Here is a 42,208-nt window from a genome sequence, read left to right as displayed (position 1 = left end):
CCCGCAACCAATTCTTTATTAAGTTTAGAATTAAAATAAAGCTTAAACGGAATGTACGACCTTAGGTCGTCAGTTCGTTCTTTTCAAAAAATAGTGGCTCCCGCAACCAATTCTTTATTAAGTTTAGAATTAAAATAAAGCTTAAACGGAATGTACGACCTTAGGTCGTCAGTTCGCTCTTTTCAAAAATAGTGGCTCCTGCAACCAATTCTTTATCTTTTCTAAGTTTAAAATCAAAAAAATCTTAAACGAAATGTACGACCTTAGGTCGTCAGTTCGCTCTTTTCAATAATAGTGGCTCCTGCAACCAATTCTTTTTCTTTTCTAAGTTTAAAATCAAAAAAATCTTAAACGGAATGTACGACCTTAGGTCGTCAGTTCGCTCTTTTTTACATAAGAGATCCCACATCATTATTTAGTCAATTTTTATTCACGCAAGTCTATTCTGACTGTTAAATCTAAGTAAGTGGTTTGTAAAGAATCATTAATTTTTGTCGCTTACCCTTTTATGCGTTGTTAAAATACGGCATTGTATTATTCAATTTGAAAGTAAGGTGTATGATGTCAATTCCTATCGGTCGTTATCAACATTTCAAAGGTAACTATTATCAGGTGCTTCATGTTGCAAAACATAGTGAAACTGAAGAATTACATGTGGTTTATCAACCAGAATATGGCGAAAAAGGTGTTTGGATAAGGCCACTATCAATGTTTAATGAAACTATTGAAAGAAATGGTGTAACAATTAAACGTTTTCAGTACGTAACAGCACCTTAAAATTAACAGCGTTACATCTGTTAATTGCTAACATTTAAAGTAATGGAGTTACCTGTGCCCCATTACTTTTGTATATAAGATTTTTCTACTAACCTATAGAAAAATGATTATATTGCTGCCAAGGTACTTTTTTGGTTTTCACCGCAATTACTTTTGCTTGTGGTGGACCGGTATTTAACCAATCTAACATTTTATCAACGTTTTCTTCTTCTCCACATAATAAAACCTCTACTTCGCCATCTGCCAAATTATGTGCATAACCGCTTAAGCCATATTCTATTGCCATTTGTTGGCTTGACGCGCGAAAATAAACGCCCTGCACTAATCCGCTTACATGAGCAAGGTAACTTACATTCATAAATTCATCCCTCAATTATTGAAATTATAAATTCTTTAATTGCACCTAATACAATGTTTGTCTAAACTCGGCGCAATTTTTATCGCTATGGTTAAGTATAGAATGTCAGCAAGAATTTATTTAAAAGATGGACGAGAAAAATCATTAAAAAGAAAACACCCGTGGATTTTCTCTAAAGCGATAAACAAAATCAAAGGTAAACCTATGCTAGGTGATACCGTAGACATCCTTGATAACAAAGGAAAATGGTTAGCTAAAGGTGCATATTCGCCAGAATCACAAATCAGTATTCGGGTATGGTCTTTTATTGAGCATGAAGAAATAGATCAGACATTTTTTTTCAAAAAAATTCAAGATGCTCAAACCAGACGTCAATGGTTCATTAATCGGGATGGGCTAACTGGCTACCGGTTAATTGCTGGTGAATCAGATGGTTTACCGGGGATCACAATTGATAAATACAATAATTTAATCGTTTGCCAACTACTGAGTGCTGGTGCTGAATTCCAACGCTATACGTTAGTTAATGTGTTAAAACAATTATTTCCAGACTGCCATATCTACGAGCGTTCTGATGTTGATGTACGTAAAAAAGAAGGCTTAGAACCCGTCACGGGTTGGTTAACAGAAGCACAAGACTCTACCGCAACGATAATTGAAGAACACGGATTAAAAATTCATGTTGATGTTGCCAAAGGCCATAAAACAGGATTTTATTTAGATCAACGTGATGCCCGTGCACTTGCAGGAAAATATTCAACCGATAAAACAGTTCTTAATTGCTTTTCTTACACCGGAACATTTGCATTGCACTGTGCTGCTAATAACGCTAAAGAAGTAACAAATGTTGATGTTTCACAGCAAGCACTTGATTTAGCAAAAGAGAATATTGCGCTTAATGGCTTATCAGACTGTAAAGTAAATTATGTTAAAGAAGATGTATTCAAGTTACTTCGTCAGTATAAAAAAGAAAATACGAAATTTGACATGATCATTTTAGATCCACCCAAGTTCGTCGATTCTAAAGCACAATTAACATCAGCTTGTCGTGGGTATAAAGACATCAATATGATTGCAATGCAATTACTTAACCCTGGTGGCTTATTGTTAACCTTTTCATGTTCAGGGCTATTAGAGGTAGGTTTATTTCAAAAAGTTGTGGCTGACGCCGCTTTAGACGCTGGTAAGACCGTTCACTTCATCGAACGAACAATGCAAGCAGCAGATCACCCTATTGCCAGTAATTATCCAGAAGGCTATTACTTAAAAGGTTTAGTGTGCCAAGTTAGCTGAACTACATTAAATGTATAAACGTCAAACTATCGTTAGAGCATGTTAAACGTAATGTGCTCTAATCAATTTCAGAGATGTTAATACCAATTAAGTAATTATCAGCAGACTCTTCCTCTACACGAACGACTTTACCGCTAACATCTAATGGTTGAACATTACTACCTGAAGATTCCATATTAACGCGTACGTCTGTATTAAGTTCAATTGGATGAGCCATTTCAATTGCCATCCCTGTTGCACTCAAATCTCGACATGTTGCTAAAATAGTACTGTTTGCTTCATCGTCGATAATAGTGACAGTTACATCACTATTTAGCATCATTCGATAGAAATCACGTTTATCATCGTAACTTACAACCATTACACTGCTCCACCAAATTTACATTTATGAGTTTGTTGTCTAACACGCTTAATAGTCTAAAAAGAAGATCAACTACTCCAATCCTTTACTCTTTATACGCAAGCAAAAAAGCCATGTCAAATGACATAATAGCGAGGTTATTTTAACAATTGATTAATGTGGCTTTTAATTCGCTTTGCAGAAATAGGATACGGCGTGCCTAAATTTTGAGCAAAAAGTGATACCCGTAGCTCTTCTATCATCCACCTAACGGCTGCTAATTGTTCTATAAGAGTAAGATCGTGCTTATGTTTACTCAGGGCATCTTGATATAAAGTGTGTATCTTTTCAATCTCGATCACTTTCAATCTATCTTGGTTTGGATCAATAGCAAGCTTTTCTAGCCGACGCGCTAATGCTTTTAAATACCTCTCAATATCTGAGATACGTTGATAGCCTGATGCTGTTACAAACCCTTTATAAACTAATGATCCAAGATGACTTTTAATATCTCCATGCGCCTGAATCATATTTAAAGGTACATTGCCCTTCAACTTTTTGTTGATCTCATGCGCTAGACTCAGAACCCGTTCAACTTGAATAGCGAGGGCTAAAACTGCATCAGCTAATTCAGCACGAACAAACTCTTTAACTTGTTCAAATGCCGCTTTATCTCTTGGATAATCGCCTTGTTGTTGGATCAAATGTTGGCAAGACGCGATAATACAGTCATTTAGAAGCTCTGAAATTGAACCAAAAGGATTAAAGTACAAACCCAATTTGGATTTATTTGGTAGTTTCTCTTGTAGATATTTAATGGGTGATGGAATATTCAATAATACCAACCTCGCAACACCAAAATGCATCGCTTTATCTGCAAGTGGTTTATGCTCAAACAATTCAATAGCAACGGTATTATGATGATCGACTAATGCTGGAAATGCCTTAATCGCTAAATTAGCAACTTTCTTTTCATAATGCTCTGGTATTGATTCAAAATCCCATGCCTTTATATCTGCTCGCTCAATACCTTTATCTGCGACTTTTTTAATAGATGCTTTTACTTTGCCTTGTAAACGTTCTTGTAATGCGACGAGATTCCGGCCTTGTGCTATCAGTTTATTTTTTTCATTGATGACTTTAAAGTTCATTTGTAAATGAACGGGCAACTCAACGTTATCCCAGGCATCTTGTGGAATACGAACACCAGTCATACGTAATAACTGCTTTTCCATTGCTTGTTGCAGTGTTAGATCGCTTGGTGAAAGTGCATCAAAACACGCCTGAGCATAGTTAGGCGCAGGCACATAATTACGTCGAACACTTTTAGGTAATGCTTTAATAAGAGAGATGATGAGCTCATAGCGCAATGCAGGTATTTGCCAATCAAAACCCTGATCGGTCACCTGATTTAATACCCCAATTGGAATATGTACACTAACCCCGTCATCTTCATCTCCAGGCTTAAAATGGTAACTTAACGGTAAGGTGAAATTCCCTTGTTGCCATACGTCTGGGTAATCCGCCTTTGACAGCTTTTCACTGTTTTCATTTAGTAAAAAAGCTTTGGTAAAATCGAGTAATTTAGGCGTTTGTTGTTTTTGGTTTTTCCACCATGCTAAAAAGCTACGTTGACAAACCACCTGTTCAGGTAGCTTTTCATGATAAAATTGGCAAAGCAATTCTTCATCGACGAGAAAGTCTTTACGCCTAGCTTTTTGTTCTAATTTTTCAATATCTTTAACTAAGTCTCTGTTGCGTTGGAAGAATGGTTCCTGAATATTGGCATCACCATTAACCAATGCCTCTCGAATAAAGATTTCTCGACATGTATCTGGTTCAATTTTATTGAATACCACTTTACGCTTTGCTACGAGCACTAAACCATAGAGGGTAACTTGTTCATACGCCATCACAGCGCCTTGTTTTCGTTCCCAGTGTGGCTCACTATAACTTCGTTTAACTAAATGCTCAGAAAGGCTTTCAACCCATGCTGGGTCAATTTTTGCGACAACACGGGCAAAAAGTCTACTGGTTTCTACTAATTCCGTAGCCATTAGCCATTTGGGTGTTTTCTTAGCGAGATTAGAACCTGGAAAAACATAAAATCGAGTGTTTCTTGCCCCTTTATATTCACGATTTTCATCCAACTGACCTAAATGACTTAGTAAGCCCGATAAAATCGCTTGATGAATAAGATCTCCTGAAGAGTCATTGTCTTTTGACCACCCAGTGGTTGTAAGAGCAATTTTTTGATCTTTTAACGTCATCGTTAATTGATGATAAATGTCTTGCCATTCTCTTATACGTATATATGACAGGTATTCTTTTTGGCAAAGTTTACGAAACTGATTGTTAGTAAGCTGCTTTTGTTGTTCATTAATATATTGCCAAAGTAGCAAAAAGCTAAAAAAGTCTGATTCCTTCACTTTAAAACGACTATGTTTTTCATCAGCAGCTTGCTGTTTTTCATGAGGCCGTTCACGTGGGTCTTGGATACTTAACGCACTGACAATAATAAAAACTTCTTCTATACAGCCATACTGTATAGCCGTTAAAATCATTTTAGCTAAACGAGGATCGACTGGAAATTTAGCAAGTTGTCGGCCGCTATTTGTCAGTTGTGTTTTACCCTGTTTTACTTGAATAGCAGCGAGTTCTTCAAGTAGCCTAACGCCATCTTTTACGGTTCGATTATCGGGTGATTGAACGAACGGAAATTGATCAATATGACCAAGATCTAACGCTAACATTTGTAAAATAACCGTGGCTAAGTTAGTTCGTAATATTTCAGGATCTGTGAATTCATCACGATTTAAGTAATCATCTTCAGCATATAACCGTATACAAACCCCTTCAGATACACGACCACAACGACCTGCTCGTTGGTTCGCGCTGGCCTGTGATATTGGCTCAATAGGAAGGCGTTGTACCTTAGTGCGGTAACTATAGCGAGAAATTCTCGCCGTACCTGGGTCAATAACATACTTAATACCTGGCACCGTTAGCGATGTTTCTGCCACATTAGTGGCAAGCACAATATTTCTTCCGGTATGACGCTGAAAAATACGATTTTGCTCTTGCACTGTTAAACGTGAATAAAGAGGTAAAATTTGGGTATGTGCTAAATTTTCTTTTTCTAAAGCGCTTGCTGTATCACGTATTTCACGTTCGCCATTAAGAAAAACCAAAATATCCCCTAATGGAAGCTCTGATAATTCTTCTACCGCTTGAATGATGCCACTGATCACATCTGAATTTTCATTGTGCTCATTTAACGGGCGATACCGCATTTCAACGGGAAATGTGCGACCTGACACTTCAATAATCGGTACTGGCTTTTGATTATCTTGTTGGAAATGCTTAGCAAATCTTTCAGGGTCAATCGTTGCAGAGGTGATGATTATTTTTAAATCAGGTCGTTTATTTAGAATTTGACGTAAGTAACCTAACAAAAAATCAATGTTAAGACTTCGCTCGTGTGCTTCGTCGATGATAATTGTATCGTATTGCCTTAATAAACGATCACGTTGCATTTCAGCTAACAAAATACCGTCAGTCATAAGCTTCACGTAACTGTTATCGCTGACTTGATCAGTGAAACGTACTTTATAACCAATAACATCACCTAAGGATGTGTTTAACTCTTCAGCTATCCGCGTTGCTACCGTGCGAGCAGCAATTCTTCGTGGTTGTGTATGGCCTATCATTCCTTCGATTCCACGCCCTAAATCCATACAAATTTTTGGAATTTGAGTGGTTTTACCTGAGCCTGTTTCACCAGCAATGATCACCACTTGGTTTTCATCTATTGCTTTAGATATGCGTTCAACACTTTGTGATACCGGCAAACCTTCTGGGTAAGATATCGAAAGTTTACGATTAAGTTTATGTTGTTTTTTTGCAATTGAACTATCAATTTGCTCAGCTATTTGGCTAATGATTTTTTGCTTTTTCTTCACATCCGATATTTTAGCAAGGCCAGCTAATCGCTTTTTGAATAGACCAATATCAGCCCGCCTAACATCAGACAATAATGCATTTAACTTTGCTATGGTAGGAACATCGTCAGTGTTAGTGGTTGTAGATAATGTGCTAGATGAATTTTCGGAAGGCAAAATAGGCTCAAAACAACGTTTAAAACGTTTATTTTATCAAGTATGGGTAGCAATACCAATACTTGAACGCGTTGAAGCTTGAACTTTGTTGATGTGACCAATTATCGATCTTTTGTTTGCATTAAACACATGTAGATCAAAACACTGGGTAATTGTAGAGTCGCTTATTGTAAAGTTGGTTACGAAAAACAACGGTATTGAGTTGAAACTTCTTGAGCAGCATGTTTCCTCGTTTTTAACGTGTTCATGTGCTTTATTATGTTCAATAACACAATAATCTTGCACTATTAAGTCATGACAACATACTGGCAAGCACAAACAGAAGCTCAACTCACCTCTTGAACTACTTAAATTTTGTACGTAAATGTTTATCCATTGCCATTAATACATCATTACGGCAAATTGTTCCTAGTAGATGACCGTCATCGTCAACCACTGGGTACACTTTAGGTTTATTGCCTAACATTTTTTGAGCTAGTTCAAGTACACTGTCATAAGGCTTTACTGACAACACTTCAGTACGCATTAGTTGCGCCACATCTGCAATATGCTCACTATAATAACTCGATTCCATCATTTTTCGCATAATGTCACTTTCAGACAGAAATCCAACTAAGTGATTTTTATCATTAACAACTGGGCCACCGATTTGTTTAGTTTTCAGAAACCTAAGTGATGCCTCTTCTATAACCATATCAGGTGTAAATGTTACAGGATAATAGTTCATATAGTCTTTAACTTGTATTGATTCCATGCATTTGCCTTTTCTTACTTTGCAATTATTGTCTGTTCTTTTTAAGCGTAGACCTAATCGGTAATAATTCCCAAGATTATCATGCGATTGTCAAAATATTTTTTTCAGAACTACTTTGTAGTCGTTGTATTTGTTTATACATTTTTTTGTATGAAGATCGTAAATGTTTTTTTAAGTGTGGAGTTACATTCTTATAGTGCTGGTTTTTAAGCACACAAAATATAGCAAGCGTGTAAAGCATATCATTTTCAGGTAGTGCTACCTGACGATTAGCCCGAGGGTTATAGCAAGAGCCACACCCCCCTTTAAATTGATAAGCTGTATTTGCAAACATAACACCAAAACCCATCACACATGCTAAAACATCAATTGCTTGCGGTATCATAGGTCTGCCCCCAGGGGGTAACACTTTCGCAGATAACACTAACACACTAGCAAATTGCTGAACATAAGTGGCAATCATATCTTGTGGTTGATTGATTTGTGCTGCTAAATAACCTATTTCGATTAAAGAAGGTTCATCGTTGGCTATAACCTTAGACTGTTCTCCCCTAAGAGAGCCTGTTATGGTTAAATTAGGTAATTGTTGTTGCGTTTTATGCTGAAAAGGCTTCAAAATGAAAGGCCAATTCGATAAACCACAGTAGTTTGTCGTATTTTCAAAAATTGTCCGTGCCATTTGATCAACACTCGCAACTCTACCTGGGTAAAATTCATTAGTAGGTAAAACAAGTTTGGTGTGTTCAGTAAAATATTGCTGTTCAAATGTGTTTACAGCCCATTCAACGCATGCAAATAACCATTGTTGAGTCTCTACATCAATCAGTGGTTTACGGGTAAAAATAAAGTTAAACATACACTAATTATTCAATGTTTGACTCGGTAATGAATCAGCCTGCAATGCTTGGCTACCAAACAAAGGCACCGTTGAGATAGAATGATGATGGCTGCCACTAGATTCTTTCGTTGAATAAGATAAATATATTAACGTTTGGTTATCTTCATCAAAGATACGACGAACCTTTAAACTTTTAAATAAAATACTTTTAGATTGTTTAAAGACGATCTCACCATTTTTAGACCGATCGATTTGCGCAATTTGCGCTGCTGTTATCACCCCAGTTTGCCGGCAAGCAATGCTCATATCAGATGGATCAGCAAAATCTAAATCCGCTTCAACATGGCTAATATGACAAGTAACGCCAGGTATTTTAGGATCTTTTTTAGCTTCAATAACGACATCTTTTGTCGTAAACAAGCCTAAACTAACTTTACCGACATCATCAGAGCAGCCAGCTATTAAAAGTATTGGTATACAGATAAATAATTTATTCATTTCTAAAGATCGCTATGTTAGTTTTACCGGTAGAAGAACGACTAGCGCGATACATTCCTTCGGTGTTAAATGGCATAGTAATATTGCCGTTTTTATCGATCACTATTACACCACCTGTTCCACCAGCCTTAACAAGCACCTTATTAATCACCGTATCGGCAGCTTGTTCAACTGAAATATTCTGATATTCCATTCGAGCACAAATATCTGCGGCAACGTGGTAGCGAATAAAGTATTCACCATGTCCAGTGGCAGAAACTGCACAACTGTTGTTATTTGCATAGGTACCTGCACCAATGATTGGCGCATCACCAATTCGTCCGAATCGTTTTGCAGTCATCCCCCCTGTAGACGTACCAGCAGCTAAATTGCCGTTTTTATCCAATGCAACAGCGCCTACTGTGCCGACTTTATATTCCACGTCTAATGTTTGGTGTGCTGCTTGATAATCTTTTAACTCTTGTGCCTTTTGTTGTAATTTCTTTTTCGCACGTAAAAGCGATTTATACCTTCTCTCAGTGTTAAAATATTGGTTATCCACTAACGCTAAATTTTGTTGTTTCGCAAAGGATTCTGCACCTTCACCGCTTAACATAACATGCACTGAATTATTCATCACAGATTGTGCCAATGCGATTGGACTTTTTACCGTTTTAACACCACTAACTGCACCAGCATTTAATGTTTTACCATCCATAATTGACGCGTCAAGTTCATGGTGTTCATCGTAAGTATAAACTGCACCTTTACCGGCATTAAACAGCGGTGACTCTTCCATAATTTGAATGGCTGCAATAATAGCTTGTTCGCTAGAATGCCCCTTTTCAAGTAACGCGTAACCAGCATTTACTGCTTCAGAAAGCTTTGCATCGTACTGCGCTCTTATTTTGGGTGTCATTTTCTTTTGGCTAATGGCGCCAGCACCACCATGGATAGCGATAGCAAATTTCGCCTCTTCCTCGGCTTTTGTTTGGGGAGTTAATGATAGGCAAATTGCCAATGTGGTTAAATTTAGTGCAGTAAAGATTCTCATAAGCTTATTATTATCATGTTGTTAGCAATACAAAAATTACTCGTATTGATTTAATCGGGTCAGATAACAATACAGCGAGTAGCACAGATTTAAAAGAGGTAATTAACCTTACCTCTATATTTTGAAGTGTATCGGTTTATTCTGGTTGTGCGAAGTGAAAAGCGTTCAGTTTATTGCCATCTAGATCTCTAAAATAGGCGGCATAAAAACCATCAAAATCCCTCGGTCCAGGCTCGCCTTCGCATTTTGCGCCTAAAGAAATTGCTTTATTATATAGCGCATCTACTTGTTCATTTGAATCCATTTCTAAAGCAACCATTACACCATTTCCTACCGTTGCAGCTTGCTCATCGTAAGGTAAGGTGATGCTTAATCCAGGTTTGTCTGGTGCTGTCGCCCAAACGACAAACCGGTCTGTTTCCATAAAACGCCCTGCACCGATCACCGATAATAACTCATCATAAAATGAAACTGAGCGCGGTAGATCATTCGTACCTAATGTGACATAACCAATCATTCTTCTTCTCCTTGAGTAATGTGTTTTAACATGCTTTCAGTAAATTGCTCTTTATCCAATTGCAACTCTTGCTGTTCTGCCTTTTCTTTCACTGCTTGATGTTTTTGATTCACAGACGACATGGTCAGAGTATTGTCATCAAGCTGATAAACTTGTTTTAAACTTTGGTAATAAAAGTCGAGTATTATTAATGCTTGTTGATCACCGTGTTCCATCGCCATGTTATTGATGGTATTTAGTTTTCGGTAAATCTTATTTTGTATCTGTTTTAATTGCCACACATAGTAAACCTGATGAAAATAAGCGGTTTTTCTCAGCCGATGCAATAATGCAGCACACACTGCTAACGCACAAATAACACCGGCAAGGTTATAAGAGAAGTTACTTGGTGCATCGGTATCATTAGCCATTTCAAAGTTAATACTATTATCACTAAATACACTAATAAACAGTGAACCGAATAATAATGATAATAAAGTAAGGCTTATAATAAAGCTGATGATAATGCGATTTAACCGTTGGCGGTATATTATTTTGTCAATGTTTTGTAACTGCATATTAATCTATTAATTTAATTCCAGAGAATCTTGTTACCTTTGCTTCAATAGCGTTAAACCAACTTTCTTTGTTAGTAACAAGGGTTAGGTGTGTTTTTGCTCGAGTTATACCTGTATAAACAAGTTCACGGGATAATAGCTGATTTTCAGCCCTTTCGGGTAATACCATAACAACATTAGTAAATTCACTGCCTTGTGTCTTATGGATTGTCATGGCATAAACCGAATCAAAAGCAGGTAAACGAGAAGGAATAAATTGTGAAAAGCCTCCTTCTTCATTTTCAAAGAAAACAACAAGTTGTCCAACCTCGTTAGGCCAAACAATCCCGATATCACCGTTATATAAACCAAGCGTGTAATCATTGGTAGTGATCATGATAGGCTTACCTTGATAAAGTGCACCACTTAACTGCTGCGATGATACTTCCGTACGAAGCCGTTCATCAATGGTTTCATTGATGTCATCAACACCTAGCGGGCCTACACGCATTGCCGTTAAAATACGAAAATCAGCCAACACTTTAAAGGCTTGCTCAACAGACTCACTCCGCATTACTTGGCGGTAATATTCAACAGCTTGCTGAAAGATAGACTGAATATTTTCATACGAACAACTTACAAGTTCGGCTGGTTTCTCATCTATTTTTTGATGGATTAATTGCCAGCTGAGTGCTGCTTGCCCTTTTATCACCTGAGCTGCTAACTGCCCTATTCCTCCTTCACTAGAGAAACGCCGGCTATATGTTAAATATGTGACATGATCTATGAATTGAGTTTTATGACTAGATAAACCTTTATTCCCTGTCACTTGCATTAAATAATCTGCATTTTCTTTACTATAAACAGCGGAAGATATTGGTGCTAAGTCGGATAATAGACTGCCAGCAGCAACAGAAGGTAATTGTTGGGCATCACCCAATAAAATCACACGACAATTATCAGGTAAAGCGCGTATTACTCTAGCCATCATCGGTAAATCGACCATGGATACTTCATCAATCAACAATACATCAACATTCAGCTTGTTTTGTTGATGATGTTTAAAATTCGGTGAATTTGGAATTACGCCTAATAAGCGATGTAGGGTTTGTGCCTTTGTTGGTATCTTAGCTAATATTTCCGCAGATATGCTCTCACTAAATCCAGAAAGAGCTTTATTGATAGACTCAGATAACCGTTGGGCTGCTTTACCTGTTGGGGCCGTTAGTGCAATTTTTAACGGATTTTGCTCTGCTAGCATTACCAACGCTGCAAGTAATTTAGTAACAGTGTACGTTTTACCCGTGCCGGGACCTCCTGCAATGATGCTGAAATGTTTAGTTAATGCATTTGCAACCGCTATTTCTTGCCAATCTATTTTGTTTAACGTTTGAGCGCCTTGATGATTTTCAACAAATAATTGCGCAAGCATATTTTCAATGAGCTTTATCTTATTTGCGCTCAGCTCTGTTTGTTGTTGATTTACAGAGTGTAGATATTCAATCACTTGTCGTTCAAAACAATAATAACGTCTTAAATATAGATTTTCTTTACTTAAGACAATGGGTAATTCGCCTGAGGCTAAATTATCACAATGAGTGAGTAACTCAGTAAGTACTGTGATGGAAGAAAAGTGATACCCTTGATGAGTGATAACACCTTGTTTATCAGCAAAACGAAAGAGAAAACGCGAAGCTACTTGATTTAAAGGTAAGCATGTATGGCCACTACGTAATGCTTGACTCAACGCAACATGTAAGTGAAATATTTCAGCGATGTTTTCATTGCTTAATGGCTTAGCTTTATCAAACCTCTTCACCAATACAGGTGTTAATTGCAAAGCAAAAAAATAATCTATCGACTCTATCGCATATAAATGGTTTTTAGCATGCATTACCGAAGCATACGGTGCGTTAAAATCACTCTGTTGATTAACGTTAACATTCAACATTTATCTGGTTACTCCTAACTCGACAAATTGACTATCAAAAAGCGAATCAAGTTGGGTCAATAATAAGGATGAGATCGGAGTATAAAAAACCCCAGAATTAGCTTGGTCTGGGTGTATACCGCGAAGATACAAGTACAAAATCCCGCCAAAATGTTGATCTGGATGATAATTAGGAAGCTGTTGTTTTAAGTATCGATGTAATGCCACTGCATAGATCAAGTACTGTAAATCATAATGATGTCGTTGAATATCGCCAAGTAGCGCAGATGGCAAATAGTCACTAAAGTTGTGACCTAAGTGTGTTGATTTATAATCACAGACATAATATTTCCCTTGATGCTCAAAAACTAGGTCAATAAAACCATGCATCATCCCTTTTAATGTCTTAAATGCAGGTAAATATAACTGTCGTTGAACCTCAGGCATAAGGTGCATCTGACATTGTTGCTTTCGATGATTTAGCAAAAAGCTAGTCAGCGCTTTTGTACTCACTTTTTCTAGTGGGAAGTAAAACTCTACTTCTTTTAAGCATCGAGCGTTATCTAATGAAGATAAACTTAAATTTTCAACAACCTGTGGCTCAATTAACGTTGTATCAACAATATCATCTAGCCATTCATATAAATGTGTTTGCTCAAAGCCATCAGGCAGCGCTCCGTATTTACTCAGTGGCCACTGGCAATCAACAGCCCAATGAGGATCATCGAACGAAGCATGTTCTAAAATATCATGTAATAGATTACCGGCAGCTGCGCCTTTAGTTAATGCAAACCTTAATTGACCTTGATGATCAACATTAAGTATTTGATTGGATAATTCGCTTTGGCTATTTAGGGGGTCGTCATTACGTTCTGGTTGGGAAACCCCTACATCTCGTAAATTTCGATTTAAGGCGGTAAACGATGTTAACCACCAATCACGCTCAATGTTACCTTGAAATTTAGCAACTTCGGCATTTGCGACATCTGGTTGTTTTTGCTGGTAATACTCTACTGAAATATCATCGACTACCGTAATGGTAATTTCATTAGGCTGATCATCGGCTAACTGCGAAATAGCACTTAATAAATCATCATTGGCAGATAACATTAAGGTTTTGCCTAAGGGTGATAAATGATACTTATCAAATGGCGTGGTAAGCACAAAGCAATGTTGTTCGGCTCTAGTAACCGCCACATACAATAATCGAATCGACTCTGCATAAGCTTCATTAGCCATCGCAGTTAATGCTTGTTCGTCTGCGGACAAGGTGACTCGCGCACGTTCATTATCATCATGATAAGCAATTGCTTGTATATTTTTAGTGCCGAAACGTAGCGGATTCTTAGCTCGGGTACTAAAAGGAATAAATACAACAGGATACTCTAATCCCTTAGCACCATGTTGTGTCACTATTTTGATTAGATTCTCTTCACTTTCTAACCTAAGTTCTGTTTCCTGGTCTGGTAATTCTTGTTGATACTGTTGCTCAAGCCAGTGTAATAATTCATCTGGTTGTCTTAACTGCTGACTTTTGGCCTGCAACAACTCAAATAAATGCAATAAGTTGGTTAAACTACGTTCACTCTCTTGACCTTGTATTGCTATTAACGTGTGCATCAACTTCAGTGCCATTGTGACAAAACCTTGTGATACCCAAATGGTTTTTAAATCAATAAATAACTGTTTGTATTGTTGCCATTGAAGATCATCATTTCGAATATTGTAATACTCGCTAGGCGCTATAGATAATAGAGGATTTGCCATAGCGCTACAAAAATAACGGTCGCTTTCAGGAGTTAAAATACCTTTTAATAATGGGATCAAGTGTTGAGTTTCTTCACTGTGCCAAAGATTGGTGCGATCACTTAGGTAAACCGATGACAATCCAGCTTGTTTCAACGCCTGTTTAATCTCTTGTGCTTCCGCACCATCACGAACTAACAAAGCAACATCTTGAGCCCGTAATTTTGGTTGTTCTTTCAGAAGGGAAATAATTTTATTTGCACACCAAGTCGCCATCAACTGCCTAAAAGGCTGAGTAACCGGTTTATCATTTTCAGCTGGAAAATGTATAAAACTTAAGGCTTTTTCGCAATTAAGTAAGTTTGAACGTGGATTAGGCGAAGCCTCAACTAAATTGTAATCAATACCAAAACCAAAAACGGGTTTAGCTTCACCGGATAAAGCATTTCCATAAAAAAGTCTGTTGTAACCTGTGATCATCTCCTTAGATGATCGCCAGTTAGTGTTCATACGCCATCGATAAGTTGCTGCTTTACGGGCCGCCATGTAGGTAAAAATATCGCCACCACGAAAGCCATAAATTGCTTGTTTTGGGTCACCTATCATCACTAACCCTGTATTTTCTTGATCTTGATAAAGCGCATTTAAAATACGGTATTGATCTTGATCAGTATCTTGAAATTCATCGACGAGAGCAAAAGGATATTGTTCCGTCAGTGTACGAATTAAGGGTTGAGCACTGCTTTCTGAAAGGGTATCTGCTAAGGACTGGATTAAATCATCAAAACTTAAGATTTTTTGTTGTTTTTTTTGCTCAACGACATTTTCATTAATAGTTGCTAACCCAGAAGTAATTGCCTTTAAAGCATACAGTTTACGAATATCACTTAGTAAGGAATCTTTACGCTTCTTAATAAGGTTTACCGTTGAAAATATCTCAACAAGTTGCTCCTTAACCTTTGAGCGGCCAAAGCGCCGTCCGTTAAAAAAACTGGTTGGCATTGTTTCTTGACTGTGTTCGTAATTGTCACTACAGGCTTTTAACCAATCCAGTAATTGCGTAAATTCTACTTTTCTACTTTCTTGTTCTTTTACGGGTTTACCATCTATTAACTGTTCAAATAAAAAAGGTTGGGCTTTGATTAAATCGTTATGAGCTTGCATTGCTAACTGACAAAACTGAGCTATTTCATCGTTCGGCTCTTTTACCTCAATGGGTTCACGGTACCCTATTAGCCGACTAAATTGTTGTGAAAACGTCTGCGGTGTTAACCAAAACTCGCTCACTAATGCAAACGTATCTGGCTCCTGAATCGATAAAGTTCGATACCAATCTTCAATCGCTAAGGTGATAATGTCATGCTGTTGGGCTTCTAAATTAGCGTTAAACGCTGTGCCTGTTGCAAAAGCGTGTTGTGATAACACTGTTTTACAAAAGCCATGTATGGTGTAAATTGCAGCTTCATCTAAAAATAATAAAGCCCTTTTTAATAACGCCTTAACTTCATTTGATGGTGTAATGTTGGCAATTTCAGTAAAAAAATCGTCAGTTAAAATTAACGCATCCCAATCGTTTAACGTGGTCCGTAAAAATTGATCAATTCTGCCTCTAATTTCTTCCGTTGCGTCTTTGGTAAAAGTCATCACCAATATTTGCTGTACAGTAAGTTTTCGCTCTAATAATAAACGTAAATAAATCCGAGTAATATTAAACGTTTTCCCTGTTCCTGCGCTTGCTTCAATTAAATGACGGCCTTTCAATGGCATATTCGCCACCATTAAGGGTAAAAATTCAATAGATGACATTACACTTTCTCCTTAGTAAACAAAGAGAATAAATTGCCGTAAACCTCAGATACTGACTGTAAAAATGATGATAGCTCAGGGCATTGCCGCCAAAAATACTGTACATAGGGATCTTGTTGCAACCCTTGATTATTCGCATCACCTTGCCATAGTTTATCTAGTTGTTGTTGTTCAAACTCTTTGGCGTTTTCGATCATTAACGCTAAATCTGCATTGGTTAAACAGGCGATATTTTGCCCTTGAATAAAATGAAGTATTAACCTTGTTATTGTTTGCCAATCGACTTGAGATAAAGATAATGTAATAATTTTTTGTGCCTTGTTATCAAAGAAATAGCCAGTACATTGACTCGCATCAATATTCATAATAGCGTCGGAACTCTCAGCGCATTGCTGTGCTTGTCGCAATAAGGCTAAAGAAAAATATAAATGAAGATAATCTTTTGCTTTCGGAGTGCTTGCCCTTACGACGATTAATTTATTGTTTTTCGTCATGACTCGATGCGTTAAATTTATCGAGCTACTTAACAGTGCGTTTTCTATGGTGACGGGTACTTGAAGATCCTGCTCGATAACTTCACCGAATAATGTCTCATTAATATGATGATAAAGCGCTTCGCTATCATCAAGCAGTTTATCAATATCTTCTTTTCCCGTTGAAGAATCGGCAAATTTTCCCGATAACCCTGCGTATTGCTGCCAATAAGCTAACACCTCATGTTTTGACGTTGTTTGAGCTTTTGATGAATGTTGCAATAAATCGATAAGTGCATGCTGTTTAAGCAGGTATTTGCTTAAGTGATCTGCAACGAACGGCTCACTATTTGATAATTCAACCGTTTGTTGTGCTAAAAACAACCCTAATTGTTGTTCTGCAAAATATTTACTTGGGTGAGCTAAAAAGCGAAGTAATTGTTTAACATCAATAGTCTCAAGTGACTTTTCAGCTTGCTCAGGAATATTAAATGGCATTGAATCTTGGCGCTCTGTTACTTGAGCACTACTGACTCTTTGACCTAATGTAAACCATTTAGCATCAAAACTCGGGTATTCATTCTGATAGTTCGTTAAGCTATACGGATGCATGGCTAGTTGTCTAATATGTTGGTTTTGATCAGCAAAACATTGCCAGCCGTAACCTAAATGCAAGTATTCACATAATTCATTGAGTACAATAGACGGTTGTTTTGGTTTGTTATTCTTTATACTACGACCTTGATAACTCAAATATAATGCTTGCCTAGCTGATAATAGCCCTTCTAAAAATAGATACCTATCATCTCCCCGACGAGATCGATCACCAATGCGGGGCTTAGCTTGAGAAAGTAAGTCAAAACCAAACGGTGTTCTAACACGTGGAAAGTCACCATCATTAAGGCCTAATATGCATATTACTTTAAAGGGAATGCTGCGCATCGGTAACATAGAACAAAACGTCACTTGCCCTATCATAAAATGACGACCTGGATCAGGTTGACTAAAGTGTTCAGTGAGAAACTCTCTCACGATACTAAGTTCAATCTCTTCGTCAAAACTTCCTTGTTGGGTATACGTTAATAAGTGATCAATGGCTGTCGAAATTAGCGCAATACTATCATGACTTTCATCGAAAAATTCCAGTAACATGTCGCTTAATAATAGATGCCACTTTTCAGGCGTTTTACTTCGATTCAACGCTTGACTAAACTGTTGTAACCGTTCGATTAGCTCCATTAATAAACCGAGTAGAACTGCGTCTTGACCTTCTATATCTGGTAGCAATAAATGCTCATCAAAAATAACTTCATTGTCACCATAAGCAAACCCTTGCAGTAAGCGAGAAAAGCCGTTTTCCCAAGTAAATTGATTAGAAGCATTCTCAACGTTAAGCACTTGCGCCTTGTGTTGCGCATCTAATCCCCAATGAATAGCGCTTTTTTCCAGCCATATCGCCATTTTATCTACATCAGCGGGCTGTAATTTAAAACGATTTTGCAATGCTGATAATCGTAACCAGGAAATTATTTGACTAATTTGAAAACGACTATCAGGCAACGACAGCATCTCAGTAAAAGCGATAACTAAAGGATCTGAATTTTTGGCAACACGATCTGCAATAGAACACGGTAATGGCGGCACATCATTATCATAATCTTGCCAGCCCTGTGCGAATACCGCATTTACATATGGCGCATAATCTTCAATTTGAGGACACATTACCAACACATCTTTCGGTGTTAAGGTATCATTCTGATTAAATTGGTGTAGTAACCAATCATGAACACCTTGAACTTCACGAAGAGCGCTATGAGCGCTAGTGATCACAATAGAGTCATCGATCTGATTTACTGGATGTTGCCGTTTATCAGTTAAAGTTAGTATATCGTGTTGAATAGACTGTAAGACTGTTAGCGATGACTCATCTTGAGAGTCACCTCGGTCAAATGCATCAATGCTAACAGTACTATATTGTTGTATTAAAGAAAGAAACTCTCGCCCTTGTTGCCCTAAATTTGCAAGTAAAGGGTTACCCACAGATTCATGCATCTGATCAAGGTTATTTGTCCATTTATTTAATTGTTGGATAGCCTGTTTTTCACTCACAATATCACCCCAATAGTCAAAACAAGGGTTAAGATGATAAAAATGAACTTGTGTATATTGGCTCACTTGCTCCAAAAATGATAACCAAATTGGTGCCATTGCATTGATACCAAAGAAGCTAATACGTTTAGGTAATAAATCCGATTTTTCAGGCAATTGAGAAATCGCATTATTAACAAGTGCAATTGGGTCATACGATTGTGTACGAGTTAACATCGCCCACAACTTTCGTTGCCAGCACTCATCTTTTGCTAAAGTACTTGTTTGATTGAACTCATCAGGTATAACGTTATTTTGCCACTGAGTTAACCAATCGGGGCGATAAATCAAATACTGTTCGTATAAATCAGCAACTTGGCAAGAAAGTTGATAACGCTTTAATGGATCATGCTGAGATACATCACTAAACCAATATTCTGTAACAGAGCTAAAATCGCTATCTTCGATAATTTCACTGGATGCTAACAACTGATAAATTCGCCAACTTAATGCTTCTCGAGTGAACGGATCTTGATCTATCATATGTTTTGGCAACACCAAAGCGCGCATTAATTTCCACAAGAATTGGGCTGGCAATGCATATTGATGATTAAAGCTTATACCTGATGATTGAGCTAAAGACATACTCAACCAGTGTTGCATACCTGCATTTTGTACAATATAAACGTCTTGTGAAAACAACGGTAAAGGTGAAATTTCTTGGATTTTACTTGCTAACAGCAATAAATTTTCCGTTTTATTTGCCGGGTAAAGGTATATCAAAATGACATCCACTAAAGCGTTTTACTTTACGGTGAATTTAATCATATCAACCAAAGAAACTCTAGCAGCGTTTAACCCCTAACGTAGCTTTCAGGTTAAATTTCATTCGGTTCGTTGATTGCGAGTTATTTTAACGAATGAAATCAAGATGCTTTTGGTAGAAATCACCTACTATCGGAAGATGTGTGCGTTGGCCAGTTAAGGCATGATAAAACCCTGTACACCAAAGTACGATAATACCTAAACATAATACCCAACCAACAAAAGGTACTAAAGCAAGTAATGCTCCGGTGATAATTAACCCCAGTGAATCCCTTAAATGAAATTTGGCTAACGCAGAGCGTTGATCACCATAGATGAAAAATGCAACTACCCATCCTAGAATAGTCATATAAGACAACACGGAAACGACTTTTACTACATCATATTTCAATCGACTATACGCACGAAAATACATAACGTTACCTCTTAATCGCTATTTTCTCACCAGATAGAAATGGTATTCACACCAGCAAGAATCCTTGTATGTCTTAACCATAGTGAATAAACATATAAGCTTCAATAATGCTTATGTGAATAATTTGTTAAATGATCGTTAGCGATTAGGTAAGTAATTTATTTTAAAGTTAATCTAAGCAGGTAAATTTTTTAGATTGAATACTTATAGTGAGGCCTGGTTTTATAGCTAAAGAATTAAAAAGCGTTAAAAGTGTCAGATTTTAAATGAACAAGAAGGGAGTAAAGATATAGTGATAAAACAATTACGGACGCTATTAGCTTATTAGCGCCCGTTTGCATTCATTAGCGTTTAATATTAACCATTTACACGCTTTTCAGCTGCAACTTTTAAACCTGTATTAGCAAGTGCAGTTAAGTTTTCAGATACGACACTTTTAGGTAATTTACCTATCATCATTGCACCTGTTTCATTAGCATTTGCTGAAGCAGCAAATTGCAAAAGGTTTTTACCATTACATTCTACCGTATCAAAAACACGGCGAATCTTAATTCGTTGTGATTTCAAGTAACTACGTAATTTTGATTTTGCATCAGCAGCAACAAATTCACATAAATTTTGCGCAACATTATTTGCTTGAGCTTTAGGTGCTATAGTAGAAAGAAGGAATGTAACTAAAATAACAATAATGAGGTTTTTCATGGTGACCTTTTCCAAAAAAGTAGATTAATAACTTTATAGAAACTGCAAGCATGATGAGATTTTTGATCACTTAGGTAGCTCCACTGTCATAGAAAATCCGTAGACTGGTAGCTTTGCGTAATACTCTTTCAAGTATCTTGCCGTTTCTAGCTGCGCGCATTGTATAGATATCAACCAAAGATGCAAGCAATAGTTTTTCTTTTTTTTAACTATTTAAACTTACTGTTCAGGCAAGCGACAAAAAGATAAAATGTCTTAGAAAAATAAAATGTGTAAGGTTTAAAATGGCAATCGAAATAGAAGTTTCTTCTCAGCCCATCGAGTTATATAAATTATTAAAGATAGCTAACCTAGTCAGTGGTGGCGGTGAAGCAAAAATTGTTATCACTGAAGGCTATGTGTATTTAAATGGTGAGCCGGAGTTTCAAAAACGTAAAAAAATTTTCCATCAAGATATCGTGCAATTTAATGGTGAAGAAATCCAATTGATATGTTTTCAAGCACCTAGTTTACCTCAAAAAAAGAAAAAACGCGTTAGTGAAAGCTCAACAAGTAAACAGCCTAATTCTATACAAATAAAAGGTGGTCGTAAGAAAATATCACTGTAGTTTGACAGTAAATATCTAAGATTATGCTTTATTAGCCTAATTAACTTGTCTGTATTTACTTCAATAGGCAATTAACTACATTTTTCTCTTTTGCACCTTTCCCCCCCCTGTTAGAATAAGAGCACTATATTTATAATATTCTCATGATTCATACGGAACAATAAAATCCATGCGTACTAGCCAATATTTACTTTCAACTTTGAAAGAAACCCCAGCGCACGCTGAAGTAATTAGCCACCAATTAATGCTACGAGCAGGTCTTGTACGCAATGTTGCCTCAGGTTTATATACTTGGTTACCCACCGGGCTTCGTGTTTTAAGAAAAGTAGAACAAATTGTCCGTGAAGAAATGACAAAAGCAGGTGCTATTGAAACATTAATGCCAATGGTTCAGCCCGCTGATTTATGGCAAGAATCTGAACGTTGGGAAGATTACGGTCCAGAACTGCTAAGGCTTCAAGATCGCCATGAACGCTCTTTTGTTTTAGGCCCTACCCATGAAGAGGTGATTACTTCAATCATACGCAACGAAGTTAACAGCTACAAACAATTACCTTTAAATGTTTTTCAAATTCAAACAAAATTTCGTGATGAAATACGCCCACGTTTTGGCGTAATGCGTGGTCGAGAATTTTTAATGAAAGACGCCTACTCATTTCATATCACCGATGAATGTTTGAAGAAAACCTACCAAACCATGTTCGACGCATATTGTCGAATATTTGACCGATTAGGCTTAGATTTCCGTCCTGTTGTTGCTGATAATGGTTCAATTGGTGGTGAAGGTTCACATGAATTTCATGTTCTTGCTGATTCAGGTGAAGATGATATTGTTTTTTCTGATAGCTCTGAATACGCAGCAAATATCGAAAAAGCCGAAGCATTAGCTCCAGTAGGTGAACGCCCTCATGGCACTCAATCAATAAAAGAAGTAGCAACACCTGATGCTAAAACAATCGATGCAGTGGCAACAACATTAAACATTGCAGTCAACCAAACCGTTAAAACATTGCTTGTTCAAGGTGCGACAGAAGATCATCCTGTTATAGCCCTAGTGGTTAGAGGCGACCATCAACTTAATGAAGTTAAAGCTGAAAACCTGCCACAAATTAGCAGTCCTTTAACGTTTGTAACCGAAGAGCAAGTACAACAAACAGTTAATTGTAATATTGGTTCAATCGGCCCTATAGGCTTATCAATTCCAGTGATCGTTGACCGTAGTGCTGCACATTTAGCTGATTTCGTTTGCGGTGCAAATAAAGATGGCTTTCATTATACCGGAGTCAATTGGGATAATGACTTATCCAATTATACGGTGGCAGATATTCGTAACGTTGTTGAAGGTGATCCAAGCCCTTGCGGTAAGGGTAAAATAGTTATCAAACGTGGTATTGAGGTTGGACATATTTTCCAATTAGGTAACAAATACGCAAAAGCAATGAATTGCGGAGTGCTCACTGAATCGGGTAAGAATCAAACCTTAACCATGGGTTGTTATGGTATTGGCGTATCTCGAATAGTGGCAGCTGCCATTGAACAAAATCACGATAAATACGGCATAAAATGGCCAAAAGCTATTGCACCATTTCAGGCCGCTATTGTGCCAATGAATATGGCTAAATCAGAACGGGTAAAAGAAACAGCTGAAAACTTATACAAGCAATTAACCAGTGTAGGAATAGATGTTTTATTTGATGATCGAAAAGAACGCCCTGGTGTGATGTTCGCAGATCATGAATTAATTGGTACTCCCATTTTATTGATTGTCGGCGAACGTAATTTAGACGACAACAAAATTGAAGTAAAAAACCGTATAACTGGCGAAAAATCATTACTTGATATCACAGATGCTTTAAGTCTATTTGATTAATGATACCTCAGAATAACGGCTAAGAACTTTTTTAGCCGTTCATATTAACTTTGTATTTACTTTTGGTGTGATACACTTTAGTTGTATCACTTTAATCTGGAGTAAATATGAAGTATCTTCTAGGTGCCCTAACCTTATTCATCGCACCACACATTTCCGCAGCTGAGAACTTATTTAACTGGCACCAAATTCAAGCAGAAAAACACACGAGTAATTCAGGTATCGGTGTTCAGTATAAGCAAGGCGATAAATTTTCTCTTAACACTAATATTTTAGCATCTTTTGATGTTGGTGATTCATTTACGGTTAACTTAAATGATGATCAAAGCTACCCCGCTAGCATCATTAAAATTAAACATAAAGCGCATACCAAGCATATAATCGCGCATATCCAACAACAAGATCGAAAACTACCCATTGTGATTACGATGGGGAAAAATCAGTTTTTTATGCGTATTGTGGCACCAGAAACCACATGGGTCGCCCAGGGTAAAAAACAATCAGGTTGGTTAATCGAAGAAAAACTAAAACACCATGCGTCACTCACCAATGATGTGAAAATACCCCACAAAGAAGTTGGAACAAAACATAATAAAATAACAGCCCCTAAGCAAAAACACTTCGCTACTCCGCTCATTAACAGCAACTCTTCACTTCCTGCAAAAGCAAAAAGCACTGCGGTAAACAATGCAAATGTTGATGTATTATTTGTCTATGCCATTCCACAAAGCTTTATCGACAGTGAATATAATGGTGATGTACTAACGCGTATTGAACATCTAATTGAAGTAACTAATCAAATTTATATTGATAGTAATGTAAATATGCAAATAACAGCGGCTGATATAATCTCAGTAGAATATCCAACTGATTTAGATTCAGATGCTGCACTTGATGATATTACTTTCAAAGAACATGAAGCATTTACTGATATAGATAATATACGCTTTGAGAAAGGTGCCGATATGGTTGCCCTATTACGCCCTTTTGTTGATGGTGATTCAGCCTGTGGTCTAGCATGGGGTAATGCAACTATTGCTAATTCAACAAATTATATGTTTAGTCATACCAGTATCGATTGTGGTGATTATGTACTCGCCCATGAGTTAGGCCATAATATGGGGCTAGCACATTCTCGTGCACAAGGAGATACAGGTTATACATTCCCTTATGCTTTAGGGTATAGAATACAAGATGTAAATAATGGCTTTTCATCCGTAATGGCCTATTCTGTCAACAACGCTGGAAAAATATATAAATTTTCTAATCCTGATATTTTGTGTACAGAGTTGCCCTGTGGTATCGATAGAAATGATCCTGTCAATGGCGCGGATGCCAGTTATGCCTTAAATCAAGTAAATATAGAATTAGAGAACCTATTTCAAGCAGAGCCTAATTTAATTCTTGCAAATGAAGCTCTCGTGAACATAACAGATAACAATTTAAAGCAATGTTTAGCAAGTACAATCAACAATGGCAATATTAAATATGCTGGCCAAGTGACTGATCTTTACTGTAGCTATAAAAATGTTGATTTACTCAATGGCATTGAGCATTTTCCAAATATTGTTAGCTTAACGTTAGATAGTAATAATATAAGCAATTTAACACCGCTTTCAGGGCTTACAAAACTTTCATACTTATCATTATCAGATAACAATATTAATGATATTAGTGCGTTATCACAAACAAGCCAGCTGACCAATGTGTACCTTGATTTTAACAGTATTGTTGACATATCTGCACTATCTGGCAATCACAAAATAAAACAACTTTGGATCAATGATAATAACATTGAAAGTTTATCGCCGCTTGCTGAAATGACAGAGCTTTATTACTTATATGCAAACAGTAATAGCATTCAATCTATTGATGTATTAGAAAACCTAACCGCCCTTGAATACTTATATTTAACAAGCAACAACATCAGTGATATTTCTGCTTTAGCAGATCTTTCTTTTTTGAGGTTTTTATACCTAGGCTACAATGATGTAATTGATGTAACACCGCTTAAAAACTTAGATAAATTAGAAATTTTAGCGCTTTATCACAATGAAATTACTGACATCTCGTCTCTCTTAAGTTTATTTTCACTCGAAACGCTTGAAATAGATAATAATGATATTGTTACGATTCCTTTTGGCGAACAAATGCCAAATTTGAACGTGTTATTAATGAACAACAATGCATTACAAAGTATTGAAAATATCAGTCAGATGCCATTTTTAGAAAGGTTGAATTTAAAAGATAACAATATAAATGATATTAGCGCTCTACACACGTTAACTAACTTGGAAGATTTAACGCTAAGCAATAACCCGCTCGTCAATACAACTAGTTTGAGCGAATTAACGCAGTTAACTAAGTTGTTACTTGATAACACTCAAATAAATTCTTTGGCCTTTGTAAATAACCTTTATAAGCTATCCACCCTTAATATCGCGAATACTTTAGTTAATGATATTTCAGCTTTACAGTATGCGTTAGCGTTAAACGACTTAGACATCAGTAACACAAATGTGACTGATGTTACTGCCCTATTTGAGCTTCATAATCAATGGCAAACAATAAATATTTCAGGATCGACAAGTATCAAATGTTGGCAACAAAATTATATCGAACATTATTTTAACATCAATAACCTCTTTAAAGCGTCATCGTGCAATCCAGCTAGTGATTTACAAGATTTTGATGATGATGGCGTTAACAACGACACTGAACTTGCCAATGATACCAATCCTATTTATCACAATACTCAACCAGGTATTGTTCACTTTCAATTGACTCATCTGAACCTTGAAGAAAATAGTGAAATCAATGTGTTCAAAGTTGTTCGTTCTCAAGGTGGTAGTGGCGAAATAAGTGTCGATTTAAAAGCAAATGCTGAAACAGCTACCGCAGGAAGTGACTATGTAGAGTTATCGCAAACATTGACCTTTGCAGATAACGAGTTTTTTAAAATACTTTATTTATCATCGGTAAGAGATAATGACTTTGACCAGGGTAAAACCTTTAATCTTACCTTAGAGAATATATCTACTGGTAGTATTGGTACCCCAAATAAAATTGATGTGACAATACAAGATACCGACCAAGCCAATATTTCTTGGTTAACACAAAGTTTAGAAGTTTCCGAGAGTGAAGGTAGTTTTACCGTAACTATACAACGGCCCAATCAAGCACCTAACGAAGCGTCAGTGACAGTTGGTTCTATAGATGCTAGTGCAGAAAATGATGTGCATTATCAATTTGAAGAAAAAGTGATTGATTTCGCACAAGGTGAATACACTAAAGACATAACTGTTAACATCATCAATAACAATGATTATTCAGGCGATCGTGTTTTTTACTTAACACTATCAAATGCCAATGGAGCTGTAATCAATGATGAAGATAAAAATCTTTCAATCACCATTTTAGAAGATGAACAACCTGCCGTTGGCAACGTTGCATTCACCACAGCTAACACTTCAGTAAACGAAGGTACTAATGAAATATCATTAATAGTCTCCCGTTCAGATGGTGCTGATGGTGAGTTATCGGTTAACTATCAAACCAATGATGTTAGTGCATCAAGTGGCAGTGATTATGAGTTAACCGAAGGTACAATAACCTTTGAAGACGGTGAATTACAAAAAACGCTCACCGTTAACATTACCAATGACACCATTGATGAAAGCGATGAAACATTTACCGTGACACTATCGGCAAATGACTTGAGCTTAATTGGCGAAATCAGTACGATTACTGTCACTATTGTTGATAATGACAGCACTACTCCACCTCCAACTACTGGTGGTGGAAGCAGCAGTAGTAGTGGAGGCGGTGCTATTTGGTACCTGTTCTCGCTGCTTATTATTAGTACGATGGTTAAGCGTAGATACTAAAATTAACCGATGAAGCGATTATACTCAAACAATTTAACTTATCTTTAGCGCGCTAAAGTAGCGCTAAGTAAGTTAACGATTTATTTCGATTTGTCTTGCAATAAAAAAACGCCACTCAATGTGGCGTTTTTTATCTTCGATTATGAGTAAACTAAAACAACAAGGTTAATGTTCGACAAGCTCTTTTTTAGATTCAAAACTTAACACGAGCTTATCTTTTTTCACCCCTACTTTGGCAACGCCACCTTGTACTAAATCTCCAAATAACAGTTCATTAGCCAATGGTTTTTTCAGGTGTTCTTGAATCAGACGAGACATTGGTCTAGCGCCCATCGCTTTATCATAACCATTAACGGCAAGCCATTTTTTCGCATCTTTGGTTAATTCAAGAGAAACGCCCTTATCGTCAAGTTGAGCTTGTAACTCAACAATGAATTTATCCACTACTTGGTGTATTACATTGTCATCTAAATGATTAAACCAAATAATATTGTCTAAGCGGTTTCTAAATTCAGGTGAAAATATTTTATTGATTTCATTCAATGCGTCATAGCTGTGATCTTGTTGTTTAAAACCAATAGATTGTCTTGTTGTTTCTGCTACACCAGCATTTGTTGTTAAAACTAGCGTAATATTTCGAAAGTCAGCTTTACGGCCATTGTTATCAGTTAATGTTCCGTGATCCATTACTTGCAATAAAATATTGTAAACATCAGGATGTGCTTTTTCAATTTCGTCTAATAACACAACAGCATGTGGATGTTTAATCACAGCGTCAGTTAATAACCCACCTTGTTCATAGCCTACATAGCCGGGAGGTGCACCAATTAATCGACTTACCGCATGCTTTTCCATGTACTCAGACATGTCATAACGTAATAGCTCAACTCCAAGCACTTTAGATAACTGCTGCGTCACTTCTGTTTTACCGACACCTGTAGGGCCAGCAAATAAAAATGAACCAACCGGTTTGTTTTCTTGACCTAAACCAGCGCGAGATAAACGTATCACAGATGTTAATTCATCAATGGCATGATCTTGACCAAAGACGACTAATTTAAGATTTCTATCCAAAGTATGTAAACTATCTTTCTCAGAAGATGATACTGACTTTTCAGGGATCCTTGCCATTTTTGCCACTATTGTTTCAATATCGCCATCATTAATGACTTTTTTACGTTTAGAGCTGGCAAGCAATTGTTGTTTCGCACCTGCTTCATCAATAACATCTATTGCTTTATCAGGTAAAAAACGTTCATTAATATATTTAGCTGACAACTGAGCTGCTGCACGCAATGCTTTATTGGTATAGCGAATACCGTGATGCGACTCATACTTTTCTTTCAAACCTTGTAAAATTTTTGTGGTGTCATCAATACTTGGTTCAACAATATCAATTTTTTGGAACCTTCTTGCTAATGCGCGATCTTTCTCAAAAATATTTTGATATTCCTGATAAGTTGTAGAGCCCACACAACGTAATTTACCTGACGACAATAATGGTTTAATTAAATTAGAAGCGTCCATCATACCGCCAGAAGCAGCGCCTGCACCGATAATCGTATGTATTTCATCTACAAATAAAATGGCATTACCTTCTTGCTCAAGTTCTTTCAATAATGCTTTGAAGCGTTTTTCGAAATCACCACGATACTTGGTACCAGCAAGTAATGCTCCTAAATCTAAAGAGTATATAGTTGTGTCAGCTAAAAATTCCGGTACTTTTTCTGAAACAATTAGGTTTGCCAAGCCTTCAGCAATAGCTGTTTTACCTACCCCTGCTTCACCAACAAATAATGGATTATTTTTGCGACGACGCCCAAGCACTTGTAACGTTCTTTCTAACTCACTTGCACGACCTATAAGCGGATCAATTCTGCCGATTTTTGCCTGTTCATTTAAGTTTGTGGCAAAATTTTCCACGGTGCGCGGTTCTTCTTCTTGCTGATTTATTTCTTCATGTGCTTTATTAGTTGATTGACCTTCCGTTTTAGCAATACCATGAGAAATGTAATTAACAATATCTAAACGGTTAATATCAGATTTTTTAAGAAAATAAGCCGCTTGAGATTCTTGCTCACTGAATATGGCAACTAAGACATTTGAGCCACTAACTTCGCTTTTCCCCGACGATTGCACATGAAAAACAGCGCGCTGTAATACCCGTTGAAACCCAAGGGTAGGTTGAGTTTCACGCTCTTCTTCTTCCGCTGGGATCACAGGTGTAGTTTCGGCAATAAAGTCGAGTAACTCCTGCCTGAGCTTTATCATATCAGCGCCACAGGCCTTTAGGGCTTCTATTGAAGAGGGGTTATCTAACAACGCCAACAACAAATGCTCTACCGTCATAAATTCATGACGCGATTCTTTCGCCTGACGAAAGGCCATATTTAACGAAATTTCTAAATCTTTATTTAACATAGGCTACTCCACTTCGACACTACGCAAAATCATACTTTTTCCATCGTACACATTAAAGGATGCTGATTTTCTATCGCATAATCGCATACTAAACTGACTTTGGTTTCAGCTACATCTGCAGTAAATGTGCCACAACGACCTTTACCTTTGTAATGAACTTCAAGCATAACATCGGTTGCTTTTTCTTCGTTCATACCAAAAAACTTTTTTAATACGTCGATGACAAAATCCATCGGCGTGTAATCATCATTTAACAACACTACATTGTACATAGGCGGTTTTTGATGTTGATCAACAACCTCATCTTCTAACAATTCTTGGTTGTCGAATATTTCTTTCCAATTGCTCATTCTTTTATATTAGTCTGTGGTAGAAAAATTTGCTTTAACAATTTTGTTAAAAATTAAAAATAATAGGTTAATTAGTTGTGAATAATACTTGACTAATTTATTTTATTATCTACGATTTAAACAGTGACTATTTTTTAGTCACTGTTTACTGAACTTAATGTTTCTGGGGAAGCATACCGAATTACCGATGAATTTAGAAGGAAGTTGATGTATGGCTCACGGTAAAGTGAAGTGGTTTAACAACGCAAAAGGCTTTGGTTTTATCCGTCCTGATGACGGTGGTGAAGATATTTTCGCGCACTATTCCACAATAGAAATGGACGGCTATCGTACATTAAAAGCAGGACAAGATGTTGATTACGAACTAAATGCGGGGCCAAAAGGTCATCACGCATCTGTGATCAAACCGTCCGACTTTGACGATGTAACTGAATAGTAATACCGATAATAAAAAAACACAGCTGAGGCTGTGTTTTTTTATGTCTACTACATGAAAAGACTACTGCATCGCTTTCATGTGCTCAATGATGCAATCACCAAAACCAGAACTTGTTAGCATGGTGCTATCTGCTATTTTATTTGCTAGATCATAAGTGACTGTTTTTGCCCTTATCGCATCACGCATCCCTTTTACAATATTTTCTGCCGCTTCGTGCCATCCAATATGTCTTAACATCAATACAGCAGCAAGCAGTAAAGCGCTAGGATTTACTTTATTTAACCCTGCATACTTTTGAGCCGTGCCATGGGTTGCTTCAAATACGGCCGCATTATGGCTTAAATAACATGCGGGTGTAATGCCTGTTGTATTGCTTAACGTAGATAACAAACTTTGTAAGCTCGGCCCGTAAGCAAATGGTGCGACTAACACTTGATATTCAGCAGGGTTTAAAACAAGTTGTGCTATCATCGACTCAACACTAATGTCTTTAATTGTGATATCAGTACCTGTTTTAGGATTAACAATACTCACCCATGGACCACCATTAATAACTTTGCCATCAAATTCTGTTTTTGCTAATTGATATCCCCAACGACAAATTGCATCTGTAAAATCTGCGGTATTTCCGCCGTCATGTATTAAGGCAACACTTCTTTTATCTTGTGCAACCGCATGCTCGATCGCCTTTTTTAATAATTGTTCCACATCAGAACGATCAATAGCGATGGTACTCGTAAAACGTTCATCATCCGTTTGTTGATTGTGTTCTTTATTGGAAAGTAAGGTGGGTTGGCTTTGAAATACGTCAATATGTATTTGTTGTTGATGATTAATGAATTTAGGTAATCCATCAAAGCATTGAAACGAAAATATACTTTGTTTTACTTTTAACTGTTCACGCAATTGAATGCTTAACGATTGTAAGCCGCTACCTATTGGCGCATCTAACGGCCCTTTAATCCCAACTTTATATTGTTTGAATGCTTGAACGGTTTCATCAGGCAGCCAAATATCGTCATTAAAATGTTCAGTCGCACTAACACCGGCGTAGGTTTTCAACCAAGCGATACGTTTATCACCGCCATACGCCTTTGCTACAGCAGCGTCCACTACTTTTAACATCACTGGTGTAATATCAATACCGATGCCATCACCGACGATATACGGAATAATAGGTGCATTGGGTACGTTTAAACTGCCATTAGTATTAAGCGTGATTTCTTGCCCATGTTCAGGAGTATTTAGTGTTGTTGTCATTTCGCCTTCCTCATCATTAAACCAAGCATAGTGGTATGACCTTTAAGCTAAACGACTTAGGTTCATTTCTCTAATATAGAATCAGTGATGTTCATTATCACGCTGGTTAATAGTAGTAAATATAAAGGGGGATCTCTCTAGGGTCTGTTGATCTTTCGAGATTAAATTTTGTTCGAGCTAAACACTTTTTTGTTCAAGGCGTAAGTAATGATACATGGTGGTTCCTTGTAAATTTCAAACAACCATGAAGAAATAGTGTTTAGCTGAAGCCAAAGGGCAGCTTTTATATTAATCGCAATGCCTCGGCTAAATACCAATAAACTGCTTAAAAATAAACGCGAAAGATCAACAGACCCGAATAGAATTGAGCAAATATACATACGAGTGCTTATTCTGTGTTAATTGCTATTTTCACAAGATGTTACAGCTTAAGGAAGCTTATAAATTCTGTAATACAATGTTGATTTGATTCCTATACTTTACAAAATATAAATACCGTTAAAAATTGTATTGTATTGATAAACTAAAAGCGCGACCAAATATAGGCCTAGCATAGTAATGCGGCGCTGACGCTGAGCTATCATTTGTGCGAGGGTTTCCTTCCGTAAGCCCGTAAGAATTGAAAATATTTTTTCCTACTAAGTTGATCGCTAACTGTGAAGTAATCTGCCAGTTTATATTGGTATCAAAATATTGAAAGTGTGGTAATTTGCGTTGATTAGCAATATCTGAAAACCGATCACCAATATAATGATACCGAATTGCGAAACTAACATTATCTAGGGTAAAAGTAGGTTCAAGCCTAATCTGTAATTCTGGTGTTCTGGTAATTTGATTGCCATTATAAATGCTTTCTTCATAACTCAACGGAATATTATTAAAACGAGCTCTCTGCCACACACTTGTACCTTTAATCGAAAAAATCTGATTAACTTGTTGAGAGAATTCAATTTCAAGTCCTTTTGTTTTTGTATTCATAAAAATGGTATCTGATACTGACTTACCTCGATATACATTCACTAATAGTGGATCAAATTTAGTTTGAAATATAATCGCAGTTATAGACGAATCACCATCATCATATCTTACACCCAGTTCACCAAAGGTTAATCTAACAGGTTGTTCAAAAGTAAGGTTTTCAGGCACACTTTCTACCGTATTAGACCATCCTATTGCATTACCAAAGCTAGTAACTCTCGGCATTTCGAAAGCATCTGCTATATTGGCGAATAATGCCACGTTACTATACGGCGTAAAGTTAAGCCCAATATTCCATGCAAATTCATTGAATTTTTTTTCTCGCGTAAAATAATTTCCTGAGGAGTAGCGCACCGGATATTGTTGGTCGATAAAGTATTGTTTGTCTGTTTGTGCTGCTGACGTTAAATGTAAGTTTTCGGTCCGTATGCCAAGATCAAAGCTTAATTCTTCCAAAGCATCAATTGTTAGCTGTCCGTATAATGAGTGTGATCGTACAAGGCCCGTACCATCAATATAAGCAGGCCCTGTTAAAGAAAGCTGCCCTTCTCGTGTCATCTTGGCAACTTCATCGCCTGCATTATTCAGTGCAATCACGTCAAATCGCTGTGGTTGATGTTTTACATCTATCAAATACTGCCCAAGCCATTTATCTAAAGGTAATGAAGAATACTGACTTCTCGCAAAATAATGGCCAAATGTGCCACTGAACATATCATAATCAAATGATATATTGGTTTTACTGAGCCATTGATGTTGCGCATACTTTGAATACAAAGGATGCGCTAACGAAAATAGCTTATCGCTTTTGTTATCTATTATTGTATTGTCGACTGTACTTTTTAATACTGGCTGTACTGCACCAACTAACTTATTTTTATTGATAAAATCACTTATTTGCTCAGAAGACAAATATTCTTCCGCGGTTGAAATTGTATTATTATCGAGATTAAGCATGGTAAGCATTTCGTTTGTCATATCTGAGTAACGAAATTTATATGATAAGCGCCAATGTGTATTCACCTCGTGATGACCAAAAATACCTAATGACTGTAAATTGGTTTGTTGGCCATCTTGAATATTATAAAATTCTGTTACGTTCGATCCATCCACAGGATAGGTAAATGGTAATGAAGTGAATGCTTTACTCAGTAAAGTACCATGTGTTGATGATAGCTGTTTTACCGCTTGTGGGGATTCTTCTCCGGTGAAAACAATTGGCGAATAAAATGTTGTTTTATCATCAAGTATTTTACCTACCACGTTAATCGAGTGAAATTTATTTTTATAGTTGCTGACTATTTTAAATTGTCCGCCCTTGTCTGCTGTAAATCCTGGCTCTCTAATACCATCACTTTTTCGATAAAAACCACCGTATGCCACGTGCCAATTCTTATTAACTTTCTCTACAATTTTCAAATCAAACCGTGTAGATTTATGATCAACTCCTTGTTTAATAACAAACTCATTCTTTTGAGTACTACTACCGTCATCAGATATAAAGTTCACGACAGCGGCAGGGCCATTTAAACTGACAATACCACTATTGCCCCCTCGTATAGTTTCTACTGCATTTGTCATAATATCTTGCCGTTGAAAAAAATCGACCCATATCCCGTCATAGCTAATTGGCAAGCCATCTTCCATCACACTGATAAATCTAAAGCCTTCACCGCCTCGAAGCCCTCTTGGAGCGACATTATTATTGGCTTCACCGCCTGAGTCTTCCACCCAAAAGCCTGGAACGTGTTTTAGCATATCTGCGCTGTTTGGTAGCCCTTGGGAGATAAACGTTGATTTGTTGTAAACGGTTACAGCGCTTGTACTTCTTAAAATTGACTTTGCATCATGGGCAGAGCCCGTAATAAGTATACGTTCATAATTCTCAGTACTTTCTGTTGCTACCGTTTTATTAACCACTTTGGGTTTTAGATCAATAAGAATACTGCCACTTTGAGAAATTCTATACCGGTAGTGGGTATTCTTAAGCAATAAATCTAGAATTTCACTGATACTGCAAAAACAGCTGATCGTACGTTTTTGTTCAGTTAATGATTTTGCTTGCATGATCAATTGCGTATTATTTAATTTCGCAACTTCAACTAATGCTTGTTCCAGATTTAAATGAGCAAAGCGATACTCCTGCTTTGCATCAACCATTGACTGACTAAATACTTTAAAGGATTGTACAAGTGTAATAAACACAAAGAGCCAGTGCGTTTTTCGCCTGGCTTGGTAAGTATTTGTTCGAAGGTTGTCCTGTTGCGTTATCATTTCTTATTGTTAGGACGTGAAGGTTATTCCCTCTTTGTCATCACCTTTGTATCACCATATTGTTGAATATTTAATGGGAATATATCAGGCAAATCAGTAAACCATTGTTCAATACTGTCAAGTTTAATATTGCCTGTAAATCTCATATCAGCAACACTTTTGTCTTGAATATATATATGCAATGGTACATATCGGCTTATGTCATAAATAACAGAAGCAAGGGATACGTTAACATAACTTAAACGCCCTTTTTGCCAGTCCATTTTTTCACGATTAGTATGCTCAAGCACATCTGACATACTGCCATTTTGAGTGATCGCTATTCCTTGTCCAGCACTTAACACTTTATTAGATAACTGGGTATTCGCAATCGAAGCGACTTTTACCTTACCTTCCAACACCTGAATATGCATATTTCCTTGTGATTCCTTCACATTAAACGCAGTTCCTACTGCTTGAGCGATTCTGCCACGGTAGGTCACAATAAAAGGCCTTGTTTTATCCTTGGCAACAGAAAACAGTGCCTCCCCTTTTAATAACTCAATATTTCTTTTCTCTGCCGTATAACTTACTGAAATTTCACTACCAGAGGCTAGCGCTAACATTGATTTATCGGCTAATGATATTTGTTTAGTTTCACCAATGTTGGTTTTATATGACTGTGTTTTAACCGTAAGGTCACCTTGATGTAAAGGATTATTGTTATGGTTTGTCGATGTAAACGGCAATACGCTGATTACCAGCAACGCTAACGTACAGCTTAGAATGGTCGTTGGCCAAAAAAAACGATTGAAGAAAGTACCTTTTAAAGGTTTATGCTGAGAAAGTAAGTTAACACGTTCATGTGGTTGTAAAATATCTTCTTCGGTTAACAGGTCACTATTTGACCATGCCTGCTTCATTTTTTGATAGACAATTTGGTGCTGTTTACTTTCGTTTAACCAATGAGCTAGTGCTGCTTGATTGTCTTTTGTCGGACATTCCTCGAGCAACAGTAACCATTCTGCAGCGGTATCTTCTATCAGCAAGCGTTGTTCTTTTTTAATTGTTACATCGTTCATTTGTTTTCTCATACTTGGTCCGCTCTACGAGTTTGCTGTTAAATGCTGATAACAACTTCTTACAGCTTGCAGTACATATTTTCGTACCATGCTCTCTGAAACTTGCATTGTTTCAGCAATCTCTCGGTATTCCATACCTTTAATTTTATATAAAACAAATGCTTGGCGACATTTTAAAGGTAATTCCCTCAAGGAGTCTTTTATTAATGCTAAGGAGTCTTGATTTTCTAATGATCTTTCAGGTGATGTATGACTTACCCCATGAGAGATTAAATCATCATTTACATCGACTGGGCTTCTTGTTTGTCTTCTTAATTTATCAATTGATAGGTTTGTAGCAATTTTATATAAATACGCTTGAATATAGTTACAAATACCTTTGTCTTCGAGACCAAGTAACTTTACGAAAGCCTCTTGAGCAATATCTTCGGCCTCTTTATGAGACAACCCTTTTTTCATTACGTGATGTATCAAGCGTCGATAATGATCAATATATAGCGCTTTAATCTGTGCTTTATATTGATCATCTTGTGTGGACTGCTCAATTTTCCTTAATGTATTTGTCATTGATAAAAACTGCTTACTTAAACTTGCCCTTAATTACTATAACGAACGACGTAAAGAATCTGAGAATATATAAATTATATTATTAAAATACCGCTATTTCATCGACATAAAGAGGTAATAACGGTATCTGCGGATCTAAAGACTGTTTTTTATTTATCGCCACTACCCTTAAAAATTGTGTATTAATTGTCGTAAAGCGAATATCAACTAACGGGCCGTTAATGTCTTTATCACTCAATAATTTAACAAGTTGCCATTTGTTCCCATCCACAGAGCTATGAATTTCAATACTTTCAGGTGGAACTAGTTGCCTATGCCTTCCTGCGTCAATGCCAAATACAACACGCGATACCTGCTCTTTCTGGTTAAAATTTATCACTGCATCTAAATTAACCCCCTGAAAAACCGTAAAGTTATTTACATCATAATATTGATCATATGCAAAAATGCCATCATTAATCCGATGCTCTGTGTTTTTAGCTGGTGCATATTTAAAGGTGATTTTTTTATGAATTGTCTTATGTGGCGCTACCGTAATTTGCACAGGCTTTGACTGATTATCATCTGACTGAGTATAGGCTTTTATTGTATGTAACTTAGCATCACTAACAGTAATAACTGAATTAAATAAATGGTTTTTCTCCCCATTTTTTTTATTTTCTTGTTCAACAACCAACTCTCTTTGTTCATTTAATTGAGAAAACAATATATCAACCTTGTTAGATGTTGCTTTTACTTTTTCAACCCAAGGTACCAGGTAAGCATCACTACTATTAACCCCCATTGCATGGTAGCGTTCAGTTAAACGATCTAATTGTTTGCTAAATCTTTGCCAACTTTTATTCGTGGACCAAGCCACTTCTGCTAATGCCGCAATCCTAGGAAATATCATATATTGTACATGTTGTTCTGTTTTTATATATTCAGTCCAGAGTGCACCTTGAACGCCAATAATATGGCGGCTTTGTTCTGGTGTTAATTGTTCAGGAACAACCTGAAATTGATACACTTTCTCTATCGGTAAAAAGCCGTGAATGGCTTTAGGTTCTTCTATAGAGCGGGATTGATACGCATCAAAATAGGTAAATTGATAAGGCGTCATCACGACATTGTTACCACGTTTTGCCGCTTGAATACCCCCTTCAGTACCCCGCCATGACGTAATCAGTGCCGTATTGGGTGCGCCACCTTCAAGGATTTCATCCCAACCAACGGCCGTTTTACCTAGTGAAGTTAAAATACTTGTTACTTGATGTATAAAATAGCTTTGTAATTGTTCACCTGTGGTAATGTTTAAATCTTGCATTAAAGATTGCACTTGAGCACTTTGTAACCATTGCTTTTTAATGACTTCGTCACCACCAATATGTATATACTTACTGGGAAATAAGTCTGCAACTTCTCGGTACACACTTGCTAAAAATGTCATTGTTTTATTCGAAGGACAAAGCACTTGTTCGAAAATACCAAAATGACTTTCAACGTTTACATTATTTCCATGACAAGAAAGCTCAGGGTAAGCTGCAATTATTGCCGTTGAATGACCCGGAATGTCAATTTCAGGAATAATTTCAACATGCTTCTGTTTGGCATATTCTACAACTTCTTTTATTTGTGCTTGGGTATAAAAACCACGATGAGGTAAATCATCATATATCGGTTGATAATCATAAGTATGACCCACGACGGTTTTCGAACGTTTACTGCCAATTTCTGTAAGCTTTGGATATGCGTTAATTTCAATTCGCCAGCCTTGGTCGTCTGTTAAATGCCATTGAAATTTATTAAATTTATGATGTGATAACCAGTCGATGTATTTTTTGATAAAGTCAATATCATAAAAATGTCGACTAACATCGAGGTGCATACCACGATATTTAAAAGCAGGTTTGTCTGTAATTGTTACACCTTGTATAGGCCAAAAACTGCGATTGATTGGTGTTTTCGTTTCAATATCACGGTTTAAAAGCTGCCGTAAAGTTTGGCTCGCATAAAACAGGCCTTTTTCACTACTTGCTTTTAATGTCACAACTTCACTTAACACTTCCAGTGTATAACCTTCGTCATGACTAATTTTGGTATCAATAATAAACCTAACTTGATTTGATTTAAGTTGATCGCTAAAAGGAAATAAATACCCTGTCGTTGGTTGGATCTTTTTAGAGAATAATAATGCAGATTTACGAGCACGTTCATCGTTTGCATAAAAACTTGTATGACGATTTACCTTAAAGTGTTCTTTGTGCCAAGTTACCTTCTCGGGATATGGAAAAAGTACAGGTGTACTTTGTTGTGCAGAAAACACTGGTGTCTGTAATAGTATAAAAAATAGCGTGATCAAATATTTCACTTTAGCTTCCTAACTAAAAAAAGCCCGCAGTTACCCGCGGGGGCAATAAAAATAATGGGTGTCGACGAATAAACGACGACACATTTATGCCTTCAACGTGTGTAAGGTTAGAAGTTTATAGTGACTGAGGCATTCAAAGTGCGGCCTAGAATAGGACGTGCATAATAATATTCATAACCAGCTTGTTGATCATTAATGGCCCTAGGGTTCCCTTCTGTAAGACCGATTTCATCAGTAAGGTTAGTTGCTTTGATATGCAAATTTACATTGTCTGTAAATGTATAATTAATGCCTGCATCAAAAGTCGTGTAAGCGGGTAATTCAAATTGATTTTGACCATCTGAGAAACGGTCACCTATATGATGTACAGTTAAGTATGCATTACCATTATCGAAGTAATATGTAGGTGTTACTCGCAATTGTACTTTAGGTGTACGTTTGACCTGTTTGCCTTCCCAGCTAGCAAAATTACCGGTAAATCCTTCCATCTCTGGACGCTGTACTACACCGGCTACCTCTACAGTAATGTTACTAGTTGGTCGCCAACTTGCCTCATATTCAACACCTTTGGTTACTGTATCAATGATTTGATTAGAGACAGTACCATCAGCTCCGGTAAAATTACGTTCAGTGAGATCTTTAAACTTTGTATTAAATAACGTTACTGACGTGCCAAATATTTGGCTAGCATAACGTATGCCTAACTCAGAAAACGTTAAATTAACGGCTTCGTTAAAGCTCGCGTCTTCACCTGCATGAATCGTTTGTCCATGACTTAATAACCGAGGCATTTCAAATGCATCTGCATAGCGACCAAATACAGACACGCGGTTGTTAAATTTGTAATTAAAGCCGACTGTCCAAGCAGTTTCTGTTTCACTTAACGATTTACGATAGAAATCATTTGATGGCATATCAGTATAATTATTTGCTAAGTTATTATCGATATCTTGGCCATTTTCATCGAAAGCACCTTCAACAGGAACAGCAAATCTAGTGCCGGAAGCTGTACTGTCTAGGTCGAGCCACTCAATTCTAATACCTGCATCTAAACGCAAGTTATCTGTCGCTTGATATTGTTCATTAACAAATAAAGAATGTGAACTAGACTCACCATAGGCCGTAGCTTGTCCCCAACCAGGGGCATAACCTGTTGAACCATTATCAGTTAATTGACCAATAACATTTTTATCATCATCAACTGCGACAATATCAAGTAACCTTGCATTACTTGTAACATCAGTTAGAAAAAATGACTCCCATTTATCAACGGGTAAATCATCCGCATCAACAAAGGCATATAACCACCCCGCCGTTAAGCTATGACGATCATTTTCATAAGTTAAACTCAACTTTGATACGAATTGATCAGCTTCATACCTAGAATACAACGGATAACTAGTAGTCACTAAACCGTTGCCATTTAAGTCACTGGGGTTATCAATTAGCTGCTGGTTGTCAACATACCTTAGCATAGCAGAGGTAGCACCTTGACTTGCAAATTGTTCAACTAACCCTTGTGCATCATCAGCAAGTAATCTTGATTGCGCATCTACTAAAGTTGAATTATCAAAATTCAATAAGATATACATATCATTTTCAAATTGAGAATAACGCGCTGCAGCATCAAGGTATAAATTATCGGTTAAATCCAATTCTAAGTGTGCCCCTAATGTGCTATGAACGGTATGTTGGCCATCTTTTAAGTCTCGGGTTAAGTAACTTCCGTCTTGTTTTAAATATTTTAATTTTCGTTGACCATTACCGATCATCGTATCACTTTTAGGTTCAAAGCCAGGTATGCCTTTAGGATCACTTTGATCTTGCATAGGAATAGGAACAAAAAATGTAGTATGATCATCTAAGTGTTTTGCAGATAAGGTTAATTGACCATTATCTAAATCTCGCACTAAATTCACCCGAATCTGACCACCTTCATCTGCAGTAAATTGCGTATCGCGTACACCGTCTGATTGTCGATAAAAGCCGCCAACGAGCATTTTCCAGTGTTCAGAAATAGGGCTACTATAAAACCCTTCCACTCGATACATACCATAATCAGCAGCACTTAATTTTATTGCCCCTTCTTCAATATCATCTGGCTTTTTAGTAATAAAATTAACTAACGCTGCTGGGCCGTTAGTTGTTAACAAGCCACTTGTGCCACCCCGTACCGCTTCCATCGTTTCAATGGTAATGTCTTGAAGCTGATAAAAGTCAACCCAAACTCCATCATAAACAACAGGTAAACCATCTTCTTCTACACCAATGTAACGAAAACCTTCACCCCCTCTTAACCCACGCGGTGCAACATTATTATTGGTTTCTCCGCCTGAATCTTCTACCCAAAACCCCGGAATAACCTCTAATAGATCAGCCGTTCCAAGGGGCATTTCTCGTGCAAGTTGCTCTTCGTTTAATGTTGTAATTGATACTGAAGATTCTAACTTTGTTACGCCTCGCCCAGTTGAACCTGTTACCACGATTTTTTCTAAATCTAATAACGCTTGTTTGTCTTTTTGTTGTTCTTGCTCTTCGCCTACAGCTACGCTAGTACATGCAATATAAGTAGCTAAAGCTAGTGCTATTGGTGATTTTTTTGTATTTATACTCACAGAAGTTCCCTCAAAGTTTCCATTGTTTACATGGTTAAAAGCGCTACATAAAATATGCAACGTTCGAGGGGTATAACGATTAATCATCAGTTTTTGGGAAGAAAAAGTAGAATTTATATTTGAGAATATTTTTGAAACGCTAACTTCTATCGAAACCTAAACTATAAATATGAAGGTTAAATAGCATTAGTCATTAAGTAAGAAAATTTACGAAAATAAAATCGAAAGGTAAATACTAAGATACTATCGATTGAGCATGACAAACCAGATGAAGTGGTACCCGGGGCCGGACTTGAACCGGCACGCTGTTACCAGCGAAGGATTTTAAATCGTTACTTGTATATGCGTCTACCTAGTGGTAGCTCGAGGGATTTAAATTGAGTGCTAAGAACATACAAAATTATAGTAATGGTACCCGGGGCCGGACTTGAACCGGCACGCTGTTACCAGCGAGGGATTTTAAATCCCTTGTGTCTACCAA

Annotated in this window: 28 protein-coding genes and 1 riboswitch; of the genes, 6 read left to right on the top strand and 22 right to left on the bottom strand. The window is 37.0% G+C overall.

The window, feature by feature from the left end:
- The first annotated feature begins 561 nt into the window (after positions 1-561).
- Positions 562-777: a DUF1653 domain-containing protein gene (locus Q4489_RS15840; RefSeq protein WP_303482167.1), complete on the top strand. Its 216-nt coding sequence runs from the start codon at positions 562-564 to the stop codon at positions 775-777.
- Positions 778-865: 88 nt separating this feature from the next.
- On the opposite strand, the gene Q4489_RS15835 is transcribed toward Q4489_RS15840, so the two are convergent.
- Entirely contained in the window at positions 866-1,135 is a 270-nt protein-coding gene (locus Q4489_RS15835) for an acylphosphatase (RefSeq protein ID WP_303482161.1), read from the bottom strand.
- A gap of 102 nt (positions 1,136-1,237) precedes the next feature.
- Here Q4489_RS15835 and Q4489_RS15830 point away from each other — a divergent pair, with 102 nt between their 5' ends.
- Complete coding sequence (locus tag Q4489_RS15830) at positions 1,238-2,428, top strand: class I SAM-dependent methyltransferase (RefSeq protein WP_303482158.1); 1,191 nt, start codon at positions 1,238-1,240, stop codon at positions 2,426-2,428.
- Positions 2,429-2,486: 58 nt separating this feature from the next.
- On the opposite strand, the gene Q4489_RS15825 is transcribed toward Q4489_RS15830, so the two are convergent.
- The 13 genes from Q4489_RS15825 to Q4489_RS15765 form a co-directional block, all read right to left on the bottom strand.
- Positions 2,487-2,789 (bottom strand): PilZ domain-containing protein, encoded by a 303-nt coding sequence (locus tag Q4489_RS15825; protein ID WP_074500089.1) that lies wholly within the window; start codon positions 2,787-2,789, stop codon positions 2,487-2,489.
- Positions 2,790-2,926: 137 nt separating this feature from the next.
- On the bottom strand, positions 2,927-6,823 hold the full coding sequence (gene hrpA / locus Q4489_RS15820) for an ATP-dependent RNA helicase HrpA (RefSeq protein WP_303482164.1): 3,897 nt from the start codon (positions 6,821-6,823) through the stop codon (positions 2,927-2,929).
- 406 nt (positions 6,824-7,229) lie between these two features.
- Positions 7,230-7,640, bottom strand: coding sequence for a CBS domain-containing protein (locus Q4489_RS15815; RefSeq protein ID WP_303482154.1), 411 nt, complete (start codon positions 7,638-7,640; stop codon positions 7,230-7,232).
- 79 nt (positions 7,641-7,719) lie between these two features.
- Positions 7,720-8,496, bottom strand: a complete 777-nt coding sequence (locus Q4489_RS15810) for a hypothetical protein (protein WP_303482152.1) — start codon at positions 8,494-8,496, stop codon at positions 7,720-7,722.
- A gap of 3 nt (positions 8,497-8,499) precedes the next feature.
- On the bottom strand, positions 8,500-8,976 hold the full coding sequence (locus Q4489_RS15805; RefSeq protein ID WP_303482149.1) for a CreA family protein: 477 nt from the start codon (positions 8,974-8,976) through the stop codon (positions 8,500-8,502).
- The gene (locus tag Q4489_RS15800) at positions 8,969-10,009 is read right to left on the bottom strand and encodes an isoaspartyl peptidase/L-asparaginase family protein (RefSeq protein WP_303482146.1); all 1,041 of its coding nucleotides are present in this window, start codon (positions 10,007-10,009) and stop codon (positions 8,969-8,971) included. The genes Q4489_RS15805 and Q4489_RS15800 overlap by 8 nt, the downstream gene beginning before the upstream one ends.
- A 136-nt stretch (positions 10,010-10,145) precedes the next feature.
- Positions 10,146-10,526, bottom strand: a complete 381-nt coding sequence (locus Q4489_RS15795) for a VOC family protein (RefSeq protein WP_303482143.1) — start codon at positions 10,524-10,526, stop codon at positions 10,146-10,148.
- Complete coding sequence (locus Q4489_RS15790; protein ID WP_303482139.1) at positions 10,523-11,083, bottom strand: DUF3087 family protein; 561 nt, start codon at positions 11,081-11,083, stop codon at positions 10,523-10,525. The genes Q4489_RS15795 and Q4489_RS15790 overlap by 4 nt, the downstream gene beginning before the upstream one ends.
- Position 11,084: 1 nt before the next feature.
- The gene (gene recD / locus Q4489_RS15785) at positions 11,085-13,013 is read right to left on the bottom strand and encodes an exodeoxyribonuclease V subunit alpha (protein WP_303482135.1); all 1,929 of its coding nucleotides are present in this window, start codon (positions 13,011-13,013) and stop codon (positions 11,085-11,087) included.
- The gene (gene recB, locus Q4489_RS15780; RefSeq protein WP_303482132.1) at positions 13,014-16,544 is read right to left on the bottom strand and encodes an exodeoxyribonuclease V subunit beta; all 3,531 of its coding nucleotides are present in this window, start codon (positions 16,542-16,544) and stop codon (positions 13,014-13,016) included.
- Complete coding sequence (gene recC / locus Q4489_RS15775) at positions 16,544-19,888, bottom strand: exodeoxyribonuclease V subunit gamma (RefSeq protein WP_303482129.1); 3,345 nt, start codon at positions 19,886-19,888, stop codon at positions 16,544-16,546. The genes recB and recC overlap by 1 nt, the downstream gene beginning before the upstream one ends.
- A 130-nt stretch (positions 19,889-20,018) precedes the next feature.
- A complete protein-coding gene (locus Q4489_RS15770) occupies positions 20,019-20,345 on the bottom strand; it encodes a hypothetical protein (RefSeq protein WP_303482127.1) in 327 nt (108 codons plus the stop codon).
- A 357-nt stretch (positions 20,346-20,702) separates the two neighbouring features.
- A complete protein-coding gene (locus Q4489_RS15765; protein ID WP_303482124.1) occupies positions 20,703-21,047 on the bottom strand; it encodes a DUF3718 domain-containing protein in 345 nt (114 codons plus the stop codon).
- 70 nt (positions 21,048-21,117) lie between these two features.
- Positions 21,118-21,199, bottom strand: a riboswitch (cyclic di-GMP riboswitch).
- 132 nt (positions 21,200-21,331) lie between these two features.
- On the opposite strand from Q4489_RS15765, the gene Q4489_RS15760 reads away from it, so the two are divergent.
- The 3 genes from Q4489_RS15760 to Q4489_RS15750 all read left to right on the top strand — a co-directional run bounded on the left by Q4489_RS15760 (position 21,332) and on the right by Q4489_RS15750 (position 27,412).
- Entirely contained in the window at positions 21,332-21,655 is a 324-nt protein-coding gene (locus tag Q4489_RS15760; protein WP_303482121.1) for an RNA-binding S4 domain-containing protein, read from the top strand.
- Positions 21,656-21,824: 169 nt separating this feature from the next.
- Positions 21,825-23,525 carry a proline--tRNA ligase gene (locus Q4489_RS15755; protein WP_303482119.1) on the top strand — a complete coding sequence of 567 codons (1,701 nt, stop codon included), beginning with the start codon at positions 21,825-21,827 and terminating at the stop codon, positions 23,523-23,525.
- A gap of 107 nt (positions 23,526-23,632) precedes the next feature.
- Positions 23,633-27,412, top strand: a complete 3,780-nt coding sequence (locus Q4489_RS15750) for a Calx-beta domain-containing protein (RefSeq protein ID WP_303482116.1) — start codon at positions 23,633-23,635, stop codon at positions 27,410-27,412.
- Between the two features lie 165 nt (positions 27,413-27,577).
- Here Q4489_RS15750 and clpA read toward each other — a convergent pair whose 3' ends face one another.
- Together clpA and clpS are read right to left on the bottom strand one after the other, a co-directional pair.
- A complete protein-coding gene (gene clpA / locus Q4489_RS15745; protein ID WP_303482114.1) occupies positions 27,578-29,833 on the bottom strand; it encodes an ATP-dependent Clp protease ATP-binding subunit ClpA in 2,256 nt (751 codons plus the stop codon).
- 29 nt (positions 29,834-29,862) lie between these two features.
- Positions 29,863-30,183 carry an ATP-dependent Clp protease adapter ClpS gene (gene clpS, locus Q4489_RS15740; RefSeq protein ID WP_074500057.1) on the bottom strand — a complete coding sequence of 107 codons (321 nt, stop codon included), beginning with the start codon at positions 30,181-30,183 and terminating at the stop codon, positions 29,863-29,865.
- Between the two features lie 211 nt (positions 30,184-30,394).
- Between clpS and cspD the strand changes: the two genes are divergently transcribed.
- Positions 30,395-30,619, top strand: a complete 225-nt coding sequence (gene cspD, locus Q4489_RS15735; protein WP_074500054.1) for a cold shock domain-containing protein CspD — start codon at positions 30,395-30,397, stop codon at positions 30,617-30,619.
- A gap of 63 nt (positions 30,620-30,682) precedes the next feature.
- Here the strand turns inward: cspD and Q4489_RS15730 are convergent, their stop codons facing one another.
- From Q4489_RS15730 to Q4489_RS15705, 6 genes are all read right to left on the bottom strand, one after another.
- Entirely contained in the window at positions 30,683-31,882 is a 1,200-nt protein-coding gene (locus Q4489_RS15730) for an isocitrate/isopropylmalate family dehydrogenase (protein ID WP_303482110.1), read from the bottom strand.
- Positions 31,883-32,380: 498 nt separating this feature from the next.
- Positions 32,381-35,134, bottom strand: a complete 2,754-nt coding sequence (locus Q4489_RS15725) for a TonB-dependent receptor (protein ID WP_303482108.1) — start codon at positions 35,132-35,134, stop codon at positions 32,381-32,383.
- A gap of 23 nt (positions 35,135-35,157) precedes the next feature.
- Positions 35,158-36,195 (bottom strand): FecR domain-containing protein, encoded by a 1,038-nt coding sequence (locus tag Q4489_RS15720; RefSeq protein ID WP_303482106.1) that lies wholly within the window; start codon positions 36,193-36,195, stop codon positions 35,158-35,160.
- A gap of 24 nt (positions 36,196-36,219) precedes the next feature.
- Positions 36,220-36,762: an RNA polymerase sigma factor gene (locus Q4489_RS15715; protein ID WP_303482104.1), complete on the bottom strand. Its 543-nt coding sequence runs from the start codon at positions 36,760-36,762 to the stop codon at positions 36,220-36,222.
- A gap of 82 nt (positions 36,763-36,844) precedes the next feature.
- Complete coding sequence (locus tag Q4489_RS15710; protein WP_303482100.1) at positions 36,845-39,112, bottom strand: beta-N-acetylhexosaminidase; 2,268 nt, start codon at positions 39,110-39,112, stop codon at positions 36,845-36,847.
- Between the two features lie 107 nt (positions 39,113-39,219).
- Positions 39,220-41,727, bottom strand: a complete 2,508-nt coding sequence (locus Q4489_RS15705; RefSeq protein ID WP_303482097.1) for a TonB-dependent receptor — start codon at positions 41,725-41,727, stop codon at positions 39,220-39,222.
- Positions 41,728-42,208 lie beyond the last annotated feature (481 nt).

Source organism: Thalassotalea sp. 1_MG-2023 (assembly GCF_030546745.1).
In the GTDB taxonomy this organism is placed as follows: Bacteria; Pseudomonadota; Gammaproteobacteria; order Enterobacterales; family Alteromonadaceae; genus Thalassotalea_C.
This window is presented reverse-complemented; position numbering and strand designations above follow the sequence as displayed.

Coding starts and splice junctions, on each gene's coding strand:
- Q4489_RS15840 (WP_303482167.1), top strand. CDS start 562: ATGTCAATTCCTATCGGTCGTTATCAACATTTCAAAGGTAACTATTAT.
- Q4489_RS15835 (WP_303482161.1), bottom strand. CDS start 1,135: ATGAATGTAAGTTACCTTGCTCATGTAAGCGGATTAGTGCAGGGCGTT.
- Q4489_RS15830 (WP_303482158.1), top strand. CDS start 1,238: ATGTCAGCAAGAATTTATTTAAAAGATGGACGAGAAAAATCATTAAAA.
- Q4489_RS15825 (WP_074500089.1), bottom strand. CDS start 2,789: ATGGTTGTAAGTTACGATGATAAACGTGATTTCTATCGAATGATGCTA.
- Q4489_RS15815 (WP_303482154.1), bottom strand. CDS start 7,640: ATGGAATCAATACAAGTTAAAGACTATATGAACTATTATCCTGTAACA.
- Q4489_RS15810 (WP_303482152.1), bottom strand. CDS start 8,496: ATGTTTAACTTTATTTTTACCCGTAAACCACTGATTGATGTAGAGACT.
- Q4489_RS15805 (WP_303482149.1), bottom strand. CDS start 8,976: ATGAATAAATTATTTATCTGTATACCAATACTTTTAATAGCTGGCTGC.
- Q4489_RS15800 (WP_303482146.1), bottom strand. CDS start 10,009: ATGAGAATCTTTACTGCACTAAATTTAACCACATTGGCAATTTGCCTA.
- Q4489_RS15795 (WP_303482143.1), bottom strand. CDS start 10,526: ATGATTGGTTATGTCACATTAGGTACGAATGATCTACCGCGCTCAGTT.
- Q4489_RS15790 (WP_303482139.1), bottom strand. CDS start 11,083: ATGCAGTTACAAAACATTGACAAAATAATATACCGCCAACGGTTAAAT.
- recD (WP_303482135.1), bottom strand. CDS start 13,013: ATGTTGAATGTTAACGTTAATCAACAGAGTGATTTTAACGCACCGTAT.
- recB (WP_303482132.1), bottom strand. CDS start 16,544: ATGTCATCTATTGAATTTTTACCCTTAATGGTGGCGAATATGCCATTG.
- Q4489_RS15770 (WP_303482127.1), bottom strand. CDS start 20,345: ATGTATTTTCGTGCGTATAGTCGATTGAAATATGATGTAGTAAAAGTC.
- Q4489_RS15765 (WP_303482124.1), bottom strand. CDS start 21,047: ATGAAAAACCTCATTATTGTTATTTTAGTTACATTCCTTCTTTCTACT.
- Q4489_RS15760 (WP_303482121.1), top strand. CDS start 21,332: ATGGCAATCGAAATAGAAGTTTCTTCTCAGCCCATCGAGTTATATAAA.
- Q4489_RS15755 (WP_303482119.1), top strand. CDS start 21,825: ATGCGTACTAGCCAATATTTACTTTCAACTTTGAAAGAAACCCCAGCG.
- Q4489_RS15750 (WP_303482116.1), top strand. CDS start 23,633: ATGAAGTATCTTCTAGGTGCCCTAACCTTATTCATCGCACCACACATT.
- clpA (WP_303482114.1), bottom strand. CDS start 29,833: ATGTTAAATAAAGATTTAGAAATTTCGTTAAATATGGCCTTTCGTCAG.
- clpS (WP_074500057.1), bottom strand. CDS start 30,183: ATGAGCAATTGGAAAGAAATATTCGACAACCAAGAATTGTTAGAAGAT.
- cspD (WP_074500054.1), top strand. CDS start 30,395: ATGGCTCACGGTAAAGTGAAGTGGTTTAACAACGCAAAAGGCTTTGGT.
- Q4489_RS15730 (WP_303482110.1), bottom strand. CDS start 31,882: ATGACAACAACACTAAATACTCCTGAACATGGGCAAGAAATCACGCTT.
- Q4489_RS15725 (WP_303482108.1), bottom strand. CDS start 35,134: ATGATAACGCAACAGGACAACCTTCGAACAAATACTTACCAAGCCAGG.
- Q4489_RS15720 (WP_303482106.1), bottom strand. CDS start 36,195: ATGAACGATGTAACAATTAAAAAAGAACAACGCTTGCTGATAGAAGAT.
- Q4489_RS15715 (WP_303482104.1), bottom strand. CDS start 36,762: ATGACAAATACATTAAGGAAAATTGAGCAGTCCACACAAGATGATCAA.